The sequence below is a fragment of the Prevotella sp. P6B4 genome, from assembly GCF_000619985.1.
Taxonomy (GTDB): Bacteria; Bacteroidota; Bacteroidia; order Bacteroidales; family Bacteroidaceae; genus Prevotella.
In genome coordinates this window covers 1-57,671 of the sequence record NZ_JHVE01000004.1, presented here as the reverse complement: position 1 = coordinate 57,671, position 57,671 = coordinate 1, and the positions used below count along the sequence as shown (strand labels likewise).

General features: G+C 46.0%; 49 protein-coding genes (1 of these 49 running past the window's edge). 26 read left to right on the top strand and 23 right to left on the bottom strand.

Annotated elements, in window-relative coordinates; translation table 11 throughout:
- The 4 genes from T491_RS0103600 to T491_RS0103585 all read left to right on the top strand — a co-directional run.
- Positions 1-752 carry the 3' portion of a DUF3667 domain-containing protein gene (locus tag T491_RS0103600; RefSeq protein ID WP_028902668.1) on the top strand. 238 nt of this gene lie to the left of the window's left edge, so only the last 752 of its 990 coding nucleotides appear in the window; its start codon lies beyond the left edge, outside the window; it ends in the stop codon at positions 750-752.
- Between the two features lie 101 nt (positions 753-853).
- On the top strand, positions 854-3,673 hold the full coding sequence (gene leuS, locus T491_RS0103595) for a leucine--tRNA ligase (RefSeq protein ID WP_028902667.1): 2,820 nt from the start codon (positions 854-856) through the stop codon (positions 3,671-3,673).
- Entirely contained in the window at positions 3,673-5,193 is a 1,521-nt protein-coding gene (locus T491_RS18165) for a non-canonical purine NTP diphosphatase (RefSeq protein ID WP_081773226.1), read from the top strand. The genes leuS and T491_RS18165 overlap by 1 nt, the downstream gene beginning before the upstream one ends.
- A 1-nt stretch (position 5,194) precedes the next feature.
- Positions 5,195-7,114 carry a two-component regulator propeller domain-containing protein gene (locus T491_RS0103585; protein ID WP_028902666.1) on the top strand — a complete coding sequence of 640 codons (1,920 nt, stop codon included), beginning with the start codon at positions 5,195-5,197 and terminating at the stop codon, positions 7,112-7,114.
- Positions 7,115-8,219: 1,105 nt separating this feature from the next.
- Here T491_RS0103585 and nadA read toward each other — a convergent pair.
- On the bottom strand, positions 8,220-9,167 hold the full coding sequence (nadA, locus tag T491_RS0103580) for a quinolinate synthase NadA (RefSeq protein ID WP_033147458.1): 948 nt from the start codon (positions 9,165-9,167) through the stop codon (positions 8,220-8,222).
- 411 nt (positions 9,168-9,578) lie between these two features.
- Between nadA and T491_RS0103575 the strand changes: the two genes are divergently transcribed.
- The 7 genes from T491_RS0103575 (at position 9,579) to T491_RS0103545 (ending at position 16,125) form a co-directional block, all read left to right on the top strand.
- On the top strand, positions 9,579-10,109 hold the full coding sequence (locus T491_RS0103575; RefSeq protein WP_028902664.1) for an RNA methyltransferase: 531 nt from the start codon (positions 9,579-9,581) through the stop codon (positions 10,107-10,109).
- A 75-nt stretch (positions 10,110-10,184) separates the two neighbouring features.
- Entirely contained in the window at positions 10,185-10,862 is a 678-nt protein-coding gene (locus tag T491_RS15585) for an RNA polymerase sigma factor (RefSeq protein WP_051522949.1), read from the top strand.
- Between the two features lie 7 nt (positions 10,863-10,869).
- Positions 10,870-11,316, top strand: coding sequence for a DUF6108 family protein (locus T491_RS0103565; protein ID WP_155950011.1), 447 nt, complete (start codon positions 10,870-10,872; stop codon positions 11,314-11,316).
- A 12-nt stretch (positions 11,317-11,328) separates the two neighbouring features.
- Positions 11,329-12,213, top strand: a complete 885-nt coding sequence (locus T491_RS0103560; protein ID WP_028902662.1) for a hypothetical protein — start codon at positions 11,329-11,331, stop codon at positions 12,211-12,213.
- Positions 12,214-12,315: 102 nt separating this feature from the next.
- Positions 12,316-14,382, top strand: a complete 2,067-nt coding sequence (metG, locus tag T491_RS0103555; protein WP_028902661.1) for a methionine--tRNA ligase — start codon at positions 12,316-12,318, stop codon at positions 14,380-14,382.
- Position 14,383: 1 nt separating this feature from the next.
- Positions 14,384-15,106 (top strand): 2-C-methyl-D-erythritol 4-phosphate cytidylyltransferase, encoded by a 723-nt coding sequence (locus tag T491_RS0103550; protein ID WP_028902660.1) that lies wholly within the window; start codon positions 14,384-14,386, stop codon positions 15,104-15,106.
- Positions 15,103-16,125 (top strand): NAD-dependent epimerase/dehydratase family protein, encoded by a 1,023-nt coding sequence (locus tag T491_RS0103545; protein ID WP_036915228.1) that lies wholly within the window; start codon positions 15,103-15,105, stop codon positions 16,123-16,125. Before T491_RS0103550 ends, T491_RS0103545 begins: the two co-directional genes overlap by 4 nt.
- On the opposite strand, the gene T491_RS0103540 is transcribed toward T491_RS0103545, so the two are convergent.
- The gene (locus T491_RS0103540) at positions 16,122-16,988 is read right to left on the bottom strand and encodes a phosphorylcholine transferase LicD (protein ID WP_028902658.1); all 867 of its coding nucleotides are present in this window, start codon (positions 16,986-16,988) and stop codon (positions 16,122-16,124) included. The two genes, T491_RS0103545 and T491_RS0103540, sit on opposite strands and share 4 nt — an antisense overlap.
- 82 nt (positions 16,989-17,070) lie before the next feature.
- Here T491_RS0103540 and T491_RS0103535 point away from each other — a divergent pair, with 82 nt between their 5' ends.
- On the top strand, positions 17,071-18,513 hold the full coding sequence (locus tag T491_RS0103535) for a lipopolysaccharide biosynthesis protein (protein WP_028902657.1): 1,443 nt from the start codon (positions 17,071-17,073) through the stop codon (positions 18,511-18,513).
- On the opposite strand, the gene T491_RS15580 is transcribed toward T491_RS0103535, so the two are convergent.
- Entirely contained in the window at positions 18,498-19,460 is a 963-nt protein-coding gene (locus tag T491_RS15580) for a glycosyltransferase family 2 protein (RefSeq protein ID WP_036915226.1), read from the bottom strand. The two genes, T491_RS0103535 and T491_RS15580, sit on opposite strands and share 16 nt — an antisense overlap.
- Positions 19,461-19,546: 86 nt before the next feature.
- On the opposite strand from T491_RS15580, the gene T491_RS0103525 reads away from it, so the two are divergent.
- Positions 19,547-20,575, top strand: coding sequence for a hemolysin activation protein (locus T491_RS0103525; protein ID WP_081773236.1), 1,029 nt, complete (start codon positions 19,547-19,549; stop codon positions 20,573-20,575).
- A 3-nt stretch (positions 20,576-20,578) separates the two neighbouring features.
- Here the strand turns inward: T491_RS0103525 and T491_RS0103520 are convergent, their stop codons facing one another.
- Genes T491_RS0103520 through T491_RS0103485 form a run of 8 tightly spaced genes read right to left on the bottom strand, consistent with a single transcriptional unit; the run spans position 20,579 to position 28,497 of the window.
- A complete protein-coding gene (locus T491_RS0103520; protein WP_028902655.1) occupies positions 20,579-21,979 on the bottom strand; it encodes a DUF6080 domain-containing protein in 1,401 nt (466 codons plus the stop codon).
- Positions 21,980-21,981: 2 nt separating this feature from the next.
- On the bottom strand, positions 21,982-22,563 hold the full coding sequence (locus T491_RS0103515) for an HAD-IB family hydrolase (RefSeq protein WP_028902654.1): 582 nt from the start codon (positions 22,561-22,563) through the stop codon (positions 21,982-21,984).
- Positions 22,560-23,543 (bottom strand): acyltransferase, encoded by a 984-nt coding sequence (locus T491_RS0103510; RefSeq protein WP_028902653.1) that lies wholly within the window; start codon positions 23,541-23,543, stop codon positions 22,560-22,562. The genes T491_RS0103515 and T491_RS0103510 overlap by 4 nt, the downstream gene beginning before the upstream one ends.
- Positions 23,540-24,679 carry an acyltransferase gene (locus tag T491_RS0103505; protein WP_028902652.1) on the bottom strand — a complete coding sequence of 380 codons (1,140 nt, stop codon included), beginning with the start codon at positions 24,677-24,679 and terminating at the stop codon, positions 23,540-23,542. The genes T491_RS0103510 and T491_RS0103505 overlap by 4 nt, the downstream gene beginning before the upstream one ends.
- A complete protein-coding gene (locus tag T491_RS0103500) occupies positions 24,676-26,502 on the bottom strand; it encodes a phosphoethanolamine transferase (protein WP_036915224.1) in 1,827 nt (608 codons plus the stop codon). The genes T491_RS0103505 and T491_RS0103500 overlap by 4 nt, the downstream gene beginning before the upstream one ends.
- Complete coding sequence (gene nadD, locus T491_RS0103495) at positions 26,495-27,043, bottom strand: nicotinate (nicotinamide) nucleotide adenylyltransferase (protein WP_028902650.1); 549 nt, start codon at positions 27,041-27,043, stop codon at positions 26,495-26,497. Before nadD ends, T491_RS0103500 begins: the two co-directional genes overlap by 8 nt.
- The gene (gene gmk, locus T491_RS0103490) at positions 27,040-27,618 is read right to left on the bottom strand and encodes a guanylate kinase (protein WP_028902649.1); all 579 of its coding nucleotides are present in this window, start codon (positions 27,616-27,618) and stop codon (positions 27,040-27,042) included. Before gmk ends, nadD begins: the two co-directional genes overlap by 4 nt.
- A 3-nt stretch (positions 27,619-27,621) precedes the next feature.
- A complete protein-coding gene (locus T491_RS0103485; RefSeq protein ID WP_028902648.1) occupies positions 27,622-28,497 on the bottom strand; it encodes a YicC/YloC family endoribonuclease in 876 nt (291 codons plus the stop codon).
- A gap of 123 nt (positions 28,498-28,620) precedes the next feature.
- On the opposite strand from T491_RS0103485, the gene T491_RS0103480 reads away from it, so the two are divergent.
- From T491_RS0103480 to T491_RS0103460, 5 genes are all read left to right on the top strand, one after another.
- Positions 28,621-29,925 (top strand): histidine-type phosphatase, encoded by a 1,305-nt coding sequence (locus T491_RS0103480; RefSeq protein WP_028902647.1) that lies wholly within the window; start codon positions 28,621-28,623, stop codon positions 29,923-29,925.
- A 100-nt stretch (positions 29,926-30,025) separates the two neighbouring features.
- Positions 30,026-31,045 (top strand): uroporphyrinogen decarboxylase, encoded by a 1,020-nt coding sequence (gene hemE / locus T491_RS0103475; RefSeq protein ID WP_028902646.1) that lies wholly within the window; start codon positions 30,026-30,028, stop codon positions 31,043-31,045.
- A gap of 29 nt (positions 31,046-31,074) precedes the next feature.
- Entirely contained in the window at positions 31,075-33,174 is a 2,100-nt protein-coding gene (locus T491_RS0103470; protein ID WP_028902645.1) for a TonB-dependent receptor, read from the top strand.
- 12 nt (positions 33,175-33,186) lie between these two features.
- Positions 33,187-34,416, top strand: a complete 1,230-nt coding sequence (locus tag T491_RS0103465) for an MFS transporter (RefSeq protein WP_036915223.1) — start codon at positions 33,187-33,189, stop codon at positions 34,414-34,416.
- A complete protein-coding gene (locus T491_RS0103460; protein ID WP_081773223.1) occupies positions 34,410-35,192 on the top strand; it encodes a uroporphyrinogen-III synthase in 783 nt (260 codons plus the stop codon). Before T491_RS0103465 ends, T491_RS0103460 begins: the two co-directional genes overlap by 7 nt.
- A gap of 35 nt (positions 35,193-35,227) precedes the next feature.
- Here the strand turns inward: T491_RS0103460 and T491_RS17590 are convergent, their stop codons facing one another.
- From T491_RS17590 to T491_RS0103430, 7 genes are all read right to left on the bottom strand, one after another.
- Positions 35,228-35,473 (bottom strand): hypothetical protein, encoded by a 246-nt coding sequence (locus T491_RS17590; RefSeq protein ID WP_155950010.1) that lies wholly within the window; start codon positions 35,471-35,473, stop codon positions 35,228-35,230.
- 57 nt (positions 35,474-35,530) lie between these two features.
- Entirely contained in the window at positions 35,531-36,151 is a 621-nt protein-coding gene (locus T491_RS0103455) for a porin family protein (protein ID WP_028902642.1), read from the bottom strand.
- A gap of 55 nt (positions 36,152-36,206) precedes the next feature.
- Complete coding sequence (locus T491_RS0103450) at positions 36,207-37,016, bottom strand: DUF3108 domain-containing protein (RefSeq protein WP_028902641.1); 810 nt, start codon at positions 37,014-37,016, stop codon at positions 36,207-36,209.
- Positions 37,013-38,965, bottom strand: a complete 1,953-nt coding sequence (locus T491_RS15575; RefSeq protein WP_036915222.1) for an Ig-like domain-containing protein — start codon at positions 38,963-38,965, stop codon at positions 37,013-37,015. The genes T491_RS0103450 and T491_RS15575 overlap by 4 nt, the downstream gene beginning before the upstream one ends.
- A complete protein-coding gene (locus T491_RS0103440) occupies positions 38,962-40,455 on the bottom strand; it encodes a GH3 auxin-responsive promoter family protein (RefSeq protein ID WP_028902640.1) in 1,494 nt (497 codons plus the stop codon). Before T491_RS0103440 ends, T491_RS15575 begins: the two co-directional genes overlap by 4 nt.
- Positions 40,456-40,528: 73 nt before the next feature.
- A complete protein-coding gene (locus T491_RS0103435; RefSeq protein ID WP_197018788.1) occupies positions 40,529-41,740 on the bottom strand; it encodes an outer membrane beta-barrel protein in 1,212 nt (403 codons plus the stop codon).
- 20 nt (positions 41,741-41,760) lie between these two features.
- The gene (locus tag T491_RS0103430) at positions 41,761-42,309 is read right to left on the bottom strand and encodes an RNA polymerase sigma factor (protein WP_036915255.1); all 549 of its coding nucleotides are present in this window, start codon (positions 42,307-42,309) and stop codon (positions 41,761-41,763) included.
- Positions 42,310-42,459: 150 nt separating this feature from the next.
- On the opposite strand from T491_RS0103430, the gene T491_RS0103425 reads away from it, so the two are divergent.
- Positions 42,460-43,776 carry a serpin family protein gene (locus T491_RS0103425; RefSeq protein ID WP_028902637.1) on the top strand — a complete coding sequence of 439 codons (1,317 nt, stop codon included), beginning with the start codon at positions 42,460-42,462 and terminating at the stop codon, positions 43,774-43,776.
- 31 nt (positions 43,777-43,807) lie between these two features.
- Here T491_RS0103425 and rnc read toward each other — a convergent pair whose 3' ends face one another.
- The 3 genes from rnc to T491_RS0103410 all read right to left on the bottom strand — a co-directional run bounded on the left by rnc (position 43,808) and on the right by T491_RS0103410 (position 46,380).
- Positions 43,808-44,824 (bottom strand): ribonuclease III, encoded by a 1,017-nt coding sequence (gene rnc / locus T491_RS0103420; protein ID WP_028902636.1) that lies wholly within the window; start codon positions 44,822-44,824, stop codon positions 43,808-43,810.
- The gene (fabF, locus tag T491_RS0103415; protein ID WP_028902635.1) at positions 44,814-46,076 is read right to left on the bottom strand and encodes a beta-ketoacyl-ACP synthase II; all 1,263 of its coding nucleotides are present in this window, start codon (positions 46,074-46,076) and stop codon (positions 44,814-44,816) included. The genes rnc and fabF overlap by 11 nt, the downstream gene beginning before the upstream one ends.
- Positions 46,077-46,143: 67 nt before the next feature.
- Positions 46,144-46,380 (bottom strand): acyl carrier protein, encoded by a 237-nt coding sequence (locus T491_RS0103410; protein WP_013065488.1) that lies wholly within the window; start codon positions 46,378-46,380, stop codon positions 46,144-46,146.
- Between the two features lie 282 nt (positions 46,381-46,662).
- Between T491_RS0103410 and T491_RS0103405 the strand changes: the two genes are divergently transcribed.
- The 5 genes from T491_RS0103405 to T491_RS0103390 are packed head-to-tail and all read left to right on the top strand — an operon-like array spanning position 46,663 to position 51,640.
- Positions 46,663-47,268 (top strand): DUF4254 domain-containing protein, encoded by a 606-nt coding sequence (locus T491_RS0103405; RefSeq protein WP_028902634.1) that lies wholly within the window; start codon positions 46,663-46,665, stop codon positions 47,266-47,268.
- A gap of 8 nt (positions 47,269-47,276) precedes the next feature.
- The gene (locus T491_RS0103400; RefSeq protein ID WP_028902633.1) at positions 47,277-48,329 is read left to right on the top strand and encodes a glycosyltransferase family 9 protein; all 1,053 of its coding nucleotides are present in this window, start codon (positions 47,277-47,279) and stop codon (positions 48,327-48,329) included.
- Between the two features lie 14 nt (positions 48,330-48,343).
- Positions 48,344-48,499: a rubredoxin gene (rd, locus tag T491_RS17315; RefSeq protein WP_081773222.1), complete on the top strand. Its 156-nt coding sequence runs from the start codon at positions 48,344-48,346 to the stop codon at positions 48,497-48,499.
- Between the two features lie 31 nt (positions 48,500-48,530).
- Entirely contained in the window at positions 48,531-50,186 is a 1,656-nt protein-coding gene (locus T491_RS0103395) for a transporter substrate-binding domain-containing protein (RefSeq protein ID WP_197018787.1), read from the top strand.
- A complete protein-coding gene (locus T491_RS0103390; protein ID WP_028902631.1) occupies positions 50,183-51,640 on the top strand; it encodes a PD-(D/E)XK nuclease family protein in 1,458 nt (485 codons plus the stop codon). The genes T491_RS0103395 and T491_RS0103390 overlap by 4 nt, the downstream gene beginning before the upstream one ends.
- A gap of 117 nt (positions 51,641-51,757) precedes the next feature.
- Here the strand turns inward: T491_RS0103390 and T491_RS0103385 are convergent, their stop codons facing one another.
- Together T491_RS0103385 and T491_RS0103380 are read right to left on the bottom strand one after the other, a co-directional pair.
- A complete protein-coding gene (locus T491_RS0103385; RefSeq protein ID WP_028902630.1) occupies positions 51,758-52,192 on the bottom strand; it encodes a DUF6078 family protein in 435 nt (144 codons plus the stop codon).
- A 125-nt stretch (positions 52,193-52,317) separates the two neighbouring features.
- Complete coding sequence (locus T491_RS0103380) at positions 52,318-53,529, bottom strand: VapE domain-containing protein (protein WP_028902629.1); 1,212 nt, start codon at positions 53,527-53,529, stop codon at positions 52,318-52,320.
- Positions 53,530-53,881: 352 nt separating this feature from the next.
- Between T491_RS0103380 and T491_RS16910 the strand changes: the two genes are divergently transcribed.
- A complete protein-coding gene (locus T491_RS16910) occupies positions 53,882-54,772 on the top strand; it encodes a hypothetical protein (RefSeq protein WP_051522944.1) in 891 nt (296 codons plus the stop codon).
- A gap of 151 nt (positions 54,773-54,923) precedes the next feature.
- A partial coding sequence (locus T491_RS16905) for a leucine-rich repeat protein (RefSeq protein ID WP_197018786.1) occupies positions 54,924-57,671 on the top strand: 2,748 nt, incomplete at its 3' end.

Below are 57,671 nucleotides of genomic sequence, written 5' to 3'. Positions count from 1 at the left end.
GCGATTTGCTGCTGCGTCCTGGCTATATGATTCGCGACTATCTGAACGGTATGCAGATGGCGTATTTCCCTCCTTTCAAGATGTTCTTCCTTGCTATAGCTTTATCTGTACTGGTTAGTTCTGGTTTAAACATCAGAATGGAGAATACCATAAAGAAGAAAGTGGAACATTTTAATAAAAGCTATAACGATTCAGTAAAGGAAGACCAAGAAGACAAGATAGACAAAAAGTCTTTTAGTGAAGTGGCCATCAATGACACCATAAACATAAACGGTAAAAAAATACCTTTTAAAAAATACGAAAATAGCGACAATTTTGAACTAAAAGGAAGAGAATACAGCTTAAAATTCTTTGAAACTTTAAAGAATTTTACAAACTGGGTTATGGATAACAAAACATTAGTAAATTTCCTTTTGCTGTTAGTACTTTCGGGCCCTATGTATTTCTTCTTTAGAAAAAATAAAAGATTTCCTGATGTACGCTATTCAGAGTTCTTTGTATCGATGGTTTACATTACAAATATGATGACAATTATCGATATTATAGGAGGATTTTTCCTACCAGGTAATAGTTCTGTAGGTATATTCGCCTCTGCATTGAGCATCATACCACTTAAGCAGTTATACGGATATAGTTATTCTAAAACTCTATTCAAGGTGTGTGCATCTTTTGCAATTCTTATCATAGCGGCTATTATACTGATATCTATAATTGTCGGTTTAGGTTGGCTATACCTTGAATATATACTTTAGTATATAATTTTTGGGGTTTTCTCTTGGTGTTCTGCTTACTAATTTGTAACTTTGCACCCACATTAATAATGTACGGAAACAAAAATAATATAAAAGATACAATGGATTACAATTTCAGAGACATCGAACAGAAATGGCAGAAGCGATGGGTTGAGAATGGAACCTATCGTGTGGTGGAAGACAAGAACAAGAAAAAATTCTATGTACTGAACATGTTCCCCTACCCATCAGGAGCAGGTTTGCACGTAGGTCACCCACTTGGCTATATTGCCAGTGATATCTACGCTCGTTACAAGCGTCTGCAGGGTTTCAACGTACTGAACCCCATGGGATACGATGCTTACGGACTGCCTGCAGAACAGTATGCCATCCAGACTGGTCAGCATCCTGAAAAGACCACATTCGCTAATATCGACCGCTATCGCGAGCAGTTGGATAAGATTGGTTTCTCTTTCGACTGGGAGCGTGAGGTCCGCACCTGTGATCCCATCTATTACAAGTGGACACAGTGGGCTTTCCAGCGCATGTTCAAGAGCTATTACTCTACCTCATCGCATAAGGCTCAGCCAACCATCAAGCTGATTGAGCACTTCGAACTGATGGGTACCGAGAACTGTAACGCCCTTGGTACAGAAGAACTGCACTTCACTGCTGCCGAATGGAACGCTTTCTCAGAGAAGAAAAAACAGGAAGTGCTGATGAACTATCGTATAGCCTACCTGGCTGAAACAATGGTTAACTGGTGTCCTGCCCTTGGTACTGTACTGGCTAACGATGAGGTAATCAACGGTGTATCAGAGCGTGGTGGCTATCCTGTAGAACAGAAGAAGATGCGCCAGTGGTGTCTGCGTGTATCAGCTTATGCCCAGCGTCTGCTCGACGGTCTGGAGGATATCGACTGGACTGACTCGCTGAAGGAAACCCAGCGCAACTGGATTGGACGCTCTGAGGGTACTGAAGTTGAATTCAACGTAGCCGACTCTGACAAGCACTTCACCATCTTTACTACTCGTGCTGATACTATGTTTGGTGTAACCTTCATGGTACTGGCTCCAGAATCAGATCTCGTAGCTGAACTGACAACTGCCGATCAGAAGGCTGCTGTTGATGAGTACCTGACTTATGTAAAGAAGCGCACAGAGCGTGAGCGCCAGATGGACCACAAGGTAACAGGTGTGTTCTCGGGTAGCTACGCCATCAATCCATTTACTGACGAAAAAATCCCCATCTGGATTTCAGAATATGTACTGGCTGGTTATGGTACTGGTGCTATCATGGCCGTACCTGCTCACGATAGTCGTGACTATGCCTTTGCCAAGCACTTCAACCTGCCCATCATCCCATTGATTGAGGGTGCTGATGTAAGCGAGGAGAGTTATGATGCCAAGGAGGGTATTGTTTGCAACTCATCATCAGCTAAGTTCAGCTTGAATGGCCTGACTGTTAAGGAGGCCATCGCTGCCACCAAGAAATACGTTACTGAGCAGGGCTTGGGACGTGTCAAGGTGAACTACCGCTTGCGCGACGCCATCTTCTCTCGTCAGCGCTACTGGGGTGAGCCATTCCCTGTTTACTATAAGGACGACATGCCTTATATGATTCCAAAGGAGTGCCTGCCCTTGCAGTTGCCCGAAATCAGCGAGTATAAGCCTACAGAGACGGGTGAGCCACCATTGGGACGCGCTAAGATGTGGGCATGGGATACCAAGACCAACAAGGTGGTATCGAAGGACAAAATCGACAATAAGACCGTGTTCCCACTCGAGCTGAACACCATGCCTGGTTTCGCTGGTTCTTCAGCCTACTACCTGCGCTATATGGACCCCAAGAATGAGAATGCTCTCGTAGGTCGCGAGGCTGATGAATACTGGCGCAACGTCGACCTCTACGTAGGTGGTACAGAGCACGCTACAGGTCACCTGATCTACTCTCGTTTCTGGAATAAGTTCCTCTTCGATTCTGGTTACAGCTGCGAGGACGAGCCATTCAAGAAACTGGTTAACCAGGGTATGATTCAGGGCCGCTCTAACTTCGTTTACCGTGTTGAGGACGAGGGTGCCGATAAGGGTAAGTTCGTGAGCCTGAACCTGAGAGGTAACTATAAGGATACCACACCTATTCACGTGGATGTAAACATCGTGTCAGCTGATGTGCTCGACATCGAGGCCTTCAAGGCTTGGCGCCCAGAGTACAATAACGCTGAGTTCATCCTCGAAGATGGAAAATACATCTGTGGCTGGGCTGTAGAGAAGATGTCGAAGTCGATGTTCAATGTGGTTAACCCCGACATGATTGTCGAGAAGTATGGTGCTGATACCCTGCGCCTCTACGAAATGTTCCTGGGTCCTGTTGAGCAGAGTAAGCCTTGGGATACCAATGGTATCGATGGCTGCCACCGCTTCCTGAAGAAGTTCTGGAACCTCTATCAGAACGGTCTCGATGGTGAGGCAACACCAGAGAGCTTGAAGAGTGTACACAAGCTGATTAAGAAGGTAACCCAGGATATCGAGACCTTCAGCTATAACACCTCTATCTCAGCCTTTATGATCTGCGTAAACGAGCTGGGCCAGCAGAAGTGCAAGAACAAGGAACTGCTGAAGACACTTGTTGTACTCATTGCCCCATTTGCTCCTCATATCGCAGAGGAACTCTGGGAGACACTGGGCGAGCAGGGTAGTGTATGCGATGCTCAGTGGCCTAAATGGGATGAGCAGTATCTCGTTGAAAGTCAGGTGAAACTGGGCGTAGCTTTTAATGGTAAGACACGTTTCGATATGCAGTTTGCAGCTGATGCCGATAATAAAACCATCGAGGAAGCTGTACTCGCCGATGAGCGTGCTCAGAAATACCTCGAAGGTTTCCAGATCGTTAAGGTTATCATCGTCCCTAAGCGTATGGTGAACATTGTTCTGAAGAAATAATGACTATCGATCATAAGATTATATGGGATGAGGTCAAGGACTATATGTTTATAGCCCTTGGCCTACTTCTTTATACCATCGCCTTCACTGTATTCCTGATGCCCTATCAGATTGTGGCTGGAGGCGTAACTGGTTTATCAGCTATTATTTACTACGCCACAGGTTTCCATCTGGAGAACACCTATATCATCATCAACGGCATTCTGCTGTTGGTTGCCTTAAAGATATTAGGCTTAAAATTCCTGATGAAGACCATTTTTGCCATTTTTACGCTTTACTTCATGCTGAAGTTTGCGCAGGATATTATTCCAAAGCAGGAAAACGGCTTACCGTTTAAGCTCATGGGCGAGGGGCAGGACTTTATGTCGATGATTATCGGATGTGTGATTACAGGTATCGCACTGGCTACCGTATTCTTGCATAATGGTTCCACTGGTGGTACCGATATCATAGCTGCATCAGTCAATAAGTACCATCCTGCCGTATCGTTGGGTAACGTACTGATTGCTGCCGACTTCTGTATCATCGGCTCGTGTATGTTCTTCCCGCAGTTCGGCACTTATCTCGAACGTGCCCATAAGGTGATGTTCGGTTTCTGCGTGATGGCTATGGAGAATTATACACTCGACTATGTGATGAATGCCCGTCGCCAGTCGGTACAGTTCATGATTTTCACTCGTAAATGGCAGGAGATAGCCAACGCTATCGGTACCGAAACCAAGCATGGTGTAACCATTCTGGACGGTCACGGCTGGTACACAGGAAAACAAGTAAAAGTACTTTGTATCCTGGCCAGAAAGAACGAGAGTGTATATATCTTCCGTCTCATCAAGATGATCGACCCCAACGCCTTTGTATCGCAGTCGAGCGTTATCGGTGTATATGGCGAAGGCTTCGATGAGATGAAGGTTAAAATCAAGAATATCGAAGAAAAGAAAAAGATGAAAATAGTATTTGCCACCAATAATCTGAATAAACTCAGCGAGGTTAGAAAGATTCTTGGTAATAAGTTCGAAATACTCTCACTCAAGGATATCGGCTGTTTTGACGACATCCCAGAAAAAGGACAGACACTGAAAGATAATGCACTTATCAAGGCTCAGTGGGTGTACGAAAAGTATCACGTGAACTGCTTTGCCGATGATACAGGTCTGGAGGTAGATGCGCTTGGAGGAGCACCTGGTGTATATAGCGCCAGATATGCAGGAGGAGAAGGGCACGACTCAGAGGCAAACATGAAAAAACTGCTTTCTGAACTTAATAACATCGATAATCGTAAAGCACGCTTCCGTACCGTCATTGCGTTGATCATTGATGGAAAAGTCAGGACCTTTGATGGTATTGTAAACGGTGCTATCACACAAGCAAAACGAGGTGGCGAAGGCTTTGGATATGATCCCATATTCCAACCCGATGGTTACGATAAGACTTTTGCAGAGTTGGGATTGGATATCAAGAATAATATCAGTCACAGAGCAAGAGCCGTTGCGAAACTCGCAGATTATCTATTAAAGAAATAGTATGAAAAGGTTGTTCGCCATCGTATTTTCTGTATGCTATTGCTTTCTGGCTATAGCGCAGATTGGTACATGGCGCAACTACCTGGCATACTATGATGTCCAGCAGATCTGTAAGGCCGATAACCAGTTATTTGTATTAGCCTCAAACGGGTTGTATCAGTATAATCTGGACGACCAGAGTATCACCACCTATGATAAGGCTAACGGACTGAATGATACATTTATCACCCACATTGCCTGGAATCAGAAAGCCAAGCGCCTGATAGCAGTTTACAAGGACTCCAACATCGATCTGATAGATATCAATGGAGATGTCATCAATATCTCAGCGCTCTACACCAAGTCGATGACTGAGGATAAAACGGTAACAGCTATCAGTATTGATGGTGTCTATGCCTATCTCACCACCAGCTTTGCTATTATAAAGGTAAATATGCAGAAGGCTGAGATATCTGACACCTACACCAAGAACCATCCAGAATATCCAAGCACTCTGCAACCTTACAAGGATGATTACGATAGCTATTATTCTATTGTATCAACCCTGAAACCTGGCGGCCCCAAGTATAACTATTTCTATGAAATGAAGTTCTATAACAATAAACTCTATACTTGTGGTGGATTATATCAGCCTTTGGAAGATTTACAACGCCCTGGAACCATTCAGGTAATGGATCTGAACCACGATTGGCAGATATTCGATGACAATTTAAAAGCATCTACACAACATGCATATGTAGATATTGACTGTATCGATATTGATCCTACAGACAACAAACACGTGTTTGCCGCTGGACGAACAGGACTCTATGAGTTTCAGAATGGACAGTTCATTAAAGCATACAATATAGATAACAGTGAACTAAAATCCACTTTTCAGGATGATCTCAATAAAGACTATGTGATAGTCAATGCACTACAGTTTGATAAAGATGGTAAACTGTGGATGATTCAGAGTCTGAATACCTATAATAAACTCCTGGCATTAAATCAGGATGGCTCATGGGAAAAGAAAGATTTCAGTCTTTTCAATACTTATGGTAGCGCCTTGTCACCTAATAATATATTAGGAAACGCCCGCAATCTATTCTTCGATTCAAAAGGTTATCTATGGTTTGCTCATGACCATTATGATACACCAGCCATCTATCGATATGATATTAATAATAATCAATCGAAGGAATATACTAAATTCGTAAATCAAGACGGCAGTACATTCCAAATCAATTATGGTATAAGATGCCTGACTGAAGATAAAGACGGCAATATGTGGTTAGGCACGAGTAATGGACCACTCATGCTTGAATCATCGCAAATAGAACAAAATAATCCTGTCTATACACAAGTGAAAGTACCTCGTAACGATGGTACAAATTATGCCGATTATCTGTTGGCAGGCCTTGATATCACCTCTATCGCTATCGATGGTGCCAACCGTAAATGGTTTGCCACCAATGGTGATGGCGTTTATCTGATCAGTGCTGATAATCTGCAGCAGATACAACACTTCACCACAAACAACAGTCCGCTCATTTCAAACGTTGTTTATGCTATCACCATTAATCAGAAGTCTGGCGAGGTATTCTTTGCCACTGATCAAGGATTATGTTCCTATATAAGCGATGCTACAGAAACTAATCAGGAAGAAATGACATCCAGTAATGTTATAGCCTATCCTAATCCTGTAGAACCCGATTATACAGGATTGATAACCATTACTGGACTATCATTTAACGCTGATGTGAAGATTCTGTCGTCGAACGGAGCGTTAGTAAACGAAGGACATAGTAACGGTGGTAGCTATACCTGGGATGGACGCGACCAAAAAGGAAGAAAGGTAGCTTCGGGCATTTATATGGTTACTACCGCTACCAGCGATGGTAAACGAGGAACGGTTTGCAAGATAGCCATCATTCATTAATAATATCAAGAAAGGCAACGACATATCCAGATAGGTAATATCGTAAGCCGAATCGAATAATTCGTTCCAGTTGTCATTCAAATACATGTTATGTACAAAGGTGACAACAACCAGTAATATCAGGATAATAGCCACATTAAACATATATCTCATCATATTTTTATTCCACGTTAGGGAATAATAGATGCCTAACGGGATAAAAATAATAAAGTCGGATAGATGACCTTGACGCGACTGTAAAACGAATGGATTGTATTCGAAGAATAACAGCATATCACTATTCCATAATAAAAATGGTAGAAAAGTAAGGGCAAATACCGTTAATACAATAAATGGGAATAGTAATCTGACAAGCCATTTAGAGTGAATATAATCATTAAAAAAGTAAACTATCAATGGGATAATGGCACTGAAACGAGTACTCATTATGAATCCACACATGACAGCCAATGACAACCAATGCTCAGATAGTAAGATATGATGTTTCTGTAATAGTATGACCACAGCACACACTAAAAGAAAATTGGTCAGCATATCACTTCTTGTCAACACCTCATAAACGTATGCTGGCGAGAGTAATAAGAATAATAGTGCTAAACATGCTGTTTTAATATCAAAAGCAGTATAGACAGCATACGTAAACAATACACTTACAAAGGCAATGGAAAGTCCTACGTTACCTAATATATAAAAAGGTATATGGAACAGTTGCCACACAGGAAAAGGTGATCCATAACCGCCTAAATGCGTCTGAGCAGCATACGGATAAAGACCATCAAACAAATACTTAATAAAATTATGTATGGCCGACCATCTGTCTACTTGTATCTGGTAGGGATCTATATAGCATTGTATGACTATTAACGAAACAAACAGAACTGAAAGAATAGACCATACAATACTATACCCCTTTTCAATTTTCTGAACAAAGTGCTTTATGGAGACAATACAAACGAAATAAAAAATAATTAAAAGAATACATTGAGACAATGGAAGAAAACGTAATCCATATTTCAGAATAAACAACATATTTATAACTGAATACATGAATAGCGCTATATCACCAATATGCTGTCTCAATATATTCTTTATCATATCATAAGCTTTAGCTCAACTCAAGCATTCTTTCAATGGGCTTAACGGCCTTTTGAGCTATCTCAGGATCTACCTCGATTTGAGGATTTTCGTTCTTCAAACAGTTATAAACCTTTTCAAGTGTATTCAACTTCATATAATTACACTCGTTACAGCTGCATTCCAAGCCGCTTTCGCTTATTTCTGGTGGAACAGGGATAAATTCCTTATCAGGACAAGTACGTTGCATCTCGTGCAGAATACCAGCCTCTGTGGCCACAATAAACTGTTTCTTATCACTCTGCTGAGCATAGTTCAACATCGTAGCAGTTGATCCCTTTACTTCAGCTACAGCCAAAACTGGAGCCTTACATTCCAAGTGAGCCATCACAACTGCATCAGGATACTGTTTCTTCAGTTCCAGGATCTTTGATACAGAGAAACGTTCGTGTACATGACAACCACCATTCCAAAGCAACATCTGTCGGCCTGTTACCTCATTAATGTAATTACCAAGATTATAATCTGGACCAAATATCAGTTTAGCATCCTTTGGCAACTGATCAACAACCTTCTTGGCATTACCACTGGTCACTACCACATCAGTCAATGCTTTCACAGCTGCAGTAGTGTTAACATAACTGATAACCTGATAACCAGGATGCTCATCCTTGAACTTCTTCAAGTCTTCAGCCTTACAGCTATCAGCCAATGAACAACCTGCATTCAGATCAGGACAAAGAACCATCTTATCCGGTGATAACAGTTTACATGTCTCTGCCATAAAATGAACACCACACATCACCATTACTTTAGCATCAGTCTCAGCAGCCTTACGTGCCAATGCCAATGAATCACCTACAAAGTCGGCGATATCCTGAATATCACCTATTGTATAATAGTGAGCAAGAATGATAGCATCCTTCTCCTTACATAACTTACGAATTTCAGCTTTCAGCTCCTCTGTTTTCAACACCATATAATATTTATTTTTCTTTTTATCTTTTATTAAAAAAAATAGAATAAGTAGTATGATATGCCGTGAATATCTTGATAACTTTTCGATGATTTTCTTGCAAGTTTACTTATCCAATCAGTATTTTGGCTTTTCAACATACATGACTAATTCTTTCTCTCTGATAATGAACCACTAAGCATACTTATCCACAATTTCCAATTTTGGTGCAAAATTAATAAGTTTATTATTTATTTCAGCAAAAAACTGTGGAAATCTTACGAAAAAGGGTATAATAAACCTGTGGATATCCTCAAATAGGAGGGAGGATAGGGTAATTAACAAGTTATTAGTAACGTTATCCACACACTTATCAACAGGTTTTTCCACAATTATTTGGTAGATTGTTTTCTAAATATTAACTTTGCAGGCAGAATGAAGAAGTTACGTACAATAGAAATGGAACGTCTGTCTGTTGACGAATTTAAACAGGCAGATAAGTTACCACTGATTGTGGTGCTGGATGATGTGCGCTCGATGCATAATGTGGGTAGTGTTTTCCGTACGGGTGATGCTTTCCGTATCGAGGCGGTTTATCTTTGTGGTATTACCAGTACACCTCCAATGGCAGAGATTCATAAGACTGCTCTTGGTGCTGAGGATAGTGTAGCTTGGAAATATTTCGATACGGCACTTGAGGCAGTTGAGACATTAAAGGCTGAAGGCTATGAAGTTTATTCTGTTGAACAAGCTCATGGTTCAACCATGCTACAGAACTTCACACCTATTAATAATAAGAAGTATGCCGTAGTGTTAGGCAACGAGGTAAAAGGTGTGCATCAGGAAGTCATCGATGCTTCGGATGGTTGTTTAGAGATACCTCAGTTTGGTACCAAACACTCCATGAATGTATCAGTGACAGGTGGTATCATTATCTGGCATTTTGCTAAAAACATCATTCTTTGAAAAAAAGTTGTTGCTTTGATGTCACAATTCTAAACATTCTGCGTATATAAGGAAAAAAGCAACAAATAAAAAAGAATGACAACAGAGGAGTTCCAACAACAGGCAGAAGGGCTGAGGCTTCAACTGATCAGTATAGCTCAGAGATATCTGGGCAACACTGATGAAGCTGAGGACATCGTACAGGATACGATGATAAAACTCTGGCTGATGCGTGAACAGTTGGTATCGCCTATAACTGGTTTTGCTAACATGGTTACTCGTAACCTCTGTATCGATTATCTTCGTAAAAAGCAACCTGTAGTCAATATTTCACAAATAGCCTGTGAAGAAGATTTCAGTGATGATGGTGAGCAGATAGATCAGTTGTTGAAGGTTATTGATACATTGCCTTCAACACAGAGAACTATTCTTCGTATGCATCACCTTCAGGGTATGAAAACCAAGGAGATTGCCATCGTGCTTGGTTCTTCTGAAGTAGCTGTCAGAAAAACACTAAGTCGTGCCAGATCAGTAGTTCGTCAACGTTTGATAGCTATATTCGCTGCTGCATCGTTGCTGATAGGTATTTCGATGATGACTGTTCATCTGCTGAAAGTTGAAAGCAGCGATGAGTGTGTGGCTTATGTATATGGTAAGAAATATACCGATCAGCAGACGGTGATGGCTGAGATGAAGCGAACGATGGGGGAGATGACTGAGGATAATACTCAGAATGAGATAGAACAACAGTTGAACGATTTATTTAGCAATTAGTAGAGATATGAAACGAGTACTGATGATTTTCATGGCGTGTTTTTCGATGCTGCTTACAGCCAAGGCACAGAGTGGGCTGAACATAGAACCGCTCTTTGCTGGGAAGATTATTCCTCAGCAGCGAATGGTTGAAACACGAGTAAAAGGTAAGATGCTCTCCAAATATCAGCTTACCTTATTCCGCAGTGTGCGCTTTCAGACCAACAACAAACAGGAGATCACTCGTGTGCATGATCTGATAGAACTCGATAAGAAAAAGCATCCTAACAATATTTATTCAGAGAACTACTCCAGTACCAAGAGCCGTTCAAAAGAAACCCTGATGCTACAGCTATCCAAAGAGGGTAACCACAACCGTTTTCTGTGCTACAAGCGTAGTAACGATGAAGTTACGGTTATCTATATGGAAGGTACGCTCAATTCGCTGGATACATTACGAGAATTAATTAAATAAAGGTATAACGATATGAAAAAGCTATTTATTCTATTACTTATGGCTATATCAGCCACAGTTAATGCAACCACAGTTACCGATAACGACACGCTGACTATCCTGAAACCTCAGAAGGTGCGCATCATTACTGGCGATTCCATCCAGAAAGTGAAGGTTTATGGACGTGAGAATGATGATAAGTATACTTACGAAAGTAAAATTCTGTTGGTTGACTCTAACTATGTGAGTGAGACAAGTATCAATAAAGATACCTGGAACTTTGATTTTGTAAAGAAACATAGCAGAGGTACTGGTTATCCGTTGAAATCAAATAATGCCAGTATGCGTCTGGCTGTTGGTCTTACCTATGGTGCTAATGCAAAATACAATAGCTCGCAGTCGATAGGTAGTTCATGGGAAATTATGTGGACTATTATGGAATGGGAGAAATATAAGTACGGACAGCACAATGGTTTCTCAGTAGGCTTTGGTGTTGATTGGCGTAATTTCCGTATCGATGGTCGTCAGTATTTTTATAAAGCCAATGATGGCATGCTGTCAGAGCAGAATTATCGTGTAGGATATGAGCCCGATTTCTCACGTATAAAGGTGTTCAGTCTGCAGATTCCTATGATGTGGAAATATCGTACCAAGAAAATGACTTTCGGCTTAGGTCCTGTCATCAATTTCAATACCTATGCCAGCATTAAGAACAAATATCGCGATGCTGATGGTAATAAGCATAAGGATGTGTATAAGCAGATTCATCAGCGTCCTATCACAGTTGATATCATGGGTGAGGTAAGTATCCATAACTGGGTGAGCATCTATGCTAAATACTCGCCTATGACCATCCTCAATTCTACTTATGGCGATGGTATTAATTTCCACCCAGTATCGTTTGGTGTATATTTCTGATACTCTTTAGGTAATAATAACAAAGAAATCCCACAGAAGTTTTGTTTTCTGTGGGATTTTTCGTAATTTTGCAGCCAAAATAATAAATACGTATTTAAGGAAATGGAAAACAAGACTTACAAGCGTACGACGGTGACGTCGGCGCTCCCATATGCTAATGGTGGCGTACATATCGGACACCTGGCTGGTGTATATGTACCTGCTGATATCTATGTGCGTTATCTTCGCTTGAAGAAGCGCGAGGTATTGTTCATCGGCGGAAGTGATGAGCATGGTGTGCCCATTACCGTTCGTGCCCGCAAAGAGGGTATCACTCCTCAGGATGTAGTTGACCGCTATCATAAGATGATTAAGGATTCGTTCGAGGAGTTTGGTATCTCATTCGATATCTATAGCCGTACCACCTCTGAGACGCATCATAAGTTTGCTGCAGAGTGGTTTAAGAAACTCTACGACGAGGGTAAGCTGACTGAGGAGACAACTGAGCAGCTGTACGACGAGGAGGCTAAGCAGTTCCTGGCCGACCGTTATGTAACTGGTGAGTGCCCACACTGCCACAACGAAGGTGCCTATGGCGACCAGTGTGAGAAGTGCGGACGCGACCTTTCTCCAACTGAGCTGATTAATCCAAAGTCAACTATCTCAGGTTCTACTCCTGTACTGAAGAAGACCAAGAACTGGTATCTGCCTTTGAACGAGTATCAGGATTGGTTGAAGCAGTGGATCCTGGAGGAGCACAAAGAGTGGCGTCCAAACGTATATGGACAGTGCAAGAGCTGGTTGGATATGGATCTGCAGCCACGTGCTATGACTCGCGACTTGGATTGGGGTATCCCCGTACCTGTAAAGGATGCTGAGGGTAAAGTACTCTATGTATGGTTCGATGCGCCTATCGGCTATGTGTCGAACACCAAGGAGCTCTGCGAGAAGGAGCCTGAGAAGTGGGGAAACTGGGAGAAGTGGTGGCAGGACGAGGATACCCGTCTGGTGCATTTCATCGGTAAGGACAACATCGTGTTCCACTGCATCATCTTCCCTGTGATGATGAAGGCTCACGGCAAGTATATCATGCCTGATAACGTACCAGCCAACGAGTTCCTGAACCTTGAGAACGATAAGATTTCAACCTCTCGTAACTGGGCTGTATGGCTCCACGAGTATCTGGTTGATATGCCTGGCAAGCAGGATGTATTGCGCTATGTACTGACAGCCAATGCGCCTGAGACAAAGGATAATAACTTTACTTGGAAGGATTTCCAGGATCGCAATAACAATGAGTTGGTTGCTGTTTACGGTAACTTCGTAAATCGTGCCCTCCAGCTCACTAAGAAGTACTGGAACGGTGTAGTTCCTGCTTGTGGCGATTTGCAGGATGTTGATAAGCAGGCTCTTGAGGAGTTTAAGGATGTAAAGGCTAAGGTTGAGGCTCTGCTGGAGCAGTTCAAGTTCCGCGATGCCCAGTTCGAGGCTATGAACCTGGCTCGTATTGGTAACCGCTATATCACAGAGTGCGAGCCTTGGAAGGTTTGGAAGACTGACCCCAAGCGTTGTGAGACTATCCTGAATATCTGCTTGCAGCTCACAGCCAACCTGGCTATCGCCTTCGAGCCATTCCTGCCATTCAGCAGTAAGAAGCTCCGCGAGATGCTAAACATCAGCAACTTCGAGTGGGAGCAGCTGGGAAGTACCGACCTCTTGGAGGCTGGTCATCAGCTGGGCGAGCCTGCTCTGCTGTTCGAGAAGATTGAGGACGAGGTGATTCAGAAGCAGCTCGACAAGCTTGAAGCTACCAAGAAGGCCAACGAGGCTGCCGCCTACAAGGCCGCTCCTATCAAGGATACCGTTAGCTTTGAGGAGTTCGAGAAGCTTGATATCCGTGTTGGTCTGGTGAAGGATTGTCAGAAGGTGAAGAAGAGTAAGAAGCTCCTGCAGTTCACCATCGACGATGGTTCTGGCGTTGATCGCACCATCTGCTCTGGTATTGCTGCTTTCTACGAGAAGCCAGAGGAATTGATAGGTAAACGTATCCTCTTTGTAGCCAACTTTGCTCCACGTACCATGATGGGTATCGAGAGTCAGGGTATGATTCTCTCTGCCGTTGATGCCGATGAGAGTCTGAGTGTAGTAACCACAACAAAGGACGTAAAGCCTGGTAGTCAGGTAGGATAATATGAATTGTGCCATCATCATCGCAGGCGGTTCTGGTAATCGCATGGGACAGGATATACCTAAGCAGTTTATCAATGTTTATGATAAGCCTGTCCTGATTTATACATTAGAAGGATTCCAACGCCATCCGATGATTGATGCTATCGAGGTGGTATGTATTGAAGGCTGGGAAAGTATTGTACAGGCCTATGCCAATCAGTTTAATATCACTAAACTACGTTGGATAGTCAAAGGTGGAAATTCTGCACAGGAGTCTATCCGAAATGGTGTTTTCAATTTAGAAGGACATTTGTCGCCCGACGATACCGTCATCATTCATGACGGTATTCGTCCGGTGATAGATGATAGTGTATTGACTGATGTCATAGAAGTGGCTCATCAGTATGGCAATGCCGTCACATCGTTACCTTATAATGAACAGATATTTGTGGTCAGTGCCGATGATGCAGAAACTACCACACAGTTTATTCCGCGAGAAACGCTGCGTAGAGTATCTACACCACAAGCCTACACCTTTAGTCTGCTTAACGAGAAATATCATGAAGCATTCGAAAAAGGCATAGGTATCTATGGTTCACATTATGCTAACACCATGATGGTAGAGCTTGGTGTGCGTTTGCATTTTGCCAAAGGTTCTGATAAGAACATCAAACTCACGACAAAGGACGATCTTGAAATATTCAAGGGTTATCTGACCAAGGAAAAAGACAGTTGGTTGAAATGAATGAACAACATCCATTATATCAGGAAGATTTAGCCAGGGTTCTTTCCATAGACGGTATGGAGAGCTTGTCAGGAAAAACCTTTCTCATTACAGGAGCTACTGGTATGGTTGGTACCATGCTGATTGATGTGCTGATGGCTAAGGGCGATGTGAATGTTATTGCTGTGGGCCGTAGTCGTGAGAAAGCTTCTGCAAGACTTGGCATGCATTTCGACAACAAGCACTTCAGTTTCCTTGAACAGGATGTTTGTCAGCCTTTCCCCAATGATATCACACCCGATTATATCATTCCTATGGCCAGCAATACCCATCCGTTGGCTTATTCTCAATATCCTATTGAGACGATGATGATTAATCTTAAGGGTGCCGAGCATGCCTTGAATCTGGCAGAAAAAACAGGTGCAACAGTCATTTATACTTCTACCAACGAAGTCTATGGCAATGCCGTTGATGACCAGTCTTTTGTAGAAGACAGTAATGGTTCTCTGAATCTCAGCAATGCGCGTGCCTGCTATAATGAGTCAAAACGTTCAAGTGAGGCCTTATGTCAGTCGTATGCTGCAGAGAAGGGCGTTAAAGTGAAGATTGCCCGTTTGTGCAGAATCTTTGGTCCGACTATGCTGATGGATGATAGCAAGGCTTCTTCGCAGTTTATCCGCAAGGCTATTGATGGTGAGGATATCGTATTGAAATCAGAAGGAAATCAGTTCTTCTCCTATACTTATGTGGCTGATGCTGTCATGGGATTATTGACAGTCTTACTTAAAGGCGAAAATGCAGTTGCATACAACGTGAGTAGCGAGAAGACCAATATTCGTCTTAAAGACTTTGCGCAGACCTGTGCGGCTTGTTGTGGAAAGAAGGTGGTATTCGATTTGCCTTCAGAGACAGAATCCAGAGGCTATTCTGTAGCAACAAGGTCTATCTTAGCCAATGAGCGCATCAAGGGTATAGGTTTTATGCCCTACTACGACATCCAGGATGCCATCAGTCGTACCATAACGATTCTTAAATCTTAAACGAACGGGTTGTCAACTCGCTTGTTTAGGTTGTAGAAAGCTTTGAGGTGGTGGGCAACACGTTTCTCCTCAGGAGGCATCTGCATATAGTTGCCGTATATGCCTTTTAAATAGTCGTCATACCCAGGCATCAGGTCGATGGTAATACTATCGAACGGCATATTGATGGGTTTTCCCTCTACAATATGACTGCTGAACAGCTCGCGTGTACCATAAGCCCCGCCATAGTTAATGAGATGCTTGGTAGAGCCATATGGATACTTCAGGCATAGAGCCCTCATTTTTCGTAGCAGATAGCGTTTCATCGGCTTGCGAAAGAAATAGCCCAGTGTCTTATTTACAAAGCGTCCCCACTCATGTGGTTGTGTTAATAGCATCAGGTGCTGTGAGAAGGTACTACGAGAACTGATAGCCTCGTAACGGTTCTGTAACTTCTTATAGCGGTGTACAAGCGCTTCTACCTCAGCAGGATCGTCGCTGGTGCTATCAAGAGGAAAGACGTCAATGAACAAACCAATAGCGCAAGGGATATCTGCACGCTCAACGAGGGTTGTGTTGCTGTTGCAGAATTTTGGGAAGGGCAGGTAATAATCAGGATGAGTTTCGTTTGAAACCAGTTCGTAATGGCCCAAGTCAGAAGTGCGACAAATCTCTATGAAACGTTCAAAGTCTGGTCGTGGCATACCTACATCGATATCGTCATCCCAAGGTATGATGCCATGATGACGTACGGCTCCTATGGCAGTTCCACCAATAGCATAATAGGTAAGCTGATGTCGAGCACAGATGTCCTGGAACTCTCTGAGGACATCTGTTATAATGCCTTTCCACGCTGTTAACTCTGCTGCTGATAATTCTTGCATCACTACTATTTTTTGTTCAGTGTGCAAAATTAATTAATTTGTTTGGAACATCAAACAAAAAGTAGTATTTTTGCACGCAGATATGGACAATTTGAAGGAAAAAACAGCCAAGGGACTTTTTTGGGGAATGCTGAACAATGGCACAACCCAGATACTCAATGCGGTCATAGGTATATTCTTAGGTCGTTTGTTGACACCTGCAGAATATGGTATTGTTGGTGTACTGACAATATTCACAGCAGTTGCAGGAGCTATTCAAGCCAGTGGCTTTACTCAGGGACTAATCAATCTGAAAAAGCCTACAGAGAAGGATTATAATGCTGTTTTCTGGTTTAATATCAGTGTCAGTATGGTGCTGTATGCCATTCTTTTTGTCAGCGCTCCTTTAATTGCCTCACATTTTCATCAGCCTTGTCTGGTTGAGGTATCGAGAGTAGTCTTTCTTTGTCTGCCAATCTCAGCTTTAGGCATCACTTCCAATGCATATATGTTGAAGAATATGATGAATCGCGAGTTGGCAATCATCAATTTCATTGCTCTATGTCTCTCTGGATTTACAGGTATTATGCTGGCTTTGCATGGTTTTTCTTATTGGAGCCTTGTGTGCCAGCAACTGCTCTATATCACATTGACCAATATCGGGCGCTATTATTATGTCAGATGGATGCCCTCTCTGAGGGTTGATTTCACCCCTGTAAAGGAGATGTATGGTTTCTGCGTGAAACTGATGATAACGAACATCATCAATACGCTAAATCAGCATTATCTGACTTTTATTTTTGGAGGACTGTTTCCCATCAAGGCTGTAGGTAATTATTCTCAGGCTAATAAGTGGAATACAATGGCAAGTTCAACCATCTCTGGTACGATAGGTCAAGTGGCTCAACCTGTATTGGTATCGATTAATGATGAGCAGGATAGGGAGGTAAGGGTGTTCAGAAAACTGTTACGTTTTACAGCCTTTTTGTCTTTTCCTGCGATGTTTGGTTTGGCATTAGTATCACGTGAGTTTATTCTGCTGACGATTGGTGCACAATGGCTGGATAGTATTCCTATGTTGCAGATTCTTTGTCTGTCAGGCGCTTTCCTGCCTTTCTATAGTTTGTATCAGAACCTGACGATAACTGCTGGTAAATCCAATATCTATATGTGGTGTAACATCTGCCAGATACTGATTCAGCTGGCTATGATTGCTACGCTTTATCAGCAAGGTATCATGGTACTGATTAGTGTCTATTCTGCTTTTACTGTATTGTGGTTATTAGTATGGCAGATGATAGCCCAAAAGCTGATAGGCATCAAGTTTTTCGATGCTTTGAAGGATACAATACCATTTATGGTTATTTCTTTGGCTGTGATGGCGGCTACCTATTATCTGACGTCAAGCATAACCAATCATATCCTACTACTGTTCACAAGGATTCTGTTGGCTGGCTTGCTTTATGTCCTGATTATGCGATTGACTGGGGCCAAAGTGTTCGAGGAGTGTATCAACTTCATCCTCAAGCGTCAGCCTGCAAAATGAAGGTGCTTTTTATAACTCCACTTTATGGTGAGATAGACAAAGCGGAGAAGTTTGATGGTACTTTTGTGAGCCAACAAGAGATGTATCATCTTAAATAGCCCCTGAGGTTTGTAATGACAAGTCTGGAGAATATCCTGGCTACTAAAGCCTGATTTCAATACCAGATAATAGGTTTCCAACATACCTAAGGATAAGGCAAATTGATAATCCTGTTGTACATCGTGTTGTTTCAAGAATGAGAATACTAAGTCGTTGGCCCGTAGAAACGATTCGACATGACGGGGTGAAATCTGATCAGAGAAACTACCAGTGATAAACACCTGATAGTGATAGATGGGGGTGTCGACAAACGCCAACTTCTTGGCGCAGAAGAACAGACGGGGGGTTACTGCATAGTCTTCTGCCTGATTCACACCCTCTTCAGGGCTGATACCATTGTCAGTAAACAAGGTCTTTCTGATCAATCGTCCGCAAAGATTATGAGGTATGGTATTGTGAATCAGGAGGAGTTTGAGGATGACTTTCTTGTCTTCATGAGGAACCTGTAAGGTTTCTGACAGCTTTTCACCTCTATAGATACGGATACAGCCAGTAACAATATCAGCTTCTTGTGAGACTTGTTGTGCCACCAACAGTTCCACAGCATTAATTGACAGGAAGTCATCGCTGTCCACATTCAGTACGAAATCGCCTGTACATGATGCCAAAGCAGTTTTTCTGGCTGCGCCTAAGCCTCGATTATGGTCATGCCTGATGATCTTGACTTGTGGCGCTCTGTTGGGATATCTGTCGAGTACGGATTGCAGTTTCAGTATGCTGTTATCAGGCGTACAATCATCTACGAAGATATACTCGATATCCTCGTAGGTTTGTTCGAAGAGCGATACAGCACACTGTTCGATATACTTCTCAACGCCGTAGACAGGGACTAGTAATGAAACTTTCACGCTGCAAAGATACAAAAATATCTGATGATACTTGGTATTATTGTGGAAATTTGCTACATTTGCACCACTTTTAGCAAGATATGGATATGGATAAAAAGTATTCTTCGAAAACAGATATTGCCGTTTTGTTACTGTTCTTTACACGTAACAATACTTTTCAGAAGGTGTTTGATGAAGTACGTCAGGCACGTCCGTCGAGACTGTTTCTTTTTCAGGACGGCCCTCGTGGCGAAAAAGATATGGCAGGTATTGAGGCTTGTCGAAGAATATGTAGCGATGAGAATATAGACTGGGAGTGTGAGGTACATCGCAATTATCAGACCCAGAATCTGGGTTGTATGGTGGCAGGCTATACGTCTCATAAGTGGGCTTTCTCGTTGGCTGATAAGTGTATGGTGCTCGAGGATGATGTGGTGCCTTCGCGGTCGTTTTTCCCATTCTGTAAGGAGATGCTCGACCGTTATGAGAACGATGAGCGTATTACGATGATTGCAGGATTTAATGTTGATGAAGAAACGCCCAATATGCCTTACGACTATTTCTTCACTTCTGCTTTCAGCATCTGGGGGTGGGCTTCGTGGCGCAGAGTGGTCGATAAGTGGGATAATACTTATTCTTTCCTCGACGATGCGTTCAGCATGCATCAGTTGGATGCTTTGATTCGTCAGCGTGGCTATCGTCAGAGTTTCATCAAGATGTGTCAGGATCATCGCGATAGTGGTTTCCCACAGTTCGAGAGTATATTCTGGTCAACTATGCTGTTTAACTCAGGTTTGGCCATCTTACCTTCTAAAAACATGATTAATAATATTGGTGCTTCTGCTGATTCGGCCCATTATTCTGAGTTCAAGACATTACCTCGACGCTTGAAGCAGCTCTTTACGATGAAGCGCTATGAACTGGCGTTTCCATTGAAACATCCGCGTTATGTTATCGAGGAGGCTGGTTATTGGAAACGTTTCTATAAGGCCAACGGATGGGGATGTCCTTGGGTAAAGATTGGTCGCTCGATGGAAGAACTTGGGCTCAATCTGCGTTATGGCAACTTCAAGTTCATCTTCAAGTCGATAGCTCGTCGTCTACGTATCCTAACTGGTCAGGAGAAGTTCAGCTAACCATCAGAGGATGGCTCTGATGGGCGACAGCAGAAAGTCTGTTAACAAATAGCCATTATATATAAAGAGGTATAGCATCAGTATTGTTACTGCGATGCGGAGCCAGCGTGTTTGCAACTTCCTGAATAGGAAAGCTGTGGCTATGGGTAATACGAACATGTAGTGCGGTGTCATGATAAACACCTCGTTGATACCAAAGCCTAAGATGATATGGATAAACATATCGAAGGCGAAGCACGAGAGACAGAGCCATAGGAAACGACTCTTCCTACCTAACCAAATGCCTACTACGGCTAAAGTGAGTATCAATGCCTCGATAACATAACTGAGCGTCCATCTGTATTGTACAAACACAGGACGATGTACCAGCGTATCTTCCAACAGATAGTCCTGATGAAACTGTAACGACTCGCCAAACAGGTTCTCATAAGTCGATTGCCAACGCGAGGTTGTGATATCTGTCCACTTCAGGAAACCATAGTTCTCCATAGGCTTGCCTGTTTTGGCGGCTTGGTGTTGTAATACCTTTGCGCGACGCGCTTTTCTCACTTCGTATAGCTCTTTCTCCTGGGATGTCATCTGGGCAACACGGGCTTTTTCGGCTTCAGCCTTTTGCAACTTGCGTTCTGCGCGTGCTTTTTCCTTGGGCAGCACATAGGTGTGATACTCCCAATTGGCTGTTCCCCAAAGCAAAGCTGCTGGCAGGATGACTGCTAAAAGCAGGTATTTAGGACGGAAGAATCGTCGCAGATTTACAAAGAAGCCTGATAGGAACACCTTGGCACCATTACTCAGTGTAACACCTGCTGTGATGTAGAACAGTAAGGCTGATTGCCACCACTTGAACTCCCTGCCTTTCTTGATACAGATGCCAGAGATATACAGCGTGATGAGTAGCAAGAACATCGATATCGTGAAGTGATCGGGTACGATGACTGACAGCAGAATATAGGCAAACGAGAAGTGATAGGCTGTCAGCAGGGTAGCGTCTTTTTGACTCAATTCCAGTACTTCGCGATGAATACGATAGAGGAAGATATACGAGTAGTACGAGAAGCATATCAGCAATGCAGCTACCAGATACTGCACGCAGTTCACGCCTAACAACCATGTCAACCCCTCATTGATCAGCCATAAGGGCCAGATCATAAATGAGAGTAAAGGATGTCGAAACACCTGATAGACCACATCCCAATCGGTAATCCCCAGATAGGTGAGTGGATCGTAGCCGGAAAGATGCAACTCGCGTTCGAATACTTTCCAGTATGGGCCAAAGCCAGGTTGCATGAACAGGTCGTGCATACGATAGATAAACAGTGCATTCAGGGCGATAATCACCATGAGTGCGATGGAGGACTGAAAACGTTCTTCAGGTTTAATCTTGAATATCTTGAGTGGTGTCATAATCAACGGAATGGTTTAAAATACGATTCATCCGCAAAATCCAACAGTTCTTTGTCGCCTCGGCTGTCGCCATAGGCTGTGAGGTGGTAATTCTGGCGATTAGGATATAGTGACAGTATGCGGTTTACCTTTTGTTGTCCATAACAGTTCTTGGTCAGGAAACGGCCAGTCAGTTTACCATCCATCACCTCGATTTGCGTGCCCAGTACCTTCACATCAGAAAAGAAAGGCTGCACCCAGTTATCGATTGAAGCGCTTACTATCAGCACCTCCGAGCCTTCGTTTTGGGCTTGTTGTATGGCCTTGATGCCTGCTGGGCGCAATAGATGTTTGGATGAGGCTGAAAAGGCCTGACAGAGGGCGTTAAAATCCTCAAGCTTCATACCCTTAAAGAAGTGAGTAAACACCTTTTGCTTGGCTTTCCAGTTAGGATAGAATCCCAGTTTCATCAGCACCAGCAGATGGGCATATCGTGCAAAACCCCATCCAAAGGCTATTGTGCCCTTGGCAAAACGGATAAACTCTATCAACGTATCCTTGGTTGTCAGCGTTCCGTCGAAATCGAAGGCGTAAATCTTCTTCATACTCTAACAATGAGTTTTAGTATCTTTTGCAGTAACCATGCCAAAGGAATGGTAATTACAATGGTGAGCAAGGCTGTTAGCCAATAGCCCAAGTGATAGGGGATGATATACGCCATCACAAAGTGGTCGTGTATCAGATAGGCCTCCAGACTGAGGGCGCCAAAAAAGGCGCAGAACTTATTGAACCATCGCGGCGTGCGACGGAACACACGGTTCAGCATCATAATCAGCGTGATGGTAAACGGAATGTATATCATGCGCTCTACGAACAAGGGGAATCGTCCGTGTGAAATCTGCTCCAGATACACACACGAACTGAAGGTGGCCAGGAAGATAGTGAGTATCATCCAGATGCCTGTACCATCAATTTTGGTTTGCTGTCGTACCAGTTCGCCGCAGTTGATGCCGATAAAGAAGATGGGCACACGACTCCAGAATATCTCGATATGCCCTACAGCCAGATGCAAAGGCATTATCCATTGTACCCAGATACACCAGAGAATCATGAGCACAGGCATCCATCGGTAAACGGGATGGCGCTGAATCAATCGCATATAGGGTGGTGCCCAGAGATAGAGCATCATAATGGCTGGTATATACCAGAAGGTGAGCTCGTCGTGCAACCAGAAGTCCCAGTTGATGGTGATATCGCCTATCAGGTCGATATAATTGCCGTTTGTCCAGTCGAATCGTGGCAGATAAAAGAGCGATGCCATTACCAGCCAGGCTGGATAAATACGCAGCAATCTACGCTTGTAGAACTGCCAAACAGCAGGATTCTTGACCCACGAGAACCAAAGGCCGATACCACTCAGAAACAGGAACATATCTACTCCCACATTGCCACATCGCCTCAGGCCGAAGAACTCGTTGCTACGAGCCAGCGGCACGTGGAACAGGATGATGAACAGCATAGCTGCGCCCATCAGTTCAGCACGATAACGGCTAATGTTGGCCAGTTCGATATCCTTGATTTTCACAGTTTGGGACTTGGCAGTTGGTCTATTACCTTCTTCATTAACCATGAGAGGAACAGCGTAGCTACTATGTAAAGCAGCAAGCCTGCATACAGATCGTCATAGAGATAGGGACGTACAAATATCTTTCTAACCAGCGGATGGGTCACAAAGATGGCGGCAGAAATACTGCCCAGCCAGACGCTATACTTCAGCATCCATTCTGGCATCAGTTTTACCAGCGCAATAGTTCCAACAACAATCAGCATGGGAACCCACAACCATCCTTGGAAACTGAAACTCAAAACAACGATGAGTACAACAGCGAGTAATAAGGCTAAGAGATATTCCCAGTTAGGGCGCTCGGCTTTGCCGCTTCGCTTGTCGAAGAATGTTTGGTTCCCAACGTGGGCGCTCGGCTTTGCCGCTTCGCTTGTCGAAGAATTTTTTGTTCCCAACGTGGGAATAAATCGTGCCATAAGTATGCCCATTCCGAAAGGCAGCATGCCGCCAATCAGATTATAACGCAATCGCTCCAGCAAAACAGCGTCGTCCTGGCAGGAAAGTTGCCACAGCCAGCACAGGGCAATCATACCTACAACTACCCCCCAATGGCGCCAGCGATAGTATATCAGTCGATAGAAGATATAAAGCTGCAAGGTGATGCTGAAATACCAGTAAGGACCAGGCCAAACTACATGCGAGGGGTCTTCGAGCAGATTGGCAAACATGCCCAACATCGCCACCACCGCAGTCCAAGTATAGCGGTGCATACCAGGGGTGAAGGCATCAAGCATGGTGAAGATGACAAAACCCACGATGAAGATACGGAACAGCTTCAGATAGTTGTAACGCACAAATCGCCATAGTCCCACCTCTGGCAGTTTGCCTTGCTCGTACTTCTTGACCAGTCCAAAACCGCTCAGAAACAGGAAAACGGGTACGCCATAGTGGCCGAAGAACGATACGAGATGCAAGGGTAGTTGCTCGTCAGGATTCAGTATATACTGCCATAGCTGGTCTGCCTTGGATAGTTGCCAGGTATATTCGTTCTCTCTCACAATGCCTCTGAGCCAGTGGCAGTAGTTGTGTAGCATGATAGCCAGAATGGCAATGCCACGCATGGCCGAACACTCGTTTCTTGTTAACAGCTCCTTCATTTCTTCTTCAACTGGTTATAGTCTGTCTCACCTTTCAGGATACGTGGCCGCTTGGTATTGTATTCTGGGCTGACCACATTGTACTCAGGACGATAGAGTGGCGAAGAGATGCCACCAAAGTATAACAGTAGGTGTGATAGCACATCGGTCATCATGGGACGGTTCTTAGCTGCCTGTATTGCTTGCCAACCGTAGGGGTGATTCTCCTGATACTTGGGCGAGCCCCAGATCCAGAACGGAATCTCCATCTCGTTGCGTGCCAGACGGTAGTCGATGGTAGCACCATGCATGCGACCATAGACGTAAGGCTGACCATCGAAGATCTCTTCTGCATGATCAGGCATGAAGATAACGACAGCATCCTTATCCATAAAACGCTGGGTAACGGCCCATACGATGGAGTCATTATAACGTATCGAATTGTCGTAATCGGCCAGAATCATACGCTGTTTCTTGGTCAGTTCTGGACGATCGTACATAGAGTCTTTCAGGAACTTGTGTGTCTTCTGTGGATAGCGTGCCTTGTACATCAGGTGCGATCCCATCAGGTGCAGAATCACCAAGTTGTGCTCCTTATTCTCTTTCTGTAGACGGTCGTATTCCTGCAGTACCCCTTCATCAAAGGGATACAGACGGGTGTTGCGAGTGTCAAACAGCTTGTTGCTGAGTTCGGGATTGTTGAGGAAGAACCCGCCGCTGAAGTCATAGACTGCTTCATCGGCCTTCGACTGGAATTGGTTGGTGATAAACGTCACGTGATAGCCCGCTTGACGGAATACCTCAGGAAAGAGCGGATAGTCGCACCATTCAGCACTATCGCCAACGGCTTGTAGTGAGAGTATATTCTTAAACACGAAACTCGTCAGGTTCCAAGGTGCCACCACATCCGTAAAAGGTACCAGACTGCCTTTTTGGGCCATTGCCACCTGATGGGGCGTAGTAGGCATGTTGTAGCCATATAGCTGTGAATGGTGTTTATTGTAGCTCTCGCCAATCACCAGCACGATGTTGGGTACACGATAGCTACAGCTATCTATCTGTACCTTCTCGCTGGCTGCTTCAAGCTGTACAAGTTGATGATCGGCCAGATGATTGGCATAAATGCTGAATATCAGTCTGTAGACGGGGATATAGAGTTCAGCTCTGTCTTTGCGTGTCAACTCGTGCTCCACCTGTCCTACGGTGTTGTACGAGAAGAGCCGCTTCATCGCTACCTTGTTATCCCAACACTGGTTGTAACAATCGATGAGGAGTCCTGCGGTAAAGCAGCCCAATACAGCTTTGCAAACCATCGGAACCAGGTCGTTGACCTGTGGCAGAATCATTCTGTTGCTCAGCTTGACCAACTGCTTGCGCAGGAAGATCCACACAATATGAACCAGTATCAGCAGCAGAATCCAGCCCACATACGATGTGATGACCTCTCCATTGAGATATGAGGCAAGAAACTCTTCCGACTCCTGTTTGGTGGTTTCGTTAAAGAGCATCAGCATAGTTGGCGTCAAGGTCGATTCGAACTTCACGTAGCAGAACATATCTACCAGCGCGATGCTGTAGAGTGCTACGTAGAGTAGGGCTCTGACCCAATAGCGCACCTTGTGAGGGATGAGTGTCAGAACCACGGAGACAGCGTAGATATCCAGAAACAGTTCTGGTGCCGAGAGCTCATAGGGCTTGGCACCTATCAAGTGTAGGGTTATTTCCAGTTGTGTACAAATCCACCCTAATGCGAACATAAAAACGAAGAATGCGCCATTCTTCTGGATGGGGGCAAACAGATAGCCCAGCCACTCAAGTGGATTTATCTTGAGATGTTTAAACATACAGTCTGTGTTTGGTAATAAAGTCTGCTACAGCCTTTGGCACCAGTGACTCGATGCTTTTTCCGTCTTTGATGCACTGACGGATGTCTGTGCTCGAAATATCGATGAGTTCCAGTCCGTCGATACCGCCTTCGCTACCGCGACGGGGATAGACGATGATCTGAAACTCATTGCGGATATCATCAGCACGATACCATTTATCGAACAGTTGCCAGTTGTCGCCACCAATCATCAGCACAAACTCGCGGTCAGGATAATCCTGCTTCAGGGCTTGTAGCGTGTTCCAGGTGTACGATGGTTTAGGCAGATGCATCTCGTAGTCGCTGGCTACGATGCCTTCTTCGCCAGCAACGGCCAGTTGGGCCATCTTCAGTCTGAGTGCATCGTCTAGCAGATCGGTTGAGGCTTTCAGGGGATTCTGTGGCGAAACCATCAGCCACACTTCGGCGAGCCCGGCTTTCTCACGTAATTGTCGAGCTAACGAAATGTGTCCATTGTGGATGGGATTGAACGATCCGCCAAAGATCCCAGTTCGTATCATTCTATTTCCAGAAAATCTTTGATGACTTTCAAGGCATCAGCTTCAGCATAGTCCAACATATCGTTGATGACAACCTTGTCGAACTTATCAGCAAACGAGAGTTCGAACTCAGCACGGGCAATACGCTGGTCGATGACTTCTGGTGCATCAGTAGCACGCCCCACAAGTCGCTTGCGCAGTTCGCCAATCGATGGGGGCTGGATAAACAGGCTCAGAGCCTTGTCGCCATAGAATTTCTTGATGTTTACACCACCTTTCACGTCAACGTCGAACACCACGTTCTGTCCAGCTTCCAACTGGTTCTCAACCTGCGATTTCAGCGTGCCGTAAAAGCGGTCGGTATATACCTCTTCGTATTCCAGGAACTCGTCGTTTTCAATACGCTGACGGAACTCTTCTGGTGTCAGGAAGAAATAGTCAACGCCATTCTTCTCAGTGCCGCGAGGAGCTCGCGATGTGCATGAGATAGAGTAGGCCAGATTCAGTTCCTTGTGCTCTCTCATCAGCCATGAGATAATCGTACTCTTGCCAGTGCCTGATGGAGCTGATATAATAATTAATTTACCTTTTGCCATCGTTTAAAGTGCGTTAAGAACCTGTTCCTTAATCTGCTCCAGCTCGTCCTTCATCTTAACCACGATGTTCTGCATCTCGGCCTGATTACTCTTCGAACCGGTTGTATTGATTTCGCGACCCATTTCCTGAGCGATAAAGCCCAACTTCTTACCCTGTCCGGCAGGCTCGTTCATCGTATCGCGGAAGTACTTCAGGTGGTTGGACAGTCGCTGCTTCTCCTCGCTGATGTCCAGCTTCTCGATATAGTAAATCAGCTCCTGCTCCAGGCGGTTCTTATCATATTCGGCTGTTGGAATCTGCTGCAAGCCATCTACGATACGTGCTCTGATTTTCTCAACGCGACTCTTCTCGTATGGCTCAATCTCGCCCATCAGCTTGGCAATATTATCAATCTTCTCAGTAAACTTCTTCTGTAAGGCTGCACCTTCCTGGGTACGGAAGTCAACCAGGTTCTTCAGGGCTTCGGCTACGCCACCTTTTACTACAGCCCACTCATCTTCGTCCAGCTCTTCTACGTCAGTCTTAGTCATGACGTCTGGCATGCGGAGCAGGGTAACGAACCAATCCTCAGGAGCAGGGATGCCTGTCTTGTCTGATATGGCCTTAATCTGCTGATAGTAGTTCTCCACCAACTGGGCGTTGATGGGTGTTGGGTCAACAGCCATATCCTTCTCAACCCATACGCTCATATCCACCTTTCCGCGGATCAGAGCTTCGGCCACCATCTGGCGCATTTCCATCTCTTTCTCACGATAGAGTGGCGCAATACGTGTGTTCAAGTCCAACTGCTTAGAGTTCAGCGACTTGATTTCTACGTGAATCTTCTTTTCCTTAAACGCTACGACAGCCTTGCCGTAACCTGTCATCGATTGTATCATGCTATACCTATTTAATAATATTTGGCTGCAAAGGTACGAATAACTACGTGAAAAACCAAATAAAATTGCAATTTTCCAAATAATTGCTTATCTTTGCACGAGATTATCAAATATTGTAAGAAAATGAAACGAAAACTATTAATTCTTGCTATCGGATTTTCGATGGCGGTACAGGCGCAGCAGGCACCTGTTTTTGAGACTTCGGCTAAAGATGAGATTGCTGCCAACCGCTTTCTGGCAGGTAGTAACTATTTGGACTACGATCGTCAGCTTTCAGACAAACCGCTGACTGCCGGTCCAAAGAACTACGAACCATTCTATATGAGCCACTATGGACGTCATGGTTCACGTTGGCTCATCAGCGATGGCAACTATTCTAAGCTCCTTGCAACGCTGAAGGCCGCTAAGGAGCAAGGTAAACTTACATCGCTGGGAGAGAAAACACTTGCAACTATCGAAGCCATCTATGCTACAGCCGACAAACGACTGGGCGACCTGACTACCGTTGGCGAGCGCCAGCATCATGGTATTGGAAAGCGTATGGTGCAGAACTTTCCAGAGATTTTTAAAACAAAAAATCTGAAGATAGATGCCCGTAGCACCGTTGTGAACCGTTGCATTCTCTCAATGATTGCCGAGTGCGAGGAGTTGGCTGCTGCCAATCCCACAGCCCAGATTCATAACGATGTGAGCGAGAGTCTGCAGTATTACCTGAATCAGCCTTGGGACGGCATTGTTAGAGAACAGAGTAAGACGGGCGGCAAAGAGGAGCGCGACTATACGATGAAATATACCCACCCAGAGCGCCTGATGAAACAGCTCTTTAACGATCAGGCTTACGTATATAACAATGTAAGCGCCTCGTCATTGATGCGCCAGCTGTTCCATGTGGCTTGTAACTTCCAGAGCCATGATACTGATCTGGAGCTCTTCTCGCTGTTTACTGACGAAGAGGTGTACGATCTGTGGCGACTCAACAACATCGGTTGGTATCTCGACTATGGCGCATCGCCAGTTTCTGGTGGTGTCATGCCTTTTAGTCAGCTCAATCTGCTGAAGAATATCATTGCTACAGCCGATACTGTTACCCAGACTCAGGCTACCCTACGCTTTGGTCATGAGGTGTGCGTGATGCCTCTTGCCTGTCTGCTGGAACTCGACAATTGTGGTATGGTAATCAACAATCTCGACGAACTCGATAAGTATTGGCGTAACTATCGCATCTTCCCTATGGGTTGCAATATCCAGCTCATCTTCTATCGCCCTAAGAAGGGTAAGACAGGCGATATCTTAGTGAAGGCTCTGTTGAACGAGCGCGAGGCTTATCTGCCTATCGCTACCAACCAGTGGCCTTACTACAGTTGGAAGGACCTGCGCGCCTATTATTTGAAGAAAATAGCCGATTTCGAGACAAAAAACAAGAAATAATCCGTAAAAATCCATATTTATAGGGATTGCACAGTTTTCTGAATAGTCGTACCTTTGCCCCCGCAAATTTGAAGGTATCGAACACAGAAAACGAAAATATATGTATAGCAATCCATTTTTTGCGGTTATCAATCACCAACCAGCCTGTCGCCCTCCTGTATGGATGATGCGACAGGCTGGTCGCGTATTGCCCCGCTATCGCCATCTCACTCAAACGCATCCTTTCCGTTCTATCATGGCCGATGCCAAGTTGGCTGCCGAGGTTACGCTGATGCCAATCGCCGATATGGGTATGGACGCAGCCATCTTGTTCAGCGATATCTTAGTGATTCCTGAAGCTTTAGGTGTCGAGGTGGAATGGACCAGTGAAGGACCTGCTTTCCCTCGTCCACTCATTGGTGTGGAGCATCCTGCAGCAGTGTTGAGTTTTAATGCGTCGCATCTGAATCACGTGGCCGACACGCTTGATGAGATTCGGCGACAGAAGGTTGGCGATACGCCTGTGATAGGTTTCTGTGGTGGGCCACTCACCTGCCTTTGCTATATGTTGGCTGGGCGCGATCGTAGTCTGCAGTTTACAGAGGTGGTGCGCTATCTCTATACGCATCGTGAGGAGTCGCTCCAACTGTTCGAGGCTCTGACCAGCGCCAGCGAGACCTATGTACATTTGCAGGCTCAGCATGGTATCGATGCGTTCCAGATTTTCGAATCGTTTGCGAGTGTCATTCCTGCCGAACTCTATCAGGAAGTGGTTCTGCCGTTTGTACGTCGTATCACAGCGGCAGCCCGTCAGCACGGCTTACCTGTCATCTTCTTCCCTAAGGGCTTTGGGGCTGGGATCCAGATGCTTAGTCTTGAAGATTGCGACTTTGTAAGCATCGACTGGCAGACACCGCTATCTGCAGCTCGCGGTTTGGTAGATGCAAAGTTAGGTCTTCAGGGCAATATGGACCCTCGTGTACTGTTTGCCCCTCAGGCTGTGATTGAAAAGCAGTTGCGTACTTATGCCCAGTTCTTCAGCCAGCATCCTGATTATATCTTCAATCTGGGGCATGGGCTTCACAAAGATACACCACTCGAGAATGTACAGTTCGTGACTGAGTGGTTCAAACATATGTGATTATATTCAATTATTAATATATTAGAATGATGTTTTTAGGATTACTTTTAACAACCATGCTGGTCGTAGAAGGACCAGAGATCAACCCAGCAGACACAACCACAGCCCGCTCTTATGCCTTGGACGAAGTGGTTGTCAGCGCGTTTAAAACAAATAAATACGAGGTAGTGCCCGCATCGCGCTCAGCCTTGTCGGCTCGTCAGATCAGTAATCAGCAGATTACTGGCATCAAGGAGCTGACAGCTGTCATCCCCAATTTCTACATGCCCGACTATGGCTCACGAGCCAGTTGCCCTGTATTCGTGCGTGGCGTGGGTAACAAGTCGGATGGTACAGGTATTGGCTTCTATGTAGATGGTATGCCATACTATGAGCCCCTCTCGTTTGATTGCGATCTGGGCGATATTGCCTCAGTAGAAGTGCTGCGTGGACCACAAGGCACGCTTTATGGACGTAATGCCATTGGTGGTATTGTGAATATCAGCACCCGCAACCCATTGGAGTATCAGAACACCCGTTTGCGCTTGGGCTATGGTCGCTATAACGATCTGCGCACACAAATCTCTAATTATACCAAGGTGTCAGATAAGTTCGGCTTCACCTTTGGTGCCCTCTATCATCACAATGATGGTGCCTTCCGTAACAGCTATCTCAATGAGAAGGTTGACAAGATGAATGAGACCGAGGAGCGTATCGGTCTTTACTATAAGCCTGCCGACAACTGGTTGGTCCGCCTGACCAGCAACTTCGCTTACAGCGATCAGGGTGGCTATCCTTATGCCCCTGTGGATGTGGCAACCAATACATTGCAGGACATCAAGTACAACCGCTATAGCTCATTCCGTCGTCTGGTCAGCACTACTGGTTTGGGTGTCACCTATACAGGTCCTGTAGTCAGCTTCAATAGCCAGACCTCATTCCAGTACATCAACTCAAAGCAGGCTATCGATCAGGACTTTACTATCAACGACAAATCGTTTGTAGAGAATGCCCGCCATCAGAATATGGTGTCGCAGGAGTTCACCCTTAAATCTAATAACGATAGCCGCTACCAGTGGGTGGTTGGTGCCTTTGGTATGATGGAACATGTGGATCGTGCAGTTGATAACTTCTCACCATCAGCAGGCTCGCTCAGTCACACCAACTATTGTGTTCCCACCAGTTCGCTGGCCCTGTATCACCAGAGCACCTATAACATATGGCGAGGCCTCTCGGCTACTGCTGGTATCCGTTTTGATTATGAACATGCTAAGACCAACTATGAAAATCTAAAAGTAAAAGTTTCGCCACTGCCTGATGGCAGTTTTACCTTAGTTGAGCCCAGCCAGGATCCATCAATAGCAGGTGAATCCTTCGAGAGTACCAAGAACTTTACACAGGTAACGCCTAAGTTCACCTTGCAGTACCAGACCACAGAGGATAACCTCTACTATATATCAGTAACACGTGGTTATAAGCCAGGCGGTTTCAACAAATCGTTCTCTACTGCCGATCAGCGTTCATATGAACCAGAGTATAGTTGGAACTACGAGGTGGGTGCCAGCGTTAACTTGCTGAACAATCTGTTCACAGTGAGTGCCGACCTGTTCTATATCGATTGGCGCCACATGCAGATCACCTCTACTATTGCAGGTGTGGGTAATATCACCACCAACGCGGGTCATACTGATAGTAAGGGTGCCGAACTGAACGTTGTGGCACGTCCTGTAAAGGGCTTGCAGCTCACGGCTAACTATGGTTATACCTACGCCCGCTTCCTCTCTTATGTGAAGAGTGCTACTGTAGATTATACCAACAATCGCCTGCCCATGGTTCCTAACCATACGCTGAGCGCCGATGTCAACTACACCATCAACCCCACAGGATGGCTGGATTGTGTGATGTTCAATGTTGGTTTGCGCGGACTGGGTCGTATCTACTGGGCCGAGGATAACCTCGTGAGTCAGGACTTCTATACCACCCTCAATGCCAAGGTGGCCTTCACCAAGGGAATTGTTACCTGGGAGGTGTGGGGCAAGAACCTGACAGACACCAACTATATGGCTTATGGCTTCAAGTCGTCAAGCGGTAACTATGCTCAGGCAGGCAAGCCTCTCATGTTTGGAACTACCATCGAACTTAATTTCTAACCCCCATACTACATGGCAACAACCACTAACGTCGATCAAGTGCGCCGATTGAATCTCGCCACGTTTTTCTGCCTATACATAGCGCAGTTCATACCATCTACGTTTATCACAACAGCCATGCAGGTCAGTATGCGCCAGGCCAATTACGGCCTGGCCACTATTGGCTTGCTGCATTTGGTACATATCCCCTGGCTCGTCAAGTTTCTCTGGGCGCCTATGGTCGATCGTCAGTGTGCCAATCTCTCCAACTACCGTCGTTTCATCCTGCTCATGGAGTCGGTCTATGCGCTGTCTATCATGTATATCGGATTTCTCGATATCTCAGCCGATATTTACTTGATATTCGTGCTGGTGTTTATCTCGATGTTTGCATCTGCTACGCAGGATATCGCCACCGATGGCCTGGCTGTACGTGCTTTCGGCAAGGGCGACCATAGTGCTGTGAACAGTATGCAGTCGATGGGACGCTATGCAGGTGCGTTCCTGGGTAGTGGCATCTTCATTGTGATGCTCGACCATTTTGGCTGGAGCGTGGTGTTCCCGCTTTTGGGATTGGTGGCTTGGTTCATGGTGGTGCCTTTGCAGTTTAACAAGAAGATTCATATCGAGCCCCGTTCGCCCAAGCAGCGTGCCAAACTCATGGACTTCATGTGGTTCTTCTCGCGCAAGGATATCATCCCCCATGTGGTGTTCCTGCTGCTCTACTTTATGGGTATTATTGGTATTATTGCCAATGTACGTCCATACATGGTCGATCTGGGGTATAACATGAAGGAGATTGGCGTGTGGTTTGGTATGGTGGGCACAGCCACCTCGTTTGCGATGGCCTGGGTGGCGCATGTGTTCATCCGTCGTATCGGCATGTATCGTGCCCGCTTGGTGGTGGCTGTCATGATTGTTATGGCGCCGCTCTATTTCCTGTTGCTCACTTTCCTGCCGTCGCCCACGCTGCCCATGCTGGTGGGTGGTTTGTTGCTGGTCAAGACGTGCCATGCCTTTGCTTCAATCGTGGTTTATACCACGGCGATGGATTGTGTGCGCGAGGGGCGTGAGGGAACCGATTTCACCATCCAGGTAGTGGTGGTTCATCTCAGTTCGTCGCTCATTTCGATTATATCGGGAGGCGTTGGCGAGTGGCTCGACTATCGTGGTCTCTATCTCATCGAGCTGGCTATCGCCCTTGTCAGCCTCGTTTATGTGATTCGTGTTTTCAAACCTCATCAGATGTTAGCCCGATGGTAAGACGTGTGCTTTTTTCGGCGCCTGACACCTATCATGCCCGATTACATGAGGCCTTTGCCGAGAGGCCTTCGTGCAGCTTCCGACAGATGCTGATGCCTCTTATCAGTTCGGCTTTATTACCGCCAGAGGGTACCTTCCTGTCGTTTTGCAGTCAGTTGGCTACTTACGATTACGTTATCTGTTCCAGCATCATGGCTGTTCGTGCGCTTGAATCAGCAGGTTTAGACAGATTGCTTTTAGAGGGCAAGGTTGTTGCTATCGGCAACGATCAGCAAGCTGTTCGTCAGCTTTTGGGTGTTTCTACGGCTCTGTCTGATGCCAAGCCCAGCATGATGGGGATTGTGGAGGCGCTTCAGAGCCAGTCGTCACTGGCTTCAAAGCGTATTGCTGTGCTGTTGCCCAAGTTCTGTGGCATGCCTGTTCCCCCAACCATCACCAATTTCCAGCGTGCGCTTAACCAAACAGGCGCTGCCATGACCTATATCTATTGCTATCGTACCACAGCCTTGAGCGAGGAGTATTATGCCGAAATGGTCGATACTCTGCGTAGTGGTACCATCAGTGCGATAGCTATTACCAGTGGTGGCGAGGCTTATGTGTTGTCTAAGATTCTGGCTTATGCAGCTGCGCAAGGTGAGCCTATCCGTGTGCCCATCTACTCGTTTGGTCCTTACACCACCCATTGTGCCCAGCAGCTCTCCCTGCCCATCGCTGGCACTTCCCCAAAGCACCAGCGATTTACCGACTTTATCGATTATCTCGACAGGCTATTGTAATTACCATCCTCATTGTTCATAAATATGGAATAGACTCAACATGAATAATAGTCCGCCTCCAAGAGCACAGCAAACGGAATTGCTACTATGTAGTCGAAATAGTTCCTAATAAACAGATAAGTAGGAATTGATGCTATTAAAGCACCAATTCCAAGTTCGAAACCAGCAATGATTTCTATAATCATGCCCCAAGAGAAATCACTTTTGCTTTTGGTCAGCCTTACTTCATTCTCAATTTTTGAATGGGCATAATATATTTTGTTAAAGAAATGTTTTATCATACCCTTTATATTACAGGGCCGGAGATCTCCGGCCCTGTTTATTATTGCTGTGATAATTTACAAACCAAACTTGTAACCAATCGTCAACTGGAAGACGCTGTTCTTAACACCATCTCCTGATGGGACTGACAAAACCTTCGTTAAACCAGCATAATAACGAAGCTCCAACTGAACGTTGTTCAAATCATACGAGATTCCAACGGGAATCGAGAAATCGAACTTGTGAAGTGTTACATCCATTCCTGCGTTTTTGTACGACTCCTCCAGTCCTACCTCTGCAGAAACACCATTGTTACTGATCTTAACCTTGTCGTTGATCAGGAATCCAGGCTGTAAGCCAACCTTTACCGACAGGTTATCAGTAACACGAGCGGCAGCAATGACAGGCACGTTGATGTAGTCCATCTTGATGGTGCCATCTACACCTTGGACATTGGTTTTGCATCCCTGCTGAGAATACATGGCGCCAAACGACAGCGCTACCTTGGGTGCAGCCTCGTAGCTAAACTCTCCACCAAGGGTAAATGCCGGACGGGTTTTTGCATCGGCATCATTCGTCATTGTAGCAAGGTTAAGACCAACTTTTGGCATGAAGCTCCAGCTACCTACACCATTCTGTGCAAAAGAACACAACGAGGTTGACATCAAGACAACCATCGACAAAATTTGTTTTTTCATAATCATTTTTAGTTTTGTTAAAGTAATATATTATATGCGATTTGCTTATAGCATGTTAATTAAGTTTCGAGGTCATGGGGCTGCGTACGCCTTTGTAGTTCTTCAGATAGGCCTTGGCGCTACCGAAGGAGAGGAACATGTCGAGGCGCACAGGGATGTGGTTCTGGTCGTCGGTGATATAGAAACGGACGAGCTCGTGGCTCTTGCCGTCTTCGCGCTCATAGAACGACATGACCAAGCAGCGGAATTTCTCCTTGGTGCCATTCATCTTGAAGTTCTCTCGCCCACGAAACTCCAGCCATGAGTTGCTCAGGTTGTGTGCATCGCTGATAGGCATGGGGATGACCTGTCCCTTCTTGAATTTCGAAGCATCGAAATTGCGGGCACGCAGGAAGATAGACATCATATCGTAGATACAGTTGCGATAGGTGCTGGTGGTCCACAGGTGATCGCCGTGCGATGTGATGCGGTGCTTTTTCAGCTGGCAGTTGCCACCTGGATAGCTGTACCATATCTCATCTACATAGTAGCTCTTGCCCTCTCTGGCGCCCTTACGGAAGTACAGGGGTGAGAGGTTGGGATTGCAGTACGACAGCAGGGTGTCGCGCATGGTGAAATACTTGTCGAGTTTGGAGTTACCGCGTGTGATGAGGTATGACTTCCAGGCTTCCTTGCCCTCAAACTTGGTGGTCTTGGTGTCCATCTGTGCTGTTCCGACCTTCACCCAGATGAACTGCCAGTTGAAGTAGAGGTCGTACTCCAGACTCTCACCGCTCTTGAAGGCGGTATTGTTGATGCCGCATTGGGCATGGGCTGAAAGTGCCATGCCAAATGCCATACAAAGCGAAAAGATTATCTTTTTCATTTCTTATTATCTAAGTTTATGCCCTTATCCTTCAGGTATTCGATACCTAACTTGCGGGCTCGTTCCACATTACGGTTCTTAAGTTTCTTGGCTGCATCGGGTTTCTGCTTGGTGATCTTGGCAGGCTTTTGCTTGTAGATAGGCGTGCCAGTAACATTCCAGCTCTGCGATACATCCCACTTGGCCTTGCATTCTATCTCGCGAGGATAGTAATAGACGGCTTCGGCCTGGCGACCTTCGGCATAGTTGCCCGTATCCCAGATGCCATTGCCATTCTCGTCGATAAAGGCGCTGACGTAGTACTTATCGGGTTTGAGATAGTAGAACTCTGCCACGTGATTCTTTACACGGGTCTGTTTCACAATCTTGTCAGAGCCGTTGAGTAGCTGAACCACCATCGCCGAATCCTCTACGCCTGTGATATTAAGCTTCAGCGTGCCGTATTCGTCTTCGCTCTTGACCTTGATGCCCAGCTTGTAGGCGTTCGACACCTTGCCATAGATATCCTCGAAGGCGGCAGAGTCGACCTCAAGGCTGTACTCGATACCTGGGCGCCAGTCGGCCAGAATCTCGTAACGACGAATCTGGTTGGGTATAGGAACCATCTTGCATTCCGACTCGTACCATACCGAGTCGATCATTGAATAGAGATGAACAGCGGCTGTATCGCAGCGTTGCAGAGGTGTGGGCATCTCTACCCTTACTATCTTGTCGGGATCCATCGATGGCGAGGCATCGTATTTGGGTTCCAATGGCTTCTCGTGCCAGATGGAGTCGTACTCCATGCCGCGTTTCTTCTTCTTGTCCTGCTCCTTCTGCCATTGCTCTATCTCCTTGGCTTGGGCTTTCAGACGTTTCTCGTAGGGCGTCTTGGCCAGCGCCTCGATGGTATCCGTCTGGTTGACGAGCAGTCCTGTAGAGTCGGAAATCTGATAGCTGATTTCCATGCTGAGGGTATCCTGATTGATCAGCGTGGTATCGCGCAACCAGTAGTGGATAGTGTCCTGCTTCTCGTTGGTCTCGATAACAAAGGCATCGTTGCTGTCGAAGTTCAAGCCCTTGATGACAGGCAGGTCGGGATGACCATAGCTGAAGTACATCGAGAATTTATTGGCCTCTACACGTTCAGTCTTGATAAGGAACCTGTCAGTCTGCACATGGGTGAAAGCCAGCAGCGTGATGTCGTCGGGCAGGAAGTGGGTGTAGGGCACTTGGATGAGCGCGTCGATATGCAACGAGTCGCGCCAAACTGTATCAGTACGTACATCGGGCTTCGAGCTTGGTTCGAATGTCTGCTTGTTGAAGGCTATCATCTCGCTCTTCTGGGTGAAGCGGAAGTCGCCGTCCATATCCTGTAGGGCATAGGCGCGATAGGTGCCTGGTGCCACACCTTTCACCACAAAGTGGCCGCTACCATCAGTACGCGACACGCGGAGCATAGGCTTGGTCTGGAAGGCAGAATCAGTCAGGTCGGCATAGAGCCCGACCATGATGCCTTTGATAGGTTCGAGATTGCTGGCATCGAGCACGTAGCCCGATACCTCGAAGGTATCGATACGCTCGCCTGTAGAGAAGCTATAGGTATAGCTGCCCATGGGGTTGCCTTCGTTGTTATCACTGATAGCATCGCTGAAGTCGATGGTATAGGTGGTGTTCGCCATGAGCGAATCCTGCAGTTCTACCACAATCTTCTTGCCCGCGGCCTTGATATCAGGCACTTCGAGCTGTGGAGGCGACACGATGACCTTGTTGTTGGCATCGGTCAGCTTGATATACTCATCGAAAAGGATGGTAATCTTCTTGGCTGTGACGTTGGTGGCCTGGTCGGTTGGGGTGCAACCTATCACCTTAGGTGGGTCGTCGTCGTACCATCCGCCATCGGGTTGTCCCATACGGGCACAACCTATCATAGCTAACGCTACAGTGCAGATATAGAGGAGTTTCTTCATGCGTTCAACTTCAATAATTGTTCAATATGTTCGCGCGAGTTACTGAGACGAGGCACCTTGTGCTGTCCGCCCAGCTTGCCTTTCAGCTTGAGCCAGTCGTTGAAGAGATTCTCACGTGCCTCAACAATCTCGAGGTGCTGCAGGGTGATGTCCTTGTAGCGCTTGGCCTCGTAGTCGCTGTTGATTTCCTGCAGATGCTTGTCGAGCAAATCACTGAACAGCTGCAGGTCGGCAGGACGCTTCTTAAACTCGATGAGCCACTGATGGCGGCACTTGGCGTTCTGGTCCATAAACACAGGAGCTGCTGTGTATTCTGATACCTCAGCGCCAGTCTGTTCGCAAGCGTAAGCCAGTCCCTTCTCTGCATTATCTACAATCAGCTCCTCGCCGAAGGCGTTGATGAAATGCTTGGTGCGACCGGAGATGATGAACTTATAAGGATTGGTAGAGGTGAACTGGATGGTGTCGCCAATCTCGTAGCGCCACAAGCCGCAGGCATTCGAGATGACCATCGCGTAGTTCTTACCCGTCTCTACGCCCCAAAGGGGTACTGGGTCGCCGCCATCCATGGGGATGAACTCATAGAATACATCGTAGTCGAGCATCAGTAGCATCGACTTATCCGTTGGGTCGTTCTGCAGTCCGAAGAAGCCTTCGCTGGCATTATAGGTCTCCATATAGTGCATGTTGGGCGAGGTGATGAGCTGCTCGTACTGTTTGCGATATGGCGTAAAGGCCACACCACCGTGGAAGAATACTTCGATATTAGGCCAGACCTCTTCAAGATGCGTTTTGCCTGTAATCTCCATCATGCGGGTGAGCACAGAGAGCATCCACGAAGGCACGCCAGAAAGATTGGTCACATTCTTGTTCATGGCCTCACGGGCTATGCGATCGCGTTTGATCTCGAAATCAGACAGCAGCGCCGTTTGTTTCTTAGGTACACGAACCAGATTGACCAGTGGGTTGATATTCTCGATGAGGATGGCGCTCAGGTCGCCAACCAGCGAATCTTTCAGATTATAGTTGGGTGCATGACTACCACCCAGAATCAGGCCCTTTCCATCAAACATTCTCGACTTGGGATTGTTCTGCAGATACATGGCTACCGCATCGAATCCGCCACGATAGTGCATACGCTTCAGTCCCTCTTGACTGACGGGGATGAACTTCGACTTGTCGTTGGTGGTTCCTGATGATTTGGCATACCATTTTACACGTCCTGGCCACAGCACATCAGTCTCGCCGTGTCGCATACGGTCAATGGCACCTTTCAGTTCTTCGTAGGTATTAACAGGGTTATTCTTCACGAAGTCGTCGTAGCCTCTTACAGATGCAAAAGCATGCTGGCGGCCGTATTCTGTATCCTTGGCCTCTGCCATCAGTCGGCGCAGCACAGCCTCCTGCAAGGCCTGACCTCCGTTGAAATGTTGTTCAAGTTCCCGCTGTCTGGGCTCGAACACTTTTCTTACTATCTTAGTGATACTCATTTCTCAAATTGCATATTTTGCGTGCAAAATTACGCAATTCCGTTGTAAAGGGGGAAAAATTTTCGTTTTTTTATCATTTAAGATGTAATCTTAATCCGAATTGGATAGATGGGGCCAGCGTATGCTCTTTGTAGTAGTGCTGCAATGACGAGCCGTCGTTGAAGTAATAGCCCAACGATGGCTCTAAGTAAAGGCCGAATTGGCGCGTGATATTGTACTCTGCACCAGCAGAGGCGTTAACAGACCATTGCCAGGGGCGCTCATTGATGTCGCCGTCTGATACGTTTGCGTCGATACACTTCTCTATCAGCGTACTGCCAGTCAGATAGACATGGAAGTTCTGAGACGACCATACCTTCCACGACAAGCCAACAGGGATACCAAAGTAGCTGAGTGTCTGTTTGATACTCTGGCTACCGAGGAGTTGCGAGCTGATGTCTGATTTCAGATAAGTATAGCTGATACCGCTGAGCAGCGACAGACGATCGCTGAGCTGGTATTGTAGCGAGAGTCCGAAGCGTACTGGGATATGATGCTTATAGACAACGTCCGGAACAGTTTTTATCTCGTTGGTAGCGTAGTACTTGTTGATGGCGTTGAGATAAGTGGCAGGGTCGCTGTAGAAATCATTGTAGAGAGGGACGTTTTCTTGTGTCTGGAGGCTATTATTGGCAGCCAGCAACAGGCCATTGGACCCTGATAGTCCAATCGTCCAACGGTCAGAATCGTCTGATTTCGAGCTGGTTGTGTAAGGCTTGCTGACATCTGGAAGATAGGTCTGCTTTGGATGGTTCGCTGCCACCATGGGGCTATCGTTTGATGGCTCCTGACTGGTCTCTGCCATTTCCTGAGAGGGCACAGCTACTTCCTGACTGACTTCTGCCGTTTCCTGCTGTGTCTTTGCTGTTACCGTTTCTGCCTTGTTCATATCCTGCTTAGGGGTGATAGGGGTATGAGCCAGCAGTCTGGGCTGCTTAGCAATAGCTGAAGGTTGAGCTGCATCAGCAGCCAAATCTACGTCAGCAGTTTTGGCAATATCATCTGTCTGAGTAGCTGTTGCAGGCTTGTTGTGGGCTGTTAGCTGTGGCTGACTCTGGTTCTCATCGAACTGATAGAATGCAAAGAAGCCTACAAGTGCCAGAACGACTGCAGCAGCGACCCAGTAATATCGGCGCATGAAGGTAACCTTGGGGGCCGGCTTGGGCTCGAGGCCCATCTGCTGACTGATGTCCTCCCAGAGTCCGGCTGGTGGCGTCATCTCGTGCCCTTCCAGCTTCTGCTTCATTTGTTTAGTCCAATCCTCTTTCATCCCTGTTTGTTCGTTAATTCCTTTATTCTGCGTGCCAGCCATTGTTTGGCGTAATGTAGCTGAGAGCTTGATGTACTCTCCTTAATTCCTAGTAGTTCGGCTATTTGCCGATGAGAGTAGTTTTCGAACACATAGAGGTTCAACACGGTGCGATAGCCATCAGGCAGTTCGCTGATCAATTGGTGCAGCTGGTCGGCTGAGATCCGTTCTGTTTCAGGAGCTTCATCTGCGATATGGGCTTGTTGCAACTTTGTATCGTCCTGCTCTACGAACTGCAGTTTCTTTTTCTCCCTCAGGAATGATAGTGCCTCGTGGGCCACTATCCTGACGAGCCAGCCTTTGAACGCTTCTTCGCCTCTATACTCCATTGTTGCGATAGATGTGAATATCTTCACAAAACTGTTCTGCAACACGTCCTTCGCATCATCGCGATTAGGAATATAGCGAAAGCAGACCGATGACAGCTCACCGATGTACATCTGGTAGAGCTCGCCCATCGCCCGTTGGTCTTTCCGACGTATACGTTCAACGATATTATTGACCATTTTCTGCTCGCGTTCTATTATAAGAAGCCAAAAGTACTCAAATCTTGTATGACATGGGCAAGTTTTTTGTTTCTTTAACATTATTCCATACAAGAATTGCCTTTTGGGTGCATTATTAAGGCAGAATGAAACCCAAAAAACGTTGTAAGTATGAAAAAGAACCTGATTGTTTTTTCAGCCCTTGCGTTGAGTAGTGCGATGGTATCGTGTACCACCTCATCAGAGGAGCAGATTGACTTAGGCGAAACCAAGCATGTGGTAAATATGCTGTCTGAGTCGGAGCCTATTAAGTTGACTCAAGAGCAGGAGGCATTTGCCAGCAGGAATAACCGTTTTACACTGAACTTCCTGAAGACAGTGAACGATGCAGACCAGAGCGGCAAGAGCTTTATCTACTCACCACTCAGTATTACCTATGTATTAGGCATGGTGAACGCTGCTGCCGTAGGACAGACGGAACAAGAGCTGGAGCAGACGTTAGGCTTCCAGCAGGGAGGTATTCAGGCTGTTAACGATTATTGTAAGAAGCTGATTGAGGGGCTGCCAAAGGTTGATAACAAGGTGACACTGAACATAGCTAATGCGCTGTTTGTCAATCAGGACAGAGCAACCTTGAAGTCACAGTATCAACAGGATATGCAGAACTATTATGATGCCAAGGCAGAGAATCTTGATTTTACCTCGAACTCAGCACTCAGCACCATCAATGGTTGGGCAAGCGATCATACTAATGAAATGATTCCTGAGATTCTGGATGAAATAGATCCTAATGTAGTTACTTATCTGCTTAATGCCATCTATTTCAAAGCAGACTGGGCTTCGAAGTTCGACCAGAAGAATACGAAGGAAGAAACTTTTACCACGGATAAAGGTCGTAAGAAGTTGCCACTGATGCACCAGAATGTGCTGATCAATTATTTGGAGAATGAAACATATAGCGCTATCGAGATGCCTTATGGAAATGGTAGTTGGCGAATGACGGTGATGCTGCCGGAAGAAGGTAAGACCACTGACGACATTATCAGTCGTATTTCGAAACGAGGTAAGTTAGAGGGGTATGGGTTCTGTGGAACGATGGGTGATATCTATCAACCTTACGAGACAGATTTGAAACTGCCACGCTTTGAAACCGACTCTGACACAGATGAATTATCCATCGGTCTTATCGGCTTGCTCAAGCAGATGGGCATAAATCTCGCTTTCGACAGCGATTTTGCAGAGATTCCCAATATGTGTGAGCAAAGTGGAGTCTATATCTCTATGATGCGTCAGAAGGCGAAAATCAAGGTTAATGAGGAAGGTTCTGAAGCAGCGGCAGTTACCATAGCAGGTGCTAATTATACAACAACTGCTGAGCCTGTAGTGTACAAAAAAGCTGTCTTCCACGCTAACAAGCCTTTTGTTTACGTGATTAGCGAACGGTCTTCGGGCGTTATCTTGTTCGTTGGAAAGTTTACAGGACAATAAAAAAAAGAGGTTGAAAAAACCTCTTTTTTATTTAATCGTCTGCGAAAGCAGCTGCTTCAGCTTCGGCTATGATATCCTCACGCGATTTCTCTTTGTGCGAGATGTCTGAAAGATCGAATTCCTTTTCTGATAAATCGATGGTTGGAGCTTTCGTGGACTTCTTAGCAGGTTTTACTGCAACCTCTTCTACTGGTTCCTGTTGCTCGATGATAAAGTTCTGCTGCTCCTTCTCTGGATCGGGCACAGCCATTGCCGGCTCTTCTTCCATCTGGGTGCGAGCGGTCTTGGCGGCAAATACGGCATCCACAAACTGAGGTTCGCGCTTCAGGCGCTGCAGGGTGTCTTTCGAAGCCTTCTGCTGCGCCTCTTTCTTCGAATAGCCCGAACCACTCTCGCCACTCACGCCCTCAATCTGTACCATATAGGTAAACACAGGGCTGCCGTTCTCGTCTTTCTTCTGTTTGGTGAGCTTATACTCCAAACGTACACGGTTCTTCTGGCTCCACTCAAGGAGTTTCGACTTGAAGTTGACCTCCTTGAATGCTACCTTGTCTATATCAATAAACTTGCCCAGCACCTGATTCTCGAAGAACCACAGGCAAGCCTCGTAGCCACGATCCAGATAAATGGCACCTACCAACGCCTCGAAAGCATTTCCCTCAACATAGCTGTTGTGCGAGGTTGAATGACCTGCTGAGATCAGCAGATTGCTCAATCGCATCTCGGTGGCTAACTTTCCAAGCGTTTCGCGGCTGACGAGTTTCGATCGTGTGTTGGTCAGGAATCCCTCGCGCTTACCCTCGTAGTGACGGTAAACGATGTAACCCACAGCAGCGTCGAGTATGGCATCGCCCAGGAACTCCAGTCGCTCATTGTTCAGCGGCTTGCCCTTGTCGTTGCGCTTGCGGATGCTCTTGTGCATCAGCGCCATCTTGTAATACTCGATGTTGTGGGGGTAGAATCCCAGTATCTCATAAAGAGAAGAAAAAAGCTCCTTCTCCTTGCGGAAAGGGAGCTTGATTCTATCAATGATGTTATTAAGCCTCATACTTCTTGAATACTACACAGGCATTATGACCACCAAAGCCGAAGGTATTGCTGAGACCAGCACGTACCACACGCTTCTGAGCCTTGTTGAATGTGAAGTTCAGGTTGTAATCAATCTCAGGATCCTCATCTCCCTCCTCGTGGTTGATGGTTGGAGGAATGATATCGTTCTTAATAGCCAGAACGGTAGCCATTGCCTCAACAGCACCAGCGGCACCCAGCAGGTGACCAGTCATTGACTTGGTAGAAGAGATGTTGAGCTTATAGGCAGCATCGCCGAATACCTCCTTGATGGCCTTGGCCTCAGAGATATCACCAACGTGGGTAGAAGTACCGTGTACATTGATGTAGTCGATGTCCTCAGGCTTCATGCCTGCGTCCTCAAGAGCGTTCTGCATCACGAGCTTAGCGCCCAGACCCTCGGGGTGAGAAGCAGTGATGTGGTGAGCGTCAGCGCTCATACCAGCACCTACCATCTCAGCATAGATCTTAGCGCCACGAGCCTTAGCGTGCTCCAGCTCCTCCAGGATCAAGCAACCAGAACCCTCGGCCATGATGAATCCATCGCGGCTGGCGCTGAATGGACGGCTGGCTTTCTCTGGCTCGTCGTTGCGTGTAGAAAGGGCATGCATGGCGTTGAAACCACCTACGCCGGTAGCGCAGATAGCAGCCTCGGCACCACCAGCAACGATAGCGTTAGCCTTACCCAAGCGAATCAGGTTGAAGGCGTCGGCCAGTGCGTTTGAAGAAGATGCACAAGCAGAAGCGGTGATATAGTTGGGGCCATGGAAGCCATACATGATTGAAATCTGACCAGCTGCGATATCAGCAATCATCTTGGGGATGAAGAAGGGGTTGAACTTAGGACCATCGGCTTCGTGAACACCGTAGTATTTTACTTCGTCCTCGAAGGTCTTAATTCCACCGATACCTACGCCGTAAACCACGCCGATACGGTTCTTGTCTTCTGTCTCCAGATCCATGCCGCTGTCTTCAACAGCCTGCTTAGCAGCAATCAGGGCCAGCTGAGTGTAGCGGTCCATCTTACGTGCCTCTTTGCGGTCCAGGAAATCGTTCACGTTGAGGTTCTTTACCTCACAAGCGAACTTAGTCTTGAAATTTGTTGTATCGAAACTTGTAATAGGTGCTGCGCCGCTAACTCCGTTGAGCAGGTTATTCCACATCTCTTCAGGAGTGTTGCCCACTGGCGTAACTGCGCCAAGACCTGTTACAACAACTCTTTTTAATTCCATAAGCTTAAATTAAAGCATAATGGTTGCTTCTAAGTGTTAGAAAGCAACCATTATGTTGTGAACAAATTTATTTTGCGTTCTCCTCGATGTAAGCGATAGCATCGCCAACAGTACCGATCTTCTCAGCCTTATCATCGGGAATTGAGATACCAAACTCCTTCTCGAACTCCATGATCAGCTCAACGGTATCCAGTGAGTCTGCACCCAGATCGTTTGTGAAGCTAGCCTCAGCCTTTACTTCAGCCTCATCTACACCGAGTTTGTCTACGATAATTGCCTTTACTTTGCTTTCAATTTCTGACATAATTGTAATACTTTAATTTGTTAATAATGATGTTGCTATCTTGAAATTTTTCCGACTTTAGGTCGAAATCGGGTGCAAAGTAACACAATTTCTTTCACTTACGCAAATTTTTTTAAGAAAAACTTGCTTTAGTTTGCACACTACGGGGTGATTTGTGCAAAAATATGCTATTTTTTGGCGCCTCTAATACTATAAAAATACAAAATATGATGATTTTATTCAATTTTAGTTGGTTATTTGAAAAACTTTCTGTAGTTTTGCAAAATAAAAACGAATACAAATATGACATTTACAGAAGAATCTAATCAAATTTTTAATCGAGCCATCAATGATTACCATGTCACCGATGATGTAGATACACCTATAAAGAATCCGTATCAGAAAGACAGTATCCAGCATAGTCTTTATAAGAAGTGCTGGATAGACACGGTTCAATGGCATTATGAGGATATCATCCGCGATCCCCATATTGATTCCATTGAGGCGCTGGCCTTAAAGCGCCGTATTGACCGTAGCAATCAGGACCGTACCGATTTGGTAGAGGAGATCGATTCATATTTCCGTCAGTATTATAGCGATGTGAAGCCTCAGGCCGATGCGCGCCTGAATACAGAGAGCCCAGCATGGGCTGTCGACCGTCTGAGCATTCTTGCCCTGAAGATATATCACATGCAGGAGCAGGTGAACCGTACTGATGCCGAGCCAGCGCATATTGCCAAATGTCAGGCTAAGCTCAATGTGCTGCTCGAACAGCAGAAGGACCTCTCGCTGGCTATCGACCAGTTGCTGGAGGATATCGCAGAAGGCCGCAAATACATGAAAGTGTATCGTCAGATGAAGATGTATAACGATCCCGCTACTAACCCTATCTTGTATAATCAGAAGTAACAAGGCTGATGAAGAAAGAGCATATACTGGTCATAAGATTCTCTGCTCTTGGCGACGTAGCCATGATGGTGCCTGTGGTATGGGCGCTGGCTCAGCAGTATCCTGATATCCGTATCACGGTGCTGAGCCGTAAGTTTGCGCGCCCGTTGTTCGATGATCTGGCTCCGAATGTGAATTTCATGGAGGCCGATCTGAACAAGGAGTATCACGGCGTCAGAGGACTGAATGCCCTTTACCGCCGATTGGTTGCCAAGCAATTTACGAAGGTGGCCGATTTGCATAATGTTCTACGTTCAGAGTATCTCCGCATGCGTTTCAATCTGGGCAGATACCGTGTAGAGCATTTGATTAAGAACCGTAGTCAGCGCCGTAAGCTGGTTTCTGGCAAACAGGATAAGCGCGTGCAGCTCCCGTCATCGTTCGAGAACTATGCTGCTGTGTTTGAGCGCTTGGGCTATCCGGTTGACTTGAGGCAGTTCCGCTCCATCTTCTCCGCCGAAGGTGGTAATCTGAATCTGCTGCCAGCCGTGTTTGGTCCTAAGAAGAGTTTTGAGCAGTGGATTGGTATTGCTCCGTTTGCTGCTCACGAGGGTAAGGTGTATCCGCCTCGCCTGATGGAGCAGGTCATCTATCGCCTGATACAGGCCTATCCTAAAGGTCGCATCTTCCTGTTTGGTAGGGGCGAAGAGGAGGAGAAGTACTTCCAGTTGTGGTGTGCCCAGTATCGCCAGTGTGTATGGGTTGGCAAGCATTGCGAGGGGATGTATCAGGAGCTGATCCTGATGAGCCATCTCAATGTGATGCTCTCGATGGATTCTGCCAACATGCATCTGGCTTCGCTCACTGGTGTTCCTGTGGTGAGTGTGTGGGGAGCCACCCATCCTATGGCTGGATTCCTGGGTTATAACCAGAATCCGGAGAATGTGATCCAGATTGATCTGGAATGCCGTCCGTGCAGTATCTATGGCAACAAGCCTTGTCAGCGCGGCGATTATGCTTGTCTGCAGAACATTCCGCCTGAGCGGATTGTTGACAGAATAATTACCATTATTAATAACTAAAAACTAAGACGCTTATGAAGTACATTTGTGAAGTTTGCGGATACGTTTACGATCCGGCAGAAGGCGATCCCGATGGTGGCATCGCTCCAGGAACAGCATTTGAGGATATTCCTGATGATTGGGTTTGCCCCGTTTGCGGTGTGGGCAAAGACAGTTTCAAGCCTGAATAATTTCATGCGAACAAATAGGTTCATCATCAGATTGACGTCGGTTATAGCTGTCTTATCGGCTATAGTGCTGGTTTCATGTAGATACGATGCCAGCGACATCTTCCAGTCGTTTGATGATGAACCTAACGTAAGCCCACTGGCCACAGAGCTTGGTTTCAGCAAGGATCGTCCGTTGGTCATGGGTATGAATACCAGTTATGCTCCTCTGCAATATGTGAACAACCAGGGCGTACCAAGTGGTTACGATGTGATGTTCACCAAGAAACTGCTGAAGCGGATGGGCATCCCGTTTACTTTCTCACCTAACCATTGGGACAAAATGTCGCCAGGCATCATTGGCGGCAAATACGATATGGGCATGTTGGTCTATTCGCCCTATCGTAAAGATACAACCAACTATTCTGAAGCAGTATTCCGTATGTATTATCAGGTGGTTTACAGGAAACAGGACTTTTCGGAGTTTGATTTCCGTCACCTGAAAGGCAAGCATATGGCTTATATGAAATCACGTCCTATCGGCATGATGCTGAAGGACGAAGGGGCTATCGGCCATCCGATAACCGATCTGAGCGAGGCTTTTGTTGAATTGGCTGACGGTAAGTACGATGGTGTGATCTGCTATCGTTTCCAGGCTAAATATAATATCGGACTTCTGCGTATGTCGAGGCAGTTGCAGGCCGACGACCTCTCGTTAGAGCCTCGTGAATACTGTTATGCCAGTCACGACAAGCGACTGATTGATGCCATCAATGCCGAACTGAAGAAGATGGAGGCCGAAGGCATCATCGATGAGATATATGGCCAGGAAGTGGCCGAACGGTTTGGCGATATCAAGATCCCCATGTGGGTTTGGTGGCTGCTCACCTGTCTGGTGTTTATGTTTATGGTGGTCTATGTGGTCAACCGCAATCGCTACAGCCACCATTTGCAGCGTGCCAACGTGCAGTTGCAACAGAAGAACAAGGCCCTCCAGCTGGCTACTGCCAGAGCCGAGGAGAGTACCCGTATGAAGAGCAACTTCATCAAGCAGATATCGCACGAGATACGTACGCCACTGAATATCGTATGTGGCTTTACACAGGTGCTGACAACGACCGATGTCGAACTGGATAAGGCGCAGAGGCGCGAGATGTCGTTGCAGATTATAGAGAATACGGAACGTATCACAGGACTGGTGAATAAGATGCTGGCGCTGGCCGATGTCAATAGTAGTGCCATACTGGAGCGTGAAGACCATACATCGGCAGCCATGATAGCCCAGGAGGCCATCAAGGCTACAGGTATCGATAAGGCATCGCAGTTCGTATTCAGACTGATTAAGCAGACGGGTACAGAGCAATTCTTTGATACCCATCAGCGCTCGGCAGTACAGGCGTTGGAACAATTGCTTGACAACGCCAAGAAGTTTACCCAACAAGGACAAGTAACATTAACAATAAGTAATCACGACGGCCAGGCATGCTTTGTGGTAGAGGATTCAGGCATATCGATACCCGTATATCAGGCCGAGCGCATATTCGATGAGTTTGTACAGTTAGACGAATATAGCGATGGAACAGGCATCGGACTGGCTATAGCGCGTAGCTTGGCGCGCCGACTGGGTGGTGACATCGTTCTCGACACCACCTATACCGGAGGCGCGCGATTCGTGATGACCTTGCAAAGCGAGAAAGAAGAAACGGCATGAAACAACAAGTATATCCTATCATAAGGTTCCCTGAGAAGGGAACCGTTTTGTATCCCTATCGTCGTCATCCCTTAGTACAGCCAGGCGCCATCGAGCAGCATTTCGCTCGTGAGCTTTCTGCCAAGTTGCCTACTGGCGTGGAGTGCATCCTCAATGCCTGCATCATCACTACTGATAAGCAGCCGCCTTACTATCCCGATTTGGCGCTGGTGGTAGCTGGTCGCCCTGATATCCGTATCGATGTGGAGATCGACGAGCCTTATCAGAAGAGCACGCGCGAGCCTATCCACTATCAGTCGTGTGGCGATGTGTTTCGCGATCATCTGTTGAATCGTCATGGGTGGACGGTGGTGCGATTGGCCGTTCAGCAAATCACTCAGGAAGCCAGCATCTGTGCCGACTATCTGGTGGAACTGCTTTCGGCTATGACGGCCGATATGGCTACAGCCGGGCAGCATGTCTTCACCTCTGTGCCCTTTCCTGTTGAGCCTTGGAGCCGTCATGATGCCCTGAAGATGGCGTACTGGCAGAAGGTGGCAGGCGAAGACCGCCAGTGGATAGCCGACAGATACGCCCTCGACGAGCAGGAACTGAAGTGCAAGCCGCTGGTCAGGCCTTTCGAGAAAACGGATGATATGTGCGAGAAGATGGCCACCTTTCGCGATGCTGGCTGCTACGAGCAGGATGCTTTCATTGATTTTGAGCCCGAGGAACATATCTATATATATAAAGGAATAAAGCGCATGCTGCCTGTGAGCTCGTTGATAGCCTACTTCTACGATGAGTTCCAACCTCTGTCACAGGCCGAGAACCAGTTGCGATATAAAGGCATACCCGTAGAGGAGTGCCTCGATAAGTGGGCCAAGGCAGGCCGATTGGCCAGCGAGGTAGGCACCTTTGTGCATCTGCAGACAGAGAACTACTTCCAGCGTGGATTTTTCGAGACAGAATGCCAGCTACAGTTCGGCTCTGAGACCGAAGTGGTGAACGTGGAACAGGAGAAACTGCACTTCCTGCGCTTCATCCGCGACTACGATATCGAGCCCTATCGCCAGGAGTGGCCTGTCTATGATAAGGATCTGAACATTGCCGGCACCATCGACCTGATTTGCCAGAACGACGATGGCGAGTTTACCATCTACGACTGGAAGCGTTCGTCGAAGGTGGTCAACGCCCAAGGCCAACCCATCGTAGAGGGTTTCCGTGGTAAGATGAGCCACAACGGCATCAGTCTGCCCGACACCTCGTTCTATCACTACTGCATCCAGCAGAACCTGTATCGCTACATGCTCGAGCGTCATTACGGCATCCGCATCAAGGCAATGAACCTGGTGGTGCTCTGTCCCGACTATCCCACCTACTACGTGGCCCAAGTGCCTAAGATGGACCAGCTTATCCAGCAGATTGTCACCATCTGCCAGCAAAGAGATCTGGGCCATCGGTTGCTGTCGTAATGTACATTTAAATAATTAGCCAGTCCTTTCACTGAAGGACTGCAATCCTCTAACTAAAAGACTGGAGTCCTTCAGGCGGAGGACTCCAGTCTTTGTTACCAAGTACTGAACCAGTGATTAATCCACCCAGTTCAGTTTCTCTACATAAGCATCAAATTTCAGTTCTTCATGGCCAACAATCTTTAGCGCTGCCTCCACCTCTTTGATTTCGCTGGGCGAACAAAGTCGCTCGCCCTTGCGACGCTCGAAGTAAGGGTTTCGACCGAACTTGCCCTGAAGTCTGTAACGGAACGTATCGTACTCGCTAGGCAGCATCTTGGTCTGCATATTCTTGAAACCTTTACCATACACCTGGGGCTTATCGCTGCGATAGAACTCGCAATCTCCCGTGGGTTTTGTGTACTTTGGATTCACAATCGTCACACTATGATAATCATCGGGCAAAGCCTGCATCGCCAGCTGGCGAAGACAGTGGTCAGCCATTTTGCAATCCGACTGTATGCAATGCAGGAAAAAGCCGGGAACAATATTGTAATTGATTTTATTCTCCATTATTTTTTTTTTTATGTAAAACATACTCAACACCTCACTTTACGAGGCTGATATCCTTTGTAGCAGAGGGTTTGAGGCGAGTGAGGTGTTTGCGAAACTACTCACCTGACACCTCACTCAACACCTCATGCAATTTTCAGAGGCACCACATTGTAGAATTTCACATGTCCGCGCTCAGTATGCTCAAAGCCCAGGTCCTTCATCGCATAACCCAGATGAATCTTGGTACTCTGGTCGCTCTTTACCGAGGGGTATTCCTTGCGGATCAGCTCAATCATCTGCTTGGTGTTCATAGCCTTCACCTTCTCGCCCTCATGGGGCTTGCGGAAACAGGTCTCAACAATCTCGGCTATATCCTTCTCATCGGTATAGTTCAGGTTCAGCTGCTGGATACGCGCCACCTGCTCGTTGGTGAACCAGTAGGGCACTTTGAGTTCGTTCACCTCGTACACCAGCTGGGCATATAGCTGTTCGTAATCTATCTCGCCTGTATTGTTGATATACTGCCCCTGAGGGATTTCAATGCAGATATATCGTCGACTACCCGTTACATCCGACAGCGGATGAGGATTGTTGGTAGTGGCTACAAACGATGCATAGCGGGGGCGATCCTGTTGCGAACTGCCATAGATGGTACGTCCGTTGACCTTGATTTTTGAGAGCGTCTGCTTCAAGGCCGCCTGCTGACTGGGACGGATGGCATCCAGCTCATCGAGATTCACCAGCAGATTGTTTGTCAAGGCCATCTCCTTATCGAACTTGTTCGATAGGTTCAGGTGGTCCAGATAATACTCCTGCAGTTCGGGGGGCAGCAAGCGCGCTATGAAGGTTGACTTGCCACAGCCCTGCGCCCCAATCAGTGTGGGCACAGTCTCGTTGGCATGCAGCCTGTCCTTCTGCAGCCAATGCGCCACAGCCGATCGGAACCAGATGACTAAGAAGTCCAACTGTTCGCTGCTGATGCCAGGCAGGCGGCTGAACAACCTGGCCAGATGATTCTGCCCGTCCCATTTAGGCAGATGCATCAGATACTCACTGATAGGATTGTACACGGGCGTTGCATCCGAGTAGATCACCTCTTGTATATCAGTCTTAGGACTGTTTTTGGTAATCTGCTCCTGCTTACCCTTGCGAACGATGCTGTTCAGCGCTTCAGGTGTTAGCGTTCTCCAAACAGGCTGACTATCAGGAGGTTCTGCGCTAAGGGTTACATACTCTACCTTACCATTCAGCACATTGCGACGGAACTGGTAGTTGTCACTAAGGAACTGCTCTACGGCGAGCGAGTTCTGCTGAGAGACTCCAAGAGACTCTCCGTTAATTGTTAGTTTCTCCATAAGATAAAGAATTTAATTTTAAGTTTGTTGATTATGTGCACTTTTCATACTCGCGTATGTTTTTGTGTACGGTTTTTGGCTATTGCCTTTCGGTTGGCAAAGGTACAAAAATAAAAAAGCGGTTGTCTGTCTTTCCTATTAAATTTTTGTTAAATTCTTCAAGTGTTAAAATCGAGTGAGGTTTTAAGTGAGATGTTTAGTGAGTAGTTTGCCAAACACCTCACTCGCCTCAAACCCCTTGCCACAAAGGATTTCAGAGCCTCAAAGTGAGGTGTTGACCAGTTTCTTTTTATAACTTTTTTTTGTATAATACTTGGAAGTTTCAATTATAATTCCTACTTTTGCAGGCGTGATGGAAGAAGAAACAGCACTTGAGTTGCTACGCAAGGCCATCGAGGAGAAGGCTGGTCGTAGCATGCGAACGCCGAAAGATTTTGATATCCTGTCGGAGTATATTTCTGATGAGACACATCAGAAGGTGAGTGCTTCTACCCTCAAACGATTCTGGGGATACCTGTCAGAGTCATCTGTTCCACGTGTCTCCACCCTCGATATTCTGGCACAATATGTTGGCTATACCGACTGGACCGGTTTCATGGAGCAGGATTCTACTCCGAATGCTCCAAAAGATTCCTTAAGCCGAATGCGTTCTCCTTTATTTTGGGGTGTTCTTGCTGTTTGCATGGCAGTTGTTGCGGTTGTATTCTTCCTCTTAGGTCGTCAGCAGACAAAAACAGAGCCTAAGCCTGTCGCCAGCAAATATGTACTGACCATCGGCCAGAAGTTCAAGAGCCATCAGGACTATTTGGATTTCTTTGGTATACACAATGCTAAAGTCCTTTATGGACAGCCTGTGCCCAACCATCCCAACATCTGGACATGGGGGCCCACGTATCACCATCGTAATTGGCACAACGAGGGCGACAGCGCCAGGATGCTGCCTACCATTACCGAATACTGGACAGGTGAGGGTGCTACTAAGGAGGCAACGGCTATCCGAAATACCCAGCAATATTTTCATTACCTCCGACTTAACGAACTCCGTATTGCGTTCGTCAAGAATCTGGTTGATTCCAACTTCGTGTTTACAGGCGTCTATCGTATGTCGCTTGAGCTCTCTGATACCACCAAACTCGTTTGGGAGCGTGTAGCCAATGAGGTCGATCTCAACAACCTCGACTATCTCGAGACCCTCCGCAACGACATCTCCTTATCTGCCCCAGGCTCCCCCTACCACCAGTAAGTTTTATACCACCAAATCCCTTATCACATCGACAAAACCGAAGTGAACCAAAGTGAACCAGCAAATGAGTCAGTTTGAACCAATGCTGTTTGCGCAAATTTGCGTACCTTTGCTATTCAATAATAAGCGAATAATTCTTAATACTATAATTATGAAACAAAACAAGCTAATCCTTGTACTCACTCTGCTTATGAGTATGGTAAGTCTCAACGCGTTTGCAGACTTTGATACAAGTACAAAGGTTCAGGTTGGCATGTTGTATTACTATTTAGATAAAAGTAATCACTATGCTCAGGTAACATCGAAACCAAATGATGGTAAGTACTCAGGATACGTTCCTATTCCAGCGTCTATCGAATACAACTCGATTAATTATACAGTTACGAGCATTTATAAAAATGCTTTTAAGCTCAGCGATGTGACTACAGTCATTATTGCAAACGGCGTGACGAGTATAGGCGAAAATGCCTTTGAATACTGTTACAAACTTGCTTCCGTCACTATTCCAAGTAGTGTGACGAGTATAGGAGATTATGCCTTTGAAGACTGTAGGGCTCTAACCTCCGTCATTATCCCAAACGGCGTAACGAGTATTGGCGAGGGTGCCTTTTGGGGCTGTAGTGGACTTATCTCTTTCACTATTCCAAACAGCGTGACGAGTATTGGTAATAGTGCCTTTGGGGGCTGTAGCGGCCTTACCTCCATCACAATTCCAAACAGCGTGGCGAGTATTGGTAATAACATATTATTCAAATGTAGTAATTTAACCTCTATTGAGGTGGAATCAGGTAATGCATATTATGATTCACGAGACAATTGCAATGCAATTATAAAGACTGCAGCAAATGAACTTATTGAGGGTTGCAAAAACACAATCATTCCAAACAGTGTGACGAGTATTGGTAATATGGCCTTTTGGGGCTGTAGCGGTCTTTCCTCTATCACTATTCCAAATAGTGTGTCGAGTATTGGCGTAAGTACCTTTGAATATTGTAGCGGCCTTACCTCTATTACTATTCCAAACAGCGTGATGAGCATTGGCAAAAGTGCCTTTAAAGGTTGTAGCGAACTTACCTCCATCACAATTCCAAACAGTGTGACAAGCATTGGCGAATACGCTTTTCGGGAATGTTATAAACTAAATAAAGTCATCATCAATGATATAGGCGCTTGGTGTAATGTCGTTTTCTCAGGTAGTTATAGTAATCCCTTAGAATTTGCACGTCATTTGTATAGTGATGAGAATACAGAGATAGCAGATTTGGTAATTCCAAATGGTGTGACTACAATCGGGAATTATGTCTTTGCTAACTGTGAAGGCCTTACCTCTGTCACTATTCCAAACAGCGTAACGAGTATTGGAGATAACGCCTTTAAAGGTTGTAGTGGCCTTAGCTCTGTTACTGCTTTGAATCCATCGCCTGCTACAATTACACAATCCGTATTTTCAAATCGTGCTAATGCAACCCTTTACGTTCCTGCAGGATGTAAGACTGCATACGAGCTAGCAAACAATTGGAAGGAGTTCAAGGAGATAGTAGAGTTGACTGATTACAACTTCACTTTTGCTGATAGCAATGTAAAGGCTATATGTATAGAGCATTGGGATACTGATGGTGACGGTCTAATCAGTTTTGATGAGGCAGCTGCAGTAACGACATTGTCTGATTATTTTAGGAACAAATCTATTACACTGTTCGATGAACTAATTAATTTCACTGGCTTGACGAGCATCGACAGTTACGCATTTGATGGCTGTAGCGGTCTTACCTCCATTACTATACCAGGAAGTGTGACGAGTATTGGTAGTAGTGCTTTTAATGGCTGTAGCGGTCTAACCTCTGTCACAATTCCAAACAGCGTGACGAGCATTGGTAGTAGTGCCTTTAATAGCTGTAGCGGTCTTACCTCTGTCACCGTTTTGAATCCATCACCAGTTGTTATTACAGGTAACGCATTCTCAAATCGCACAATAACAACACTCTATGTACCTGCAGGCAGTAAAGCGGCATACGAGGCAGCAAACTATTGGAAAGATTTTAAGGAGATAGTAGAGCCGACTATCACTTTTGCTGATAGTAATGTTAAAGCAATATGCGTAGCACACTGGGATACTAATAATGACGGTGAGATCAACTTTGATGAGGCAGCTGCTGTGACTACCTTATCTGACATCTTTAAGGAAAACACTTCTATCACATCGTTCGATGAATTAGCATATTTCACGGGCTTGACGAGTATTGACGATTACGCCTTTGCTTACTGTGACGGTCTTACCTCCGTCACCATTCCAAATAGCGTAAAGAGTATTGGCAGTTACGCCTTTGATAGTTGTGATAATCTTACCTCCGTCACTATTTCAAACGGCGTAATGAGTATTGGAGAGGGAGCCTTTGCAGAGTGTTACAATCTAAATAAAGTCATTATCAATGATATTGGTGCTTGGTGTAATGTCGTTTTCTCAGGTAGTGGTAGTAATCCTTTAGAAAAGGCACATCATTTGTATAGTGATGAGAATACAGAAATAACTGATTTGGTAATTCCAAATGGTGTGACTACAATCGGGAATGAAGTCTTTGCTTACTGTGACGGCCTTACTTCTGTCACTATTCCCAACAGCGTGACGAGTATTGGCGATTATGCCTTTTATGATTGTTGCGATCTAAATAAAGTCATCATCAATGATGTTGCCGCTTGGTGTAATATTGCTTTCTCTGAATCTTACAGTAATCCCTTATATTATGCACATCATTTGTATAGTGATGAGAATACAGAAATAACAGATTTGGTAATTCCAAATGGTGTGACTACAATCAGGAATGAAGTCTTTGCTAACTGTGAAGGCCTTACCTCTGTCACTATTCCAAACAGCGTAACGAGTATTGGAGATAACGCCTTT

Coding starts and splice junctions, on each gene's coding strand:
- T491_RS17590 (WP_155950010.1), bottom strand. CDS start 35,473: ATGATAAAACATTTCTTTAACAAAATATATTATGCCCATTCAAAAATT.
- T491_RS15575 (WP_036915222.1), bottom strand. CDS start 38,965: ATGAAGAAACTCCTCTATATCTGCACTGTAGCGTTAGCTATGATAGGT.
- T491_RS0103460 (WP_081773223.1), top strand. CDS start 34,410: ATGGTAAGACGTGTGCTTTTTTCGGCGCCTGACACCTATCATGCCCGA.
- T491_RS0103405 (WP_028902634.1), top strand. CDS start 46,663: ATGACATTTACAGAAGAATCTAATCAAATTTTTAATCGAGCCATCAAT.
- rd (WP_081773222.1), top strand. CDS start 48,344: ATGAAGTACATTTGTGAAGTTTGCGGATACGTTTACGATCCGGCAGAA.
- T491_RS0103390 (WP_028902631.1), top strand. CDS start 50,183: ATGAAACAACAAGTATATCCTATCATAAGGTTCCCTGAGAAGGGAACC.
- T491_RS0103385 (WP_028902630.1), bottom strand. CDS start 52,192: ATGGAGAATAAAATCAATTACAATATTGTTCCCGGCTTTTTCCTGCAT.
- T491_RS0103380 (WP_028902629.1), bottom strand. CDS start 53,529: ATGGAGAAACTAACAATTAACGGAGAGTCTCTTGGAGTCTCTCAGCAG.
- T491_RS0103410 (WP_013065488.1), bottom strand. CDS start 46,380: ATGTCAGAAATTGAAAGCAAAGTAAAGGCAATTATCGTAGACAAACTC.
- T491_RS0103430 (WP_036915255.1), bottom strand. CDS start 42,309: ATGGTCAATAATATCGTTGAACGTATACGTCGGAAAGACCAACGGGCG.
- T491_RS0103560 (WP_028902662.1), top strand. CDS start 11,329: ATGAAAAAGCTATTTATTCTATTACTTATGGCTATATCAGCCACAGTT.
- T491_RS0103500 (WP_036915224.1), bottom strand. CDS start 26,502: ATGTTTAAACATCTCAAGATAAATCCACTTGAGTGGCTGGGCTATCTG.
- T491_RS0103450 (WP_028902641.1), bottom strand. CDS start 37,016: ATGAAAAAGATAATCTTTTCGCTTTGTATGGCATTTGGCATGGCACTT.
- T491_RS0103435 (WP_197018788.1), bottom strand. CDS start 41,740: ATGAAGCAGAAGCTGGAAGGGCACGAGATGACGCCACCAGCCGGACTC.
- T491_RS15585 (WP_051522949.1), top strand. CDS start 10,185: ATGACAACAGAGGAGTTCCAACAACAGGCAGAAGGGCTGAGGCTTCAA.
- T491_RS18165 (WP_081773226.1), top strand. CDS start 3,673: ATGACTATCGATCATAAGATTATATGGGATGAGGTCAAGGACTATATG.
- T491_RS0103425 (WP_028902637.1), top strand. CDS start 42,460: ATGAAAAAGAACCTGATTGTTTTTTCAGCCCTTGCGTTGAGTAGTGCG.
- T491_RS0103470 (WP_028902645.1), top strand. CDS start 31,075: ATGTTTTTAGGATTACTTTTAACAACCATGCTGGTCGTAGAAGGACCA.
- T491_RS0103575 (WP_028902664.1), top strand. CDS start 9,579: ATGAAGAAGTTACGTACAATAGAAATGGAACGTCTGTCTGTTGACGAA.
- fabF (WP_028902635.1), bottom strand. CDS start 46,076: ATGGAATTAAAAAGAGTTGTTGTAACAGGTCTTGGCGCAGTTACGCCA.
- T491_RS0103480 (WP_028902647.1), top strand. CDS start 28,621: ATGAAACGAAAACTATTAATTCTTGCTATCGGATTTTCGATGGCGGTA.
- T491_RS0103455 (WP_028902642.1), bottom strand. CDS start 36,151: ATGAAAAAACAAATTTTGTCGATGGTTGTCTTGATGTCAACCTCGTTG.
- T491_RS0103515 (WP_028902654.1), bottom strand. CDS start 22,563: ATGAAGAAGATTTACGCCTTCGATTTCGACGGAACGCTGACAACCAAG.
- T491_RS0103465 (WP_036915223.1), top strand. CDS start 33,187: ATGGCAACAACCACTAACGTCGATCAAGTGCGCCGATTGAATCTCGCC.
- T491_RS0103535 (WP_028902657.1), top strand. CDS start 17,071: ATGGACAATTTGAAGGAAAAAACAGCCAAGGGACTTTTTTGGGGAATG.
- T491_RS0103400 (WP_028902633.1), top strand. CDS start 47,277: ATGAAGAAAGAGCATATACTGGTCATAAGATTCTCTGCTCTTGGCGAC.
- T491_RS0103520 (WP_028902655.1), bottom strand. CDS start 21,979: ATGACACCACTCAAGATATTCAAGATTAAACCTGAAGAACGTTTTCAG.
- leuS (WP_028902667.1), top strand. CDS start 854: ATGGATTACAATTTCAGAGACATCGAACAGAAATGGCAGAAGCGATGG.
- T491_RS0103550 (WP_028902660.1), top strand. CDS start 14,384: ATGAATTGTGCCATCATCATCGCAGGCGGTTCTGGTAATCGCATGGGA.
- T491_RS0103565 (WP_155950011.1), top strand. CDS start 10,870: ATGAAACGAGTACTGATGATTTTCATGGCGTGTTTTTCGATGCTGCTT.
- T491_RS0103485 (WP_028902648.1), bottom strand. CDS start 28,497: ATGATACAATCGATGACAGGTTACGGCAAGGCTGTCGTAGCGTTTAAG.
- hemE (WP_028902646.1), top strand. CDS start 30,026: ATGTATAGCAATCCATTTTTTGCGGTTATCAATCACCAACCAGCCTGT.
- T491_RS0103505 (WP_028902652.1), bottom strand. CDS start 24,679: ATGAAGGAGCTGTTAACAAGAAACGAGTGTTCGGCCATGCGTGGCATT.
- nadA (WP_033147458.1), bottom strand. CDS start 9,167: ATGGTGTTGAAAACAGAGGAGCTGAAAGCTGAAATTCGTAAGTTATGT.
- T491_RS0103585 (WP_028902666.1), top strand. CDS start 5,195: ATGAAAAGGTTGTTCGCCATCGTATTTTCTGTATGCTATTGCTTTCTG.
- gmk (WP_028902649.1), bottom strand. CDS start 27,618: ATGGCAAAAGGTAAATTAATTATTATATCAGCTCCATCAGGCACTGGC.
- metG (WP_028902661.1), top strand. CDS start 12,316: ATGGAAAACAAGACTTACAAGCGTACGACGGTGACGTCGGCGCTCCCA.
- T491_RS0103440 (WP_028902640.1), bottom strand. CDS start 40,455: ATGAGTATCACTAAGATAGTAAGAAAAGTGTTCGAGCCCAGACAGCGG.
- nadD (WP_028902650.1), bottom strand. CDS start 27,043: ATGATACGAACTGGGATCTTTGGCGGATCGTTCAATCCCATCCACAAT.
- T491_RS0103525 (WP_081773236.1), top strand. CDS start 19,547: ATGGATAAAAAGTATTCTTCGAAAACAGATATTGCCGTTTTGTTACTG.
- T491_RS0103545 (WP_036915228.1), top strand. CDS start 15,103: ATGAATGAACAACATCCATTATATCAGGAAGATTTAGCCAGGGTTCTT.
- T491_RS16910 (WP_051522944.1), top strand. CDS start 53,882: ATGGAAGAAGAAACAGCACTTGAGTTGCTACGCAAGGCCATCGAGGAG.
- rnc (WP_028902636.1), bottom strand. CDS start 44,824: ATGAGGCTTAATAACATCATTGATAGAATCAAGCTCCCTTTCCGCAAG.
- T491_RS0103540 (WP_028902658.1), bottom strand. CDS start 16,988: ATGCAAGAATTATCAGCAGCAGAGTTAACAGCGTGGAAAGGCATTATA.